42 protein-coding genes, 1 pseudogene and 1 riboswitch (1 of these 44 running past the window's edge) are annotated in these 49,314 nt (G+C 35.0%); of the genes and pseudogenes, 35 read left to right on the forward strand and 8 right to left on the reverse strand.

The annotated features are described in order from the left end of the window. The 7 genes from ACQKFG_RS13410 to ACQKFG_RS13440 form a co-directional block, all read left to right on the forward strand. Positions 1-352 carry the 3' portion of an ABC transporter substrate-binding protein gene (locus ACQKFG_RS13410; RefSeq protein ID WP_192205916.1) on the forward strand. It extends 827 nt beyond the left edge of the window, so 352 of the gene's 1,179 nt are visible here — the last part of the coding sequence; its start codon lies off the left edge, out of view; its stop codon occupies positions 350-352. A gap of 162 nt (positions 353-514) precedes the next feature. Continuing rightward, positions 515-1,393, forward strand: a complete 879-nt coding sequence (locus ACQKFG_RS13415; RefSeq protein ID WP_427559579.1) for a branched-chain amino acid ABC transporter permease — start codon at positions 515-517, stop codon at positions 1,391-1,393. Positions 1,394-1,406: 13 nt separating this feature from the next. Then, complete coding sequence (locus ACQKFG_RS13420) at positions 1,407-2,372, forward strand: branched-chain amino acid ABC transporter permease (RefSeq protein ID WP_427559582.1); 966 nt, start codon at positions 1,407-1,409, stop codon at positions 2,370-2,372. Continuing rightward, entirely contained in the window at positions 2,344-3,126 is a 783-nt protein-coding gene (locus tag ACQKFG_RS13425) for an ABC transporter ATP-binding protein (RefSeq protein WP_034308746.1), read from the forward strand. Before ACQKFG_RS13420 ends, ACQKFG_RS13425 begins: the two co-directional genes overlap by 29 nt. Then, positions 3,126-3,833, forward strand: coding sequence for an ABC transporter ATP-binding protein (locus tag ACQKFG_RS13430; RefSeq protein ID WP_192205910.1), 708 nt, complete (start codon positions 3,126-3,128; stop codon positions 3,831-3,833). Before ACQKFG_RS13425 ends, ACQKFG_RS13430 begins: the two co-directional genes overlap by 1 nt. 651 nt (positions 3,834-4,484) lie before the next feature. Beyond that, a complete protein-coding gene (locus ACQKFG_RS13435; RefSeq protein ID WP_192205908.1) occupies positions 4,485-4,952 on the forward strand; it encodes a hypothetical protein in 468 nt (155 codons plus the stop codon). Positions 4,953-5,943: 991 nt separating this feature from the next. After that, entirely contained in the window at positions 5,944-7,827 is a 1,884-nt protein-coding gene (locus ACQKFG_RS13440) for a S8 family serine peptidase (RefSeq protein WP_427559585.1), read from the forward strand. Between the two features lie 49 nt (positions 7,828-7,876). On the opposite strand, the pseudogene ACQKFG_RS13445 reads toward ACQKFG_RS13440, so the two are convergent. From ACQKFG_RS13445 to ACQKFG_RS13455, 3 genes and pseudogenes are all read right to left on the reverse strand, one after another. Beyond that, positions 7,877-8,071 (reverse strand): annotated as a pseudogene (locus ACQKFG_RS13445) (VOC family protein); the annotation flags it as partial. A 350-nt stretch (positions 8,072-8,421) separates the two neighbouring features. After that, complete coding sequence (locus tag ACQKFG_RS13450; RefSeq protein WP_387604416.1) at positions 8,422-8,601, reverse strand: helix-turn-helix domain-containing protein; 180 nt, start codon at positions 8,599-8,601, stop codon at positions 8,422-8,424. Positions 8,602-8,676: 75 nt separating this feature from the next. Then, a complete protein-coding gene (locus tag ACQKFG_RS13455; protein ID WP_427559589.1) occupies positions 8,677-9,513 on the reverse strand; it encodes a phosphodiester glycosidase family protein in 837 nt (278 codons plus the stop codon). A gap of 276 nt (positions 9,514-9,789) precedes the next feature. Between ACQKFG_RS13455 and ACQKFG_RS13460 the strand changes: the two genes are divergently transcribed. Then, positions 9,790-11,808 carry a CDP-glycerol glycerophosphotransferase family protein gene (locus tag ACQKFG_RS13460; RefSeq protein WP_427559592.1) on the forward strand — a complete coding sequence of 673 codons (2,019 nt, stop codon included), beginning with the start codon at positions 9,790-9,792 and terminating at the stop codon, positions 11,806-11,808. 201 nt (positions 11,809-12,009) lie between these two features. Here the strand turns inward: ACQKFG_RS13460 and ACQKFG_RS13465 are convergent, their stop codons facing one another. The 4 genes from ACQKFG_RS13465 to ACQKFG_RS13480 all read right to left on the reverse strand — a co-directional run bounded on the left by ACQKFG_RS13465 (position 12,010) and on the right by ACQKFG_RS13480 (position 17,383). Continuing rightward, positions 12,010-12,201: a hypothetical protein gene (locus ACQKFG_RS13465; RefSeq protein WP_192205899.1), complete on the reverse strand. Its 192-nt coding sequence runs from the start codon at positions 12,199-12,201 to the stop codon at positions 12,010-12,012. A 433-nt stretch (positions 12,202-12,634) separates the two neighbouring features. Next, the gene (locus ACQKFG_RS13470; protein WP_427559596.1) at positions 12,635-13,813 is read right to left on the reverse strand and encodes an MFS transporter; all 1,179 of its coding nucleotides are present in this window, start codon (positions 13,811-13,813) and stop codon (positions 12,635-12,637) included. A gap of 1,076 nt (positions 13,814-14,889) precedes the next feature. Then, a complete protein-coding gene (locus tag ACQKFG_RS13475) occupies positions 14,890-16,170 on the reverse strand; it encodes a hypothetical protein (protein ID WP_427559599.1) in 1,281 nt (426 codons plus the stop codon). Positions 16,171-17,083: 913 nt separating this feature from the next. Then, positions 17,084-17,383 carry a helix-turn-helix domain-containing protein gene (locus ACQKFG_RS13480; protein WP_427559602.1) on the reverse strand — a complete coding sequence of 100 codons (300 nt, stop codon included), beginning with the start codon at positions 17,381-17,383 and terminating at the stop codon, positions 17,084-17,086. Between the two features lie 476 nt (positions 17,384-17,859). Here ACQKFG_RS13480 and ACQKFG_RS13485 point away from each other — a divergent pair, with 476 nt between their 5' ends. From ACQKFG_RS13485 to ACQKFG_RS13615, 27 genes are all read left to right on the forward strand, one after another. Next, on the forward strand, positions 17,860-18,549 hold the full coding sequence (locus ACQKFG_RS13485; protein ID WP_427559605.1) for a YveK family protein: 690 nt from the start codon (positions 17,860-17,862) through the stop codon (positions 18,547-18,549). Between the two features lie 36 nt (positions 18,550-18,585). Beyond that, entirely contained in the window at positions 18,586-19,263 is a 678-nt protein-coding gene (locus ACQKFG_RS13490) for a CpsD/CapB family tyrosine-protein kinase (RefSeq protein ID WP_427559608.1), read from the forward strand. A gap of 139 nt (positions 19,264-19,402) precedes the next feature. Then, the gene (locus tag ACQKFG_RS13495) at positions 19,403-20,167 is read left to right on the forward strand and encodes a tyrosine-protein phosphatase (RefSeq protein ID WP_427559611.1); all 765 of its coding nucleotides are present in this window, start codon (positions 19,403-19,405) and stop codon (positions 20,165-20,167) included. A gap of 263 nt (positions 20,168-20,430) precedes the next feature. Further along, positions 20,431-22,251 carry a polysaccharide biosynthesis protein gene (locus ACQKFG_RS13500; RefSeq protein WP_427559614.1) on the forward strand — a complete coding sequence of 607 codons (1,821 nt, stop codon included), beginning with the start codon at positions 20,431-20,433 and terminating at the stop codon, positions 22,249-22,251. A gap of 21 nt (positions 22,252-22,272) precedes the next feature. Further along, positions 22,273-23,166, forward strand: coding sequence for a UTP--glucose-1-phosphate uridylyltransferase GalU (gene galU / locus ACQKFG_RS13505; protein ID WP_427559617.1), 894 nt, complete (start codon positions 22,273-22,275; stop codon positions 23,164-23,166). A gap of 222 nt (positions 23,167-23,388) precedes the next feature. After that, positions 23,389-24,024: a sugar transferase gene (locus ACQKFG_RS13510; RefSeq protein ID WP_427559620.1), complete on the forward strand. Its 636-nt coding sequence runs from the start codon at positions 23,389-23,391 to the stop codon at positions 24,022-24,024. After that, the gene (locus ACQKFG_RS13515; RefSeq protein WP_427559623.1) at positions 24,021-24,878 is read left to right on the forward strand and encodes an NAD-dependent epimerase/dehydratase family protein; all 858 of its coding nucleotides are present in this window, start codon (positions 24,021-24,023) and stop codon (positions 24,876-24,878) included. The genes ACQKFG_RS13510 and ACQKFG_RS13515 overlap by 4 nt, the downstream gene beginning before the upstream one ends. A gap of 20 nt (positions 24,879-24,898) precedes the next feature. Then, entirely contained in the window at positions 24,899-26,143 is a 1,245-nt protein-coding gene (locus tag ACQKFG_RS13520; RefSeq protein WP_427559627.1) for a glycosyltransferase family 4 protein, read from the forward strand. After that, entirely contained in the window at positions 26,136-27,167 is a 1,032-nt protein-coding gene (locus ACQKFG_RS13525; protein WP_427559630.1) for a polysaccharide biosynthesis protein, read from the forward strand. The genes ACQKFG_RS13520 and ACQKFG_RS13525 overlap by 8 nt, the downstream gene beginning before the upstream one ends. A gap of 88 nt (positions 27,168-27,255) precedes the next feature. Then, the gene (locus ACQKFG_RS13530; RefSeq protein WP_427559633.1) at positions 27,256-28,365 is read left to right on the forward strand and encodes a capsular polysaccharide biosynthesis protein CapF; all 1,110 of its coding nucleotides are present in this window, start codon (positions 27,256-27,258) and stop codon (positions 28,363-28,365) included. Between the two features lie 3 nt (positions 28,366-28,368). Beyond that, a complete protein-coding gene (gene wecB, locus ACQKFG_RS13535) occupies positions 28,369-29,496 on the forward strand; it encodes a non-hydrolyzing UDP-N-acetylglucosamine 2-epimerase (RefSeq protein WP_427559636.1) in 1,128 nt (375 codons plus the stop codon). A 6-nt stretch (positions 29,497-29,502) separates the two neighbouring features. Beyond that, positions 29,503-30,579, forward strand: a complete 1,077-nt coding sequence (locus ACQKFG_RS13540; protein WP_427559639.1) for a glycosyltransferase — start codon at positions 29,503-29,505, stop codon at positions 30,577-30,579. A gap of 78 nt (positions 30,580-30,657) precedes the next feature. Then, positions 30,658-31,878 (forward strand): glycosyltransferase, encoded by a 1,221-nt coding sequence (locus ACQKFG_RS13545; protein WP_427559642.1) that lies wholly within the window; start codon positions 30,658-30,660, stop codon positions 31,876-31,878. 186 nt (positions 31,879-32,064) lie between these two features. Next, on the forward strand, positions 32,065-33,153 hold the full coding sequence (locus ACQKFG_RS13550) for an EpsG family protein (RefSeq protein WP_427559645.1): 1,089 nt from the start codon (positions 32,065-32,067) through the stop codon (positions 33,151-33,153). Positions 33,154-33,210: 57 nt separating this feature from the next. Next, entirely contained in the window at positions 33,211-34,524 is a 1,314-nt protein-coding gene (locus ACQKFG_RS13555; RefSeq protein WP_427559736.1) for a flippase, read from the forward strand. Between the two features lie 165 nt (positions 34,525-34,689). Next, positions 34,690-35,385, forward strand: coding sequence for a CatB-related O-acetyltransferase (locus ACQKFG_RS13560; protein ID WP_427559648.1), 696 nt, complete (start codon positions 34,690-34,692; stop codon positions 35,383-35,385). Then, positions 35,382-36,548, forward strand: coding sequence for a glycosyltransferase (locus ACQKFG_RS13565; protein ID WP_427559651.1), 1,167 nt, complete (start codon positions 35,382-35,384; stop codon positions 36,546-36,548). The genes ACQKFG_RS13560 and ACQKFG_RS13565 overlap by 4 nt, the downstream gene beginning before the upstream one ends. 70 nt (positions 36,549-36,618) lie before the next feature. Next, a complete protein-coding gene (locus ACQKFG_RS13570; protein ID WP_427559654.1) occupies positions 36,619-37,935 on the forward strand; it encodes a UDP-glucose dehydrogenase family protein in 1,317 nt (438 codons plus the stop codon). Positions 37,936-38,486: 551 nt separating this feature from the next. After that, positions 38,487-39,941: a hypothetical protein gene (locus tag ACQKFG_RS13575; RefSeq protein WP_427559657.1), complete on the forward strand. Its 1,455-nt coding sequence runs from the start codon at positions 38,487-38,489 to the stop codon at positions 39,939-39,941. A 214-nt stretch (positions 39,942-40,155) separates the two neighbouring features. Next, positions 40,156-41,298: a nucleotidyltransferase domain-containing protein gene (locus tag ACQKFG_RS13580; protein ID WP_427559660.1), complete on the forward strand. Its 1,143-nt coding sequence runs from the start codon at positions 40,156-40,158 to the stop codon at positions 41,296-41,298. A 710-nt stretch (positions 41,299-42,008) separates the two neighbouring features. Then, complete coding sequence (locus tag ACQKFG_RS13585) at positions 42,009-43,949, forward strand: lasso peptide isopeptide bond-forming cyclase (RefSeq protein ID WP_427559663.1); 1,941 nt, start codon at positions 42,009-42,011, stop codon at positions 43,947-43,949. Between the two features lie 15 nt (positions 43,950-43,964). Beyond that, positions 43,965-44,096: a paeninodin family lasso peptide gene (locus ACQKFG_RS13590; protein WP_141489635.1), complete on the forward strand. Its 132-nt coding sequence runs from the start codon at positions 43,965-43,967 to the stop codon at positions 44,094-44,096. A 141-nt stretch (positions 44,097-44,237) separates the two neighbouring features. After that, positions 44,238-45,179, forward strand: coding sequence for an HPr kinase/phosphorylase (locus tag ACQKFG_RS13595; protein WP_427559667.1), 942 nt, complete (start codon positions 44,238-44,240; stop codon positions 45,177-45,179). Continuing rightward, positions 45,169-45,459, forward strand: a complete 291-nt coding sequence (locus ACQKFG_RS13600) for a lasso peptide biosynthesis PqqD family chaperone (protein ID WP_192205842.1) — start codon at positions 45,169-45,171, stop codon at positions 45,457-45,459. The genes ACQKFG_RS13595 and ACQKFG_RS13600 overlap by 11 nt, the downstream gene beginning before the upstream one ends. A 33-nt stretch (positions 45,460-45,492) precedes the next feature. Next, positions 45,493-45,975, forward strand: coding sequence for a lasso peptide biosynthesis B2 protein (locus tag ACQKFG_RS13605; RefSeq protein WP_349727939.1), 483 nt, complete (start codon positions 45,493-45,495; stop codon positions 45,973-45,975). A gap of 196 nt (positions 45,976-46,171) precedes the next feature. Further along, on the forward strand, positions 46,172-47,971 hold the full coding sequence (locus ACQKFG_RS13610; protein ID WP_427559671.1) for an ABC transporter ATP-binding protein: 1,800 nt from the start codon (positions 46,172-46,174) through the stop codon (positions 47,969-47,971). A gap of 416 nt (positions 47,972-48,387) precedes the next feature. After that, positions 48,388-48,471: riboswitch (cyclic di-GMP riboswitch) on the forward strand. Positions 48,472-48,489: 18 nt separating this feature from the next. After that, positions 48,490-48,594, forward strand: coding sequence for an anti-repressor SinI family protein (locus tag ACQKFG_RS13615; protein ID WP_144549927.1), 105 nt, complete (start codon positions 48,490-48,492; stop codon positions 48,592-48,594). 350 nt (positions 48,595-48,944) lie between these two features. On the opposite strand, the gene ACQKFG_RS13620 is transcribed toward ACQKFG_RS13615, so the two are convergent. Further along, positions 48,945-49,314, reverse strand: a 370-nt coding sequence (locus ACQKFG_RS13620; RefSeq protein WP_427559675.1) for a transposase, incomplete at its 5' end; no start/stop codon positions are given.

The following is a 49,314-nucleotide window of genomic DNA, read 5'->3' on the forward strand; positions in this document are numbered from 1 at the left end:
TGCCGGTGCAAAAGCTCTAAATAACACATTCATCACGAACCATTATTCTTCAGGTGACCCTGATGAGAAAATTCAGAATTTTGTGTCAGCGTTCAAAGCGAAGTACAAAGATAAATCCCCGGATGCATTTAACGCTCTAGGATATGACACAGGATACTTCCTTGCAGACGCGATTAAACGTGCTGGTTCAGCGGATTCAGAAAAAATCAAAGAAGCGCTGGAAAAAACGGCGGACCTTGAGCTTGTAACAGGTACATTCACATTGGATGAAAAACATAATCCAATCAAATCTGCTACGATCCTTGAATTTAAAGAGGGAAAACAAATATTCAACACAAAAATCAATCCTTAATTTCGGAGGAAAACTCCAACATTTCGCCGGCCCTTCGTCAATAAGAAGGTGCTGGCGAATTCTCATTTTCAAAGCAAACCAGGTCGCTGAACTTCCCCATTACGGAATGAAAAGAGTCTGGACTAATCATTCATAAAATTAGATTTTCAAGGAGAGTCGAACATGGAATTGATACAACAGTTAATAAACGGGATTTCACTAGGAAGTATTTATGCCCTTATCGCTCTCGGATATACGATGGTTTACGGGATTGTTAAATTGATAAACTTCGCACATGGCGATGTATTCATGGTCGGCTCATTCGTTGGGTTTTACTCGATAACGGTTCTGGATCTGTCATTCATTCCCGCTCTATTAATCTCGATGACGGTCTGTGCGCTGTTTGGGGTTTTGATCGAGCGTATCGCGTACAAGCCATTGCGTAACGCAACACGTATTGCTGCCCTTATCACGGCCATCGGTGTTTCCCTTTTGATCGAATACGGATTCATCTACGTCCGCGGTGCACAGCCGGAAGCTTACCCGAATGATGTATTGCCGACAGAAAAGTTCGATATTTTGGGAGTTTCCATCAATAGTCAATCGGTTTTGATTTTTGGAGTGGCCGTGGTTCTAATGATCATCCTTCAAATCATCGTTCATAAATCAAAAATTGGAAAAGCGATGCGTGCCGTTTCCTTCGACGCGGATGCAGCTAAGCTGATGGGGATAAATGTAAATAATACGATTTCTGCCACCTTTGCAATCGGTTCCGCATTAGCGGGGGCAGCAGGCGTCATTTTCGGTATTTACTATATTAAGATTGAGCCGCTCATGGGTGTGCTTCCGGGATTGAAAGCATTCGTTGCCGCCGTACTTGGAGGGATCGGGATTATACCGGGCGCGATGGTCGGTGGCTTATTGCTAGGTGTCATCGAAGCTTTGGTCAGTGCCGCCGGTTACTCATTATGGCGTGATGCTGTAGCCTTCGTCGTACTGATTCTTATCTTGATTTTCATGCCACAAGGCTTATTCGGTAAAAACAAAAAAGAAAAAGTATAGGGGAGACAAAGCAATGACTACAATTAAGCGAGCAAAAGGTTTTTGGCTCTCGATTTCACTATCATTGATCTTTTTCGCCGTAGTTCAAGTGTTAATCGGCGGCGGATCGCTAAATCCTTTTTATCAAAATACGCTCATGTTCATCGGGATCAATATCATTCTGGCAACTAGCCTGCACTTGATCATCGGGATAACCGGGCAGTTCTCCATCGGACATGCCGGATTCCTGGCAGTCGGTGCCTATGCTTCAGCCGTTATGACGATGAAGCTATCAATGCCGTTTTATGCGGCATTGATAGTCGGAGGTTTGGCGTCAGCGTTGGCCGGATTGATCATCGGAATTCCAAGCTTACGCTTAAAAGGTGACTACCTGGCGATTGCGACCCTCGGTTTTGGGGAAATCGTCCGGATCATGCTTTTGAATATCGATTATGTCGGCGGGGCGAGCGGCATGCAGGTTTCCCATTTGACCACTTGGCCGTGGGTATTCGCTTCCGTCATCATTACGATCATCGTCATCCGAAACTTTACTAGCTCGACCCACGGCAGGGCCTGCATATCGATCCGCGAGGACGAGACGGCTGCCGATTCGATGGGAATCAACACGACGTATTACAAAGTTGTCGCGTTTGCAATCGGAGCTTTTTTTGCAGGTATTGCTGGAGGGCTTTACGCTCATAACTTCTATATCATTCAGCCATCGAACTTTGGATTCCTGAAATCATTCGATATTTTGATCCTAGTGGTACTTGGCGGTCTTGGAAGCCTTTCCGGTGCCGTATTGGCCGCAATATTACTGACGGTAGTCACGACTTTCCTGCAGGATTATCCGGAAACGCGAATGATCATTTACAGCCTTGTGCTTATCGTGATGATGCTCTATCGTCCACAAGGTTTAATGGGGACAAAAGAAATAACATCCATGTTCAAACGTAAAGGAGGAAGCAGCCATGAAAAAAATAAAAACACCGCTGCTTAAAGTCGATTCAGTCGGCATCCAGTTCGGAGGGCTTAAAGCCGTTTCTGATGTTAACGTCGAGTTATATCCAGGAGAATTAATTGGCTTGATCGGGCCGAACGGCGCTGGAAAAACAACTTTCTTTAATTTGCTGACAGGAGTTTACGTCCCTACAGAGGGGACCATTTCTTTGGAAGGTGAGAACTTAAGAAAACTGCCTCCATATAAAATTACGCAAAAAGGGATCAGCCGGACATTCCAGAACATTCGCTTATTCAGTGAACTATCCGTGATCGATAATGTTAAAGTGGCCTATCATTCGCTTTCGAAGCATGGCATTTTAAGTTCGATTTTCCGCATGCCGATCCATTTTAAAGGCGAAAAAGAAATGGATGAAAAGGCGATTGAGTTCCTGAAGATCTTCAACCTTGATCAATATAAGGATGAAAAGGCGAAGAACCTGCCATATGGTAAACAAAGACGTTTGGAAATCGCCCGCGCACTTGCAGCCAACCCGAAACTGCTTTTACTGGATGAACCGGCTGCGGGGATGAATCCCCAGGAAACGCACGAACTCATGAACCTGATTGCCCTCATCCGTGAGAAATTCGATTTGACCGTATTATTGATAGAACATGATATGCCGCTCGTCATGGGTGTTTGCGAACGCATATACGTACTCGATCACGGACAACTGATCGCTCAAGGAAAGCCAGAGGAAATCCGTAACAATCCAAAAGTCATCGAGGCCTATCTGGGCGAGGAGGTTTCATAATGTTAAAAATCGAGGACATCAACGTCTATTACGGAAACATTCAAGCCTTGAAAGGAGTCTCGCTTTCTATTAACGAAGGTGAAATCGTGACTCTTATCGGGGCGAACGGAGCCGGGAAAAGCACGATGCTGAAAAGCATTTCCGGCCTATTAAAACCAAAACAAGGGAAGATCATTTACGAAGGGCAATCCATCGGCGGAAAGGCAGCACAATCCATCGTGAAAATGGGCATCTCCCATGTCCCTGAAGGCAGGCGTGTCTTCGCTAACATGTCGGTTGAAGAAAACCTTCAGCTTGGTGCGTATTTACGCAAAGATAAGGCAGGCATCAAGCAGGATATGGAGAAAGTCTATGAATTATTCCCGCGTTTGCTAGAGCGCCTGAAACAGCAATCCGGAACCCTTTCCGGCGGGGAACAACAAATGCTCGCAATGGGCAGGGCCCTCATGGCCAAGCCCCGGCTCCTGTTATTGGACGAGCCATCGATGGGACTTGCACCATTATTGGTGAAGCAAATCTTTAACATCATCGAAGAAATCAACAAAACAGGTACAACGATCCTGCTGGTCGAACAAAATGCCAATTTAGCACTATCCATCGCGGACAGAGCCTATGTTGTCGAAACCGGCCGAATCGTCCTATCAGGCAAATCAGAGGAACTGACCGCAAGCGAAGAAATCAAGAATGCCTATTTAGGCGGACATTAAACCGTGTTATAGCGGTTCCGAACTGCAGACAAACTCGATGAAAAGCGAGTTTGCCTGCAGTTTTTTGTTTGGAGAAAGCGACCGTTGATTTCCACTCCAGGCACTCGCTTTCCGCGGGCGGTCCGGGAGCCTCCTCAACGCTTCGCGCCTGCGGGGTCTCCCCTGGACTCGCATTTCCCGCAGGAGTCTCGTGCCTTCCGTTCCAATCAACTTTGTTTAAGAATAGATAGAACCTATTTTTACGGAAAATGTTCCAGCTATTTCTAGAAATCTCCGTTTCACCCGACTGTCTGCCATGCCTCCTGGCGCAAGCGCCTCCGGGGTCTCGGCTAGCCAGTAATTCGGCAGGAGTGTCGCAAATTTCTTCCATCCAATAAGGATTACAGTAAAAAAACATGAAGAATAATTTAGTCTAGTTTTAAAATCATGGTTTAGGATTAGACTAATCATCGGAACTCCTAGACAGACTGGAGATATATTCGAGGAAAAACGAGTTTGCTTGCAAGTTTTTTTTAAAACGCTCTGTTAAAGGATCTTGTTGATTTTCGAACTAAAGGGCAAGTTACTTAAAAAAACTTTTCCAAATTACACTAAAAATAAACCTATAAATGGTAAAATTGAAATTCATTTATCCATTGAGGAGGAGTTAGGTTGAAGAAAGTTTTCACTGTATTATTTATAATGATGGTTTTAACAGCTTGTTCATTTACCAACAGTAAGGAAACACAATCAGAAACGAGGACCGAACATAATTATCAATTTATAGGAAATAGCGAACATTGGGAAGCTGAATATTCTTATGAAGCAACCGAAATATGGAGGGAAAATGAACGCAAACAAACAGGTCATTCTAGTAAAGATAGCTATGAACTTGTATTAAAATACAAAGGATCTTTAGAAGAGTTATCTTCCATGAAAAACCTCGAATACAGTTTTGAAACAACCAGTCAAAGCGCAAGTACAAAAGAACAATTCCCTGAACCACCTCGCGAAAAGGTATTTAGAACGGGTGGAGGTTCAGAAGGTGGAACAATAATAGGTGAAGGCGAAGTTATAAAGGTAAATGTAAAATGGGATGATTCTGAAGAGTCATTTGAACTGCACAATAAGGATAAGTAATTTAGTTGAACTTTAGAAGGCCACTTTTGGGTGGTCTTTTTTATTTGTTCAAAAATCAACACCATTCTTTTACAAAGCCTTTAAAAAAAGGTTCCAGTAGATTTCAGAAATCGCTCCCTTTCCGCCGACCTCCTGCCAAGCCTCCTCGGCGCAAGCGCCTCCGAGGTTTCGGCTAGCCAGTAATTCGGCAGGAGTGTCGCAAATTTCTTTCATCCAACAAGGATTACAGTAAGAAAACATGAAGAATAATCTAGTCTTGTTTAAAATCATTGTTTAGGATTGGACTATTCTAAACTCCCAGACTTACTGGAGATATATTCGAGGAAAAACGAGTTTGCTTGCAGTTTTTTTTAAAAAAAGGTTCCAGTAGATTTCAGAAATCCGCTCCCTTTCCGCCGACTGCCTACCAAGCCTCCTCGCCTAGCGGCTGCGGGGTCTCGGCTAGCCAGTAATTCGGCAGGAGTGTCGCAAATTTCTTCCATCCAATAAGGAATACAGAAAAAAACATAAAGAATAATAAAATCATGGTTTAGGATTAGACCAATCGGAACTCCCTTTATTAGATAAAAGTGCTTCTGTCTGAATTTTTCAAACGAAGTTGATTGGAACGGAAGGTACGAGACTCCTGCGGGAAATGCGAGTCCAGGGGAGACCCCGCAGGCGCGAAGCGTCGAGGAGGCTCACGGACTGCCCGCGGAAAGTGAGTGCCTGGAGTGGAAATCAAAGTGCAAATTTTAAAGTAATCAATTATTATCAAGTTTGTCTACAGGCAACCCCTTTGTTTTAAAATTAGATAGAACCCCATTTTGTCGACAAACTGAAACCGCTTTATAGCGGTTTTTTGTTTTTTAAATAAGCTATTTTAACTAGATAAAAAGGTTAGTAAATCCAAATCAGACGGTATACAATCTAGTTAGGAATAAATAGTAGAATTGGTTCATGATATAACCTCATCGATAGCTATTCTTAATCATATTTTTGGAGTGATTGTATGCACAAACTTATTCAGGTTTTACTTCCGGCATTATTACTGTTTATGATTCTGCCAATCTACCAGCCAGATTCTGCTTCTGCAGAAGAGAACCCGCAATCTGATGGTGTCATCGTCAAATATAAAGAGACGAACGATGAGCCGATCAACGAGTTGATCGAAAAGGTGGAGGTTCCTAAAGGGGAAACGACAGACAACGTGATCGAGGAACTTGAAGAACAGAAGAATGTGGAATATGCAGAACCAAACTACATTTTTAAGAAAATGGAAAGTCCGAACGATCCAGCTTACATAGACCAATGGCATCATAAAAAGCTTGGTACGAGTGCAGCGTGGACCAAAACCATGGGGTCGAAGGAATTGATCGTGGCCATCATTGACGACGGCATCGATCGCAATCACGAAGATTTAAAAGGGAAGGTCGTCAATGCCTATGATACGATAAAAAATCGGAAGCATATCGTACCAAAAGGGGCGCATGGAACGCATATCGCAGGAATCATTGCCGGTTCTGCGAACAATGGCATAGGCGGAACGGGTGTTGCTCCGAACGTTAAACTAATGCCGATCAACGTTTTTGATGGAGAGTATGCCAATACAGCTGATATCATTGAGGCGATACATTATGCTGTTCAGCAAAAGGCAAACATCATCAATATGAGTTTAGGAGACACCAGTTATTCAGAGGCCTTTAATAAGGCCGTCCAGGAAGCCTATAAAAAAGGCGTACTGATCGTAGCGGCTGCCGGGAATGAAGGGGATATGGGGAAAAATGTGCAGCGTGTGTACCCAGCTGCATTCAGCCACGTCATTTCCGTCGCTGCCACTGACTCAAGGGACAGGCGTCCCAGTTATTCCAACTACCATTCAACAGTCGATATCGCGGCCCCTGGAGATGATATCCTTTCAACCTTGCCTTATGGTAGATACGGCTGGATGAGCGGAACATCGATGGCCACGCCGATGGTGGCAGGTGTAGCGGCACTGATTTGGTCCAATGAGCCTAAACTCAACAAAACCGAGGTCGAATATCGCCTCTATGATTCAGCCGTGGACCTAGGTGCAAAAGGGAAAGACATATACTATGGAAACGGGCGGGTCAATGCAAAAAAAGCACTCGAGATGAAGACGCTGACCAAACCGGCCGTGACCGCGATATCCGATAAGGACACGAAGATCAACGGGAAAATCCCGACTGATTTTAAAACGGGGACCATCTCCATCTATACCGCTAACAAACAACTCGCCACAGTGAAAATCAATGGCGAAAAAACCTTTACGGCGACTATTGCAAAACAAACAGCCGGAACGACCATCTCTACGAGGCTAATCGATCAATCGGGAAATAAAAGTATACCCGTTTCATTTAAAGTGACAGATAAAACGGCTCCTGCAAGACCGTCCGTAAATACGGTAGGTGACAATACCGTCAAAGTAACCGGTAAAGCGGAGGCGGGCTCTTCCGTCACAGTCAAAACAGGCAGTACGGTACTAGGCAAAGCAAATTCCAACAGCGCAGGGAATTTCACCGTTACGATGTCAAAAAAACAAAAAGCCGGAAAAGTCCTATCCGTTACGGCAACAGATAAAGCAGGAAATGTTAGCTCGATCAAAACCGTGACCGTCGCAGACAAAACAGCACCAAGTAAACCGACGGTCAACACAGTAACGACAAAAACGACAAAAGTAACAGGCAAAGCAGAAGCCAACTCCACGGTGTCCATCAAAGCATCAAGAAAAGTGATCGGCTCTGCCACAGCAACGGCCAAAGGTACATTCTCGGTTAAAATCCCCAAACAAAAAGCCGGACAGAACCTATATACCTATGCCAAAGACAAAGCGAAAAACGTAAGCGAATCAAGAAAAGTAACCGTTAAAAAGTGATAAAAAACAGGAAAAGCCTCCAATACTCAAATTGGGGGCTGCTCTTATATCAACCTCTATTTCCATACATCAATTCGGTACTTCGGCTGTAAAGTTCAATGATATTGCCGAAAGGATCTTCACAATATATTAAATAATAGGGCTTATTCTCCCAAGTATTCCATATATCGCTTCGCCTTCTTCCACCAGAAGCAGCAACAACATCAGCCAGCCTTTCAATATCATCCGCTATCAAGCAAATATGAAAAAAGCCCTCGCAGCATCCAAATCAGGAACAGCCAGTCCAATATGAGTAATTGCTGTCATATGTATCCCCCCCTGATAATAAAATACCCAAGTAATGTTAGAGGCAAACGGCACGTTTTTGGACAAAAAAAAGAAGCAATAGCCAATGGTATAAATAAATGATTTTAATGAAGGTGATATTGCAGGAACAAGCGGATGGTAATAGTCATAGATCGGGAAGTTTGGCTTTGCAGACCAACAGATTTAACAAAAAAATACAAATAGGGTGCTGTGATTACGTATCACCCCAGCTTTTTTTAAACTTTTTATTAGCATACAATTTCCAAACGACTTCTGCTTGTATTATTCTTACTTTGATTGTAACCAGTCTAAAAAGTCAGCCTTCAAAACCCTCTTGGCCCGTTTTAAACGAATTAAAGGAAAATCGGGACTTCCCATGTATTCATCAGCAGTTTTTTCACTAACATTTAAATAATTTGCCAAATGCTTTACAGTTAATAATTCTCGTAGTTGTGATATCTCATCCATAGTAAAAGCCCTTCTCTAAATGGAGAGGGGCTTTATTATTGTTTGTATAAATTAAAAATTCTTTTGTAGCAAATGCTACTCAGTAAAATATAATATGTCTGAAATTTGTCTTTCTTCTCCATCTGAAGGGTGATTTAAAATGTTATCCAAGTAATATAAGGTAGTGCTGCCACCTCCATCTAGATTGTAAGCCCACGTTACCCCTTTGGATTGAAATACCTTTACAAGCTCTGCAAACGTCATGCCATTGGATTCAGACGAACGACCATCCACCGTTATAATGATATATTCATATGGTTTCCTTTGTCCTATCGCAGTTCTTGGCGCACGGACTGTTGTAAACCAATCTTGGTTCTTAAAAGAAGGAACCTTTCCATTAATCAATAACTCCGGCCCAAAATCAAAGATATGTAATGCGCCTTGTTCAAGCATGTCTTCTGCCGTTCTTCTTCCATCACCAATAAAGAGTTTGCCATTTTTTCTGATTTCTAGTGGTGCAAAACCTGTTCTGAATACTTTTCCATCTCGAATGACAGCGCTCCTGGATTTAAACTGAATACCTCCGCCATTAACTGCAAACACAGCTTTGTTTTTTTTTGCTATTTCCGATGTTTCTTCTTTTTTACTACTAAAACTACCGCCTGCAAATTCAGATTTAACTTGTGATACATTCTTTACTTTTATGGTTGAAACCCAATATTTCAGTTTTGATTTAATAACAGGTTGGATTTGTATGTTTAAAGTATTTGAATGATATTCATAAAATCCATTCGAATTTAAATGTAACTCATTGGCCAAATCAGAGTTTTCCTGTTTGACGTTTCTTTCAGTATCAGGCTGAATGTCCTTGTCCGTTGTTTCACATCCATATAATAAAAATGAAAAAAATAAGATTACAATAATCTTCCTCATAGTCGCCATAATCCCCTCGCTGCTTGCTTCTTTAGTGTGCCGAACAATTCTATCATATTACGGCTAAATAAGGGGAAGTTACCCTACGGATACTTTAGACGAACTAGCATTTTTTCTCAAGGGTAAAAGTTTTTTAAAATAATAATTACATTGAAGTGTTTAACTATTTATACTATCATAGGTATATTGTCTTTTTTTCAAAATATAGGGTGTGACAAAGGTACCGGCAAAATATGCCGTAGGATTATAAGTTCCGGAAAACATGGGGGGAAAGAATTGAAACAAGAAACAGTTTTTGGTCGTCTTGAAAATGGAAATCCTATTTTATCGGATGGATATTGCCTTTTCAATGGCACAAAGAGTATTAGTAAAAAAAGAAAAAATAATATGAAGTATTTCGTATATAGTCAAGAAACGAACAATACGATTACTCTCTCAGAATTTGAACCAATGACAGTCTTACAAACAATCACTTCAACGAAAGGACATGTTAATAAAGAGGGGAAATTAGAGAATGAAAGAATCATTTTCTTCGTAGATACAAACTGCAAACTTTCCTTCGTGAAAACACGTCAAAAAAATCTGCAGATAGACAAAACGCTGGATAAAATAGAGAAAGCCCCGTTTTTCAAAGGTTTAGTATTCCTTTTATTCTTTCGCTTCCTATTTGTTGGGGTCATGCGTTTCAGAAATTATTCGTTCAAAGAAGCCTATTTATCGTTCGGTTACGATAAAAGCATAAATTTTAAAGTGCATTTTCTCTTTCCAGTTAAAATAAGAGAGAAATTTGCAATGAAGACAGGGAAGATATCCATACTCATTCATACTTACTGGTCTTTCGTGCCAATGAAGGAAATTTATCAACATTATGTAAAAACTAGCGAGATTAATACACCCATTTTTATCAAGCTAAGTCACGCTGATCATAATTATTGGTACAATTTTAAATCAGACTCTAATCACAAATACGATAAAAATCATTACTTGTACAACACTGGTTCCTATCGTTTGGGGCAGATGAACAGTGAACTTTTTATTCGAAAGTCAATAACAGGTCAATACGTTATTGTATTGACAAGTATAATGGCCAAAAGCATTCTTATTAAAGAAAGATTTGCTTATCTCATCAGCCTATTTTCACCAAACAAAAAAAAATACGATATCTATTTTGAAAAGTTCAGTGCAGGGGCTTCGGAATCGGCCTTTGAACTGTTTAAATATGCATTCAAGATGGGGGATTCATGCGTTTATATATTGGAAAAAGACCACCCCGAATTCCAAAATCTTAAGCAACAATACGGCAGAGCCCTTGTTGGGAAAAATAGTTTTCTTGCTTTCTATCACATCTTTTTAGCCAGAAGTTTTCAATCTTCCGATCTTGTGGGACATATACAACGCCGATTGTACGATAACGATTACTTAATTAAGAAAAAGGTTCTTTCAACTGATAAAAAAATAATGTTGCAGCATGGACCATGTATGGCGACCAATATTTTCGAACGTGGTTACTTTAACCGTAAAGTGCCGATTGCACCAGATTACATGCTCGTAAATTCCAATTTCGAGAAAAACTTATTCCTTAATAATACAGGTTATACGGAAAAAGAATTGATGGTAACAGGGCTGCCTAATATTGATTTATATGTCCAGGAACAACAAAGTGAAAAAAATCAAATTACATTCATGCTTACATGGCGACCATGGGACCTCACAGGAAGCATTGAAGTTGGAAGCTATTTAGACCGGTATTTTTCATTCTTGGAATTGATTCGAAAAGAGAAGTTCTATAAAGATAAAAAAATTAATGTCATACTCCATCCTAAATCAAGAATCATACTTCAAGAACAGTTCCCAGACATTTATGATAAATACGAAGAATCGTTTTATATAGGGGACATAAAGGATGCTTTATTGAAAAGCAAAGTTGTCATATCCGATTATTCTTCCATTACTTTTTATGCGTTTGCAGGTGGAAGTAATATAATCTTCTATTGGGAAGACAAGGCTTTGGCAGAAGTGGAATATGGCGCGCCTAACATTCTCCAGAAAGAGATTGCTTTTGGCGGCATAGTGGAGAAATTCAATGATTTGCACTCCGAAATTGTTTACAGTTACAATAACCCGCAATCTCCTTTCCATACTGCACAGTTTTCAAAACTAATGGAGTGCACAAGTGGTCACAATACTAAAAATACCTATGACTACATTCAAAACATAATTTTCCAAAATGAACATAACCCTTTAGAGGAAGAGAGTGAATTTACTATTTCTGAAAAGCAATCTTCTGCTTCTTGATTGTTCTGAATGGAACGTCAACCTGAGACAAAAAGGGTATAAGGCCACCAATTGGTGGTCTTTTGAATGTGTGATGATTTAAATCATGCATTCTAATTAGAGAAAAATTCCTTTGTTAGGGGGAAACCACGTTTTTGGACAAAAAAAGAAGCAATAGCCAATATTGCTTCTGGTTTACATATATCGACCTCATGAAATTCTTTAAATCTCACCCTCTTCAAGCCTCCTATTATACTCAACTTTACTAATCAATCCCTTTGCATTACAGGTAAGACAATCTGTATAAATATCGTAAGCACCTGTACCTGCACAAACATGGCACTTAACATGAGTTTCCGGTATATCCTTATGCATGAATGAAAAAACTTTTCCAAAATACTGCAGAATAATCATTCCCAAAACTCCTTTTTTTTCTATCATACAACGAAAAAGAGAGAAGGAAACAGGGAATACAATAACATTACTTAAAACTAATAAAACCATTACATACTTTACATGGGGTTAAAAAATGTGCTGATGCAAATGCGATAAACTGTTCTGCAAAATCACTTCTGTTTTCAATAGGCTGTTTTCGAATGCTTTGTTGCCATTTACCAAGTAATGTGGTGTGGTTGATTTCCCCTCCAGATGCTCGCTTTCCGCGGGGCGGGCGGTGAGCCTCCATGGCGTAAACGCCTGTTGGGTCTCACCTGTCCCGCTGCTCCCGCAGGAGTCTCGCACTTCCGCTCCAATCAACCTTAAATCGTTTCGTTTTAATAACAACAATCTTTACTAAAAGAGCCTTTCAAAAAAAAGAACATCCACAAAGATGTCCCTTAATTTATAATTACTTCATTTTTCTTAAAATCCATAAGTAAGCCAATATTGAAATCCCCACAGAGACTGCTGCCATTATGTAAATGCTTATATATCCGAAAAGATAGCCAATTTGTCCGAAGAGGATGGCACCGAAACCGATTCCAAGATCAAAAAAGGAATAGAAAGTGGCATTGGCCATGCCTTTTCTATTTCGGGCAGCGTGTTCAAGAGACCACGCTTGAAGAGCCGGTTGGACAGCACCGAATCCAATGCCATAAAAAATAGCTGCCATATACAGAATCATGTTATTTGGCATCCAGGCTAGCAATAGCATCGCCGCTACGATAAAAAGAGTGGACGGAATGAAGACAGCTTGATGTCCTTTTTGATCATAGATCTTTCCAGCAAACATACGTGTGAAAATAAGAGCTAAAGCGTAAAGAAAAAAGTATCCTTGAATACCTGTCAGACCTTTTTCGATTGTATAAAGCGGTAAGAAGGTAGCAGTCCCGCCAAAAGTCACCGTAATGAAAAAAACAAGAACGGACGGAGCAACAGCGCTTTTTTCATAAATGTCAAACCTATTAGTTTTAGCTGGAGCAGTAGCATGATCTAATTTTTTATACGTAATTGTTGAAGCCATGATCCAAGCTGCCAGGCTTAATACACCGCAAAATAAAAACAAATGTTGAAAGGTTAAAACATCTGCTAAGAAAAGCCCAAATGAAGGACCAAAAGCCATCGCCAAATTACCCGATAAAGTGAAGTATCCCATACCCTCACCCCGACGCCTTGCTGGGATGAGATCGGAGGCAATCGTACCTGATGCGGTGGTCGTATATCCCCAGCCAATCCCTTGTACAATCCTCATGGCGCAAAGAAGGAAAATACTCATCATATATCCAAACGAACCAATCGCTACAGCCAAAAGGGCTAAACCGAACAGGAAAACAAAACGTCTGCCTTTTGTTTCCAAGGCCTGTCCAGCAAAAGGGCGGACAATCAGGGCAGAAAATAAAAACATCCCAGCAACTAACCCGATATATCGTTCATTTCCGCCAAGCTCCTTTACAAAAAGCGGAAGGGTAGGGGAAGTCATCTGAAAGGATAAAAAAACAAAAAAGTTAGCCAAGAAAATCATAATAAAATCACGCGACCAGATTTTATTAACAACCGGAAGCTCTTCTTTTAACAAAGGTACACCCATAATAGTTATTCTCCTTAATTGATAGTAATTATCATTCTCATTTTACTAAAGTTATAAAGAACAATCTATAAAAATTAAGTGATCACTTAAATCTAAGTAAAATTGACTACTAGTTAGCCCGTAAAAAATTTATTAGAAACAAAAAATCGGGATGAAGGTCACTTTATATTCAGAAAACACAACACACATGGTCTTATAGCGGGTTTTCCATTAAACCATGTTCCTGCCTATACAAAACCCTTATGTAGAGTGGAATTAACTTAGAGTGAAACAACCGTAGTTCCAACGGAAATTAATTAATCAAAAAGGTAATTATGGTAAAACTGTCGGATATTTGGGGAAGTTTTTAAGAAATCGTGTCATTATTATGAAATTTTAATTAAGGACCTTTAATTTACCATTTATAAGGTATTTATTTGGGAAATGAGAGAATAAAGGAGTTAATTATGGGGAGATTTACAGAGACTGTAATGGAGAGGGTAGAAGATTCTCTACATAGTAGGAAGAAACCTATGGTTGTTAAACTAAATTCCGAACTACTTGATGATTTTATACAAAAATTTCCGGATGACGGAGAGTTTTTTGGTTAAAGCTATCATATTCATGATGATAAGACGGTCACTTTTAACTATAATTCAGATGGTAGACTTCTAGAAGTATTGAATTTGGTTAAGTGATTGATACTTTTGAGTATCCAGCAGAAATGCTGGATTTTTTGAACTTAAAAAATATTAATGAGATTTAGTACGTATCAAAGTCAAATGATATAGAAGATAAAACAGCGTCTGTGAAACCGACAGTAATAGGAGGCAGTACAAACGACAAAAGTAAATGATAAAGCGGAATTATCGCTGCTTTTACTTTAGAAACTCAAAAGCTTAATTCCTACTGCATTATCCGCTATTAAAGAGCATTTCTTCCTTTTTAACAGTATCACCAAGAAGATCAATTGTCATATATAGTAAATAAGGGAATTGTGCCTAAAGGTTTAATTAAGTAAAATACATAATTATCAGCTTTAGGAACATATTATAAAAGTTTTATTAACCTTACCATACTACTGAATTATTATTTCTCTACCCAGAGATACTGAAAAATGGTTGTAAAATAGTTACGTATATTTGGATATTTGCCATAGATGTCGAATTGTTTTTTATCCACACTTCCAAAATATTAGCACTTTTCTTTTGGTAGCTACATAACACAATCTCTAATCCATTGGGTTTAATTATTTGTATAGAGACGCTATCATCAAAATTTATTCGTTGTCTCATATCTACACTATATTTTTCATAAGAATTTGCGGAAATATTTACATTAACACTTGAAGCTATCCTTTTATAAATGCCAAAATCACTTAAAGACACATTTTCATTTTTAGTAATAAGTGTACTCGAAGCTTGTTTGATTAATCGATTTGAAGGATCAATATTTCTAACAACGCCATTATTTTGGTGTCGCTCATTCTCAGTTGTGATATATCCCATGATTACATTAGAAGTATCATTAACTGGCATTCCAATACTAACCACGTTAAATGTTTTCGCTGATTGAATAGTACCCCCCCATCTAATTACACTTAAATTATTTGGGTTTCCATCATTCGCTTGAGATCTTATATTTGATATAGAAACCGCGGTATATACTCCTGTATTGTCGAACCAAATATCTCCACCAATGTTTTTTTCATAATACCCGCCGTCAATTGTTAATAAATTAGCACTACAAAAATGATAAGCAAAACCAGTTAAACCTTCGACACAGACATCTCTAAAAGTTACATTGTATAATGATGGATAGGGTGAGGAAGTATTTTTAAATTGCTTAAAGAAATTCTCTCTCTGTTCCACTAGAACAGAGCTAAATACTGTATCGAAAGCGCCTGCACATTCAATTGCATTCCCTTTCCCCCCCACTATGCTATCACCAGTGAACCTATAGGACTGTAAATAACTATCCATAGATGAAGCAATTGTATCAACTCCTCTGTAAACGCATCCTAAAGAAAATACCCGAATGATTTTTTTGCTATTGAATATCTTAAGCCCAGCTCCAGGTACACCTTCGAATTTAACCATATTAAAATTAAGATCGCCAATGACAGCTTTATTTGAAGAGAATAGGAATCCATCGTTTGTTTTTTTTATACCACCGCCACTTCCTAAGAATTGGAGGGACCAACGGTCATTAGGCTTATCTATAAACAATGGGTTTTGATTTGTAACATCGAACATTCTGGACAAGGTTACAGTTTTTTTGTTAGAGATAGCGTATATAATAGCTGATTGCACCTTATCATAATCATTACCTTTGAACTCATCTGGACTAATAGTGCCCTTCTCAATTAGATTATCCATATTATTAAACCTCCAAAATTTTTACACAATATATATTCTTCACTGGGTATACTTAGTGTCTTATGTGCCGTCACCTGTCCTTATCAGTCAGTCACCGATAAAAAAAGTATTTTTAATATGTCGCTTATAACATTTGCATTTTTTGCGATCATGTTACTACTTACTGCGGGCAAGTATTAATCCATTGGCATTTTAAGATGTCAAAGGGCAATTCATGATGATTTAAAGAATAACCAAAAATTCTAATGAACATTAAATAATCTGAATTTTCAATTTTATATTTACGTCTAATGTATTTACAAATAGCTGGAATGGTGAAAGAAATTGATTATCCTTGCAACTTGGATTAATCACTTAACCCACGATTATTTGTTTACTCATCTCTAAATACCATAGGTAGTATTAGCTACATACATGGTTTTGGGAGAAGGCTACATGATATATTTATATTCGGCGTCATGATAATTGTATATAGCATTTGCTAATTTAATGGAAATTTTAGTAATAATAGGTTTTTAAAAAAATAAAGTGATTTGAATTTGGTAATTTCCAGAGTTAACTATTGAGAAAATTAAAGAGCAGGAAATAGAAGACAGAGAAGAATTAAGATAAGGAAGCTTTCGACTTATAATGCCTTGTTAAATCGAAAAAGAAGGAATTAATAGTGTTAATGTTCTAATGTTTATACTTAAATGGAGAATAGTATAACGTGAAATTTATTTAGAGGGATGATATAAAAGTATCTTAGAAGGCAAGAGCGGATTGAAAAGAAGGTAAATAAAGAGAATATGAAATTGGCCCGTAATACTTATATAATATCAATCATCATGAAGTAAGTATGATTCTTATTAATAGTTAGAGAGTCAAAAAGAGAAAGTTTTTATATTCTCATAGTAAAGGGGAATAAAGGCAGTTATTTTCTATCTTCGATAAATTTGCGCATTTCCTCTTTCGATATGCCAGACCCCATAACATCCTGCATGATTTCCATCCATTCTTCATCCATACCCTTGTTTTCTTGTTCATTCAACAGAGCATCCACTTTAATACAAAGGATTCTAGCGATCTTTTCCAAAACTAAAATAGTAGGGTTTGTTTGAAGGTTTCTTTCCAATGAGCTTATATAGGATTTGGCAACGCCGGATTTTGCGGAGAGTTCACTAATTGACATTTTCCTTTCTTCCCTAAGCGACTTAACTCGGTAACCTATCATTCTGACCACACCTAACCCTTAATATGAAAATTATATACTGATTTAAACTATCACTTTCAGTTTACACATTTTCCTTTCATTTTTAATGATAACTAGGCACTAAAATACTTGACACAATTATATATATAAACGAATTTTCCTATGTGGGTAGGCAATTAGTTAGGCTATTTTTAAGAAAATATTTTAAAATAGATAATTCTTATAAGAAAGATTGGGATTTGGTGTATAATTAAGTTTATTGAAATTCAAGTCCCGAATATTCTGGAAAATGGGTTAAATATATATGTTCAATGCTATATTTCAAATTTAGTAATTATTTCCTTTGTATTGCCATTCTCTTTTTTGTAAAATTACACTTACGTTAGAAAATAATTCTTTCGTTGTAAAATTCAAGTAAATTTCCTTGAAAATACATATATATAGGTAATATTATGGTATAATGCAATAGGTCATTTTTAACATATCAGGAGGATGAAATGGAAGAAACTATTAGTATTACAGATATTTTTAAAACATTAAAGAAACGTTGGAAGCTAATCATGCTGCTGACATTAATTGCCGCTTTGATTAGTGGAACGATTTCTTATTTCTTATTAACACCCGTTTATCAATCTTCGACACAGATCCTGGTTAACCAGAAGCAATCGGAGAACCAATTGGACTCGACTCAAATACGATCTAATATCGACATGATCAATACATACAGCGTAATCATAAAAAGCCCTGCCATTTTGGAGAAGGTCATTGATAAGCTTGAATTAGACCAAAGCGTAGAACAACTAAGTGAAAAAATCACGATTAACAGCCAAGAAAATTCACAAGTCTTCTCACTAACGGTTCAAGACAGTAATCCGTCACAGGCTGTAGAAATTGCAAACACGATTTCTGAAACGTTCCAAAAGGAAATCAAGGATATCATGAACGTCGACAATGTGAGCGTACTAGCCAAGGCAGAAATTAAGGAGAACCCTACACCAGTAAAACCTAATCCTGTCTTGAATATCGCAATTGCGGTGGTGGTTGGATTGATGGCTGGAGTCGGCTTGGCATTCCTACTTGAGTATATGGACAATACGATCAAGGACGAGGATGATATTGAGAGACTCCTAGAATTACCCATCCTTGGATCGATTCAAAAGATTACACAAGTACATAATAAAGGATAATCCGTAAAAGAAGCAGTATGAAAGGAAGCGGGATTTTTGAGAAGTAAAGATAAAAAACAGGTGAATTTGATTGCACAGACTAACCCCAAATCACCTATCACTGAACAATATCGATTAATTAGAACGAATATTCAATTTTCCTCAGTGGATAAAGACATACAAACCATTGTGGTAACCTCATCGGAGCCAAATGATGGGAAATCGACGACAGCTGCTAACCTCGCGATTGTTTTGGCACAGGAGGAGAAAAAGGTTTTGCTTGTGGATGCAGACTTAAGGAAACCATCGGTTCATTATGCCTTTAGTCTTAGTAATATAGAGGGGCTTACGAGTGTGCTAACGAAGAAAATGAGCATAGAAAAAGCACTCATGAAGACGAATGTGCCTAATCTTGAAATTCTGACGAGTGGACCAATACCGCCTAACCCTTCGGAATTATTAAATTCCAAAGCGATAGAAACAGCGATTGATGAATTAAAAGAAATCTATGATTATATCATTTTTGATACACCGCCCGTTCTAGTAGTACCGGATTCCCAAATTGTAGCCAATAAATGTGATGGCGTGATCATGGTAGTGGCGAGCGGCAAGACAAACAAACAAAGTGCTGTAAAAGCAAAGGAGCTTTTAGTGAAAGCTAATACATCCTTGCTTGGAGTCGTTTTGAATGGCGTTGAAACGGATAACAGCAATTATTATTACTATCAATCTTAACGAAATAAAACAATTTTCGACAAAATAACACCCTGTTTGATGGCAGTTTTATATGCTACTATTAATCGGGGTAATAATTCCTATTTTTTATTAATTAGGCCTTTTTCCTTATTTATTTTACAAAGGAAGTGTATGAAATTTGATTGACATACATTGTCACATTCTCCCAGGGGTTGATGATGGATCCGCGGACATGAAGGAAAGCATGAATATGGCAAGAAAAGCGGTAGAATCAGGAATCACCCATTTATTTGCCACGCCACATCACTTAAATGAGAGATATGTAAATTTTAAAAGTGGCATCATTGATCGTTCAAATAGCGTAAATGAGAGTTTAAAACAAAATAATATACCTCTTACCATTCATCTCGGACAAGAAGTAAGAATTCATCGGGACATATTTAATTCACTTGAAAAAAAAGAAATCCTAACCCTAGATGATAACGGTACATATTTACTGTTAGAGCTCCCGTCGGGAAGGGTTCCTATATATACACAAGAAGTGATTTACGAACTGCTGCTTAAAGGAATAACACCGATTATCGTACATCCGGAGAGAAATAAGGAATTGATAGCAAATCATAAACTATTATTTGAATTGGTTCAGGAGGGCGCGCTAACTCAACTTACCTCTGGCAGTATAATCGGGAACTTCGGTAAAAGTATCCAATCATTTTCAAAAAAGATAATCGAACATAATTTAGCCCATTTTATTGCAACAGATGCCCATAATATTGGCTCTAGAGGGTTCACGTTACAACTTGCCTATGAAACAATCACAAAGTCATATGGAATACAACGTACATTTTATTTTAAAGAAAATGCTGAACAGCTATTAAAGAACCAAAGTCCTGCTGTTGAAAAACCAGTGCCATTTAAAAGAAAAATTTTTGGAATCTTTTAAAATGGTTGATAATTAGGAAACACTTTAATATTAATAAAATTTTGCCTTCTTATAAAGTTTTAGGGTTTATTGTTTCTGAACGACCAATAATTTAACGCCCTTAAATCATAAGGGTATTTTTAAAATAGTCAAAAGATACAGAAACATAAACAGTATCATTCATTCTTAAATAAACAATGAAAAGCATGTGAAATAGAATGCATTCATAAATGAACTGTTTTTAATAGAGAGTAAATCAAACAAAATTAAAGGGGGAAATGTGGTTGGCCTACCGAAAAAGATTAACACTTCTGGCCCTATTAGATTCATTAATAGTATTATCGGCCATTTATGTAAGTTATTTATTCTTGTATCCCTATTTGGAAATATTTAAATTACCAACACTGTTAGTCACATCAGTCTCCCTATTAATCAGCCATCATTTTTTTGCTTCTATTTATAAACTGTATAAGAAGGCCTGGGAGTATGCAAGTATAGGAGAGTTACTCTCCATTGTTAAAGCCGTAAGCCTATCGATTATCACTGTTATCGCCATTCAGTTAATGGTTTTTCAAGATGTTTATGTAAGGGCCATGGCATTGACCTGGATGATGCATGTCATCCTTATTGGCGGGTCGCGATTTTCTTGGAGAATGCTGCGTGACCGTTTGATAAATAATCGAAAGGAAACGAGGAATACATTGGTTATCGGAGCTGGATCTGCTGGAACCATGGTTGTACGTCAACTTCTTAACAATCATGATACGGAACTTAAACCAGTAGCATTCATTGATGATGATCCGAAAAAAGATAAGCTAGACATCTTAGGAATACCAGTTGTGGGTAACTCAAAACATATCCCAGAAATGGTGGGGAAATATCATATAGATAATATCGTCATTGCAATACCTTCATTAAGTAAAAAAGAATTGAAGGTCATTTTTGATGAATGTGTGAAAACGAATGCCAAAACGCAAATCATGCCGATGATTGAAGATATTATGTTAGGAAAAGTAGCGGTGAATCAATTTAAAGAAGTAGAAGTGGAAGATTTATTAGGAAGAGAACCCGTTGAATTGGATATAACCAGTATTTCTGAATATGTAACGGGCAAGACGATCTTGGTTACTGGGGCCGGGGGTTCAATTGGTTCAGAGATTTGCCGTCAAATATGCAGATTCTCACCGGACAAACTTATTCTTCTAGGACATGGAGAAAATAGCATTTATCAAATTGACATGGAACTGAAAAAGCTATATGCAAATCAAATTGACATCATATCTTTAATTGCAGATATTCAAGATCGAGATAGAATTTTTGAAGTGATGGAAACCTACAGGCCTGATGTTGTTTACCATGCGGCTGCACACAAACATGTTCCACTTATGGAATACAATCCTCGTGAAGCTATTAAGAATAATGTTTTTGGTACAAAGAATGTTGCAGAGGCTGCAGATACTTTTGGTGTGGGTGCGTTTGTAATGATTTCATCCGATAAAGCAGTTAACCCAACTAACGTTATGGGATCGACGAAGCGAATAGCTGAAATGATCATCCAGCAGTTAGCAAGAAATAGCTCAACAAAATTTGTTGCGGTTCGTTTCGGAAATGTTTTAGGCAGCAGAGGAAGTGTCATTCCTTTATTTAAAAAACAAATTCAGGCCGGTGGACCAGTCACGGTCACACATCCAGATATGACAAGGTATTTTATGACCATACCCGAAGCATCCAGGTTGGTCATACAGGCAAGTTCTTTGGCTCGAGGTGGAGAAATATTCGTTCTTGATATGGGTGAACCTGTTAAGATTGTTGAATTAGCAACTAATCTTATCCAGTTATCAGGTTATTCCATCGACGAAATTGGGATTGAATTCTCTGGAATCAGACCTGGTGAGAAAATGTATGAAGAACTATTAGGGGAAAAAGAGATTCACAGCGAAGCTGTGTTCCCTAAAATCTTTATCGGAAAAGCGGTGCTGGAACAGGAAGAGGAAATACAGTATCTTTTAAACTTCTATGAAAATTTTTCCGTAACAGAACTTAAAGAATTCGTTATTAATTTAGCAAATCGAAGAAAAAATAAAGCTTTCTCGGCAGTGAAATAGCCATAAGTAGGAGGAAAATTAGTGAAGAAAATCACAAAAGCAATCATTCCTGCAGCAGGTTTGGGTACTCGTTTTTTGCCCGCTACAAAAGCGATGCCAAAAGAGATGCTGCCAATCGTTGATAAACCAACGATCCAGTACATAGTGGAGGAAGCCGTTGCATCAGGTATAGAAGATATAATAATCGTAACTGGAAAAGGCAAACGTGCGATTGAGGATCATTTTGATTACGCTCCAGAACTCGAACAAATTCTATTGGAAAAAGGAAAGGTAGAGTTACTCAATAAGGTACAATATTCCTCTAAACTTGCTAATATCCATTACATTAGACAGAAGGAACCAAAAGGATTAGGTCACGCAGTATGGTGTGCTCGTAAATTCATTGGGGACGAGCCATTTGCCGTACTTTTAGGTGATGATATTGTCCAGAATGAAACGCCTTGCCTAAAGCAGTTAATGAATCAGTTTGAGAAAACAAACAATTCAATTATCGGAGTTCAAACTGTACCTAAGGAAGAAACAAACCGTTATGGAATAATAGACCCCGCTTTTCAAGATGGACGGCTTTATCAAGTTGAAAACTTTGTAGAAAAACCAGCCTTAGGAACTGCTCCTTCCAATTTGGCAATAATGGGAAGATATATCCTGACTCCTGAAATCTTCAGTATGCTTGATCAGCAGGAAGCTGGTGCAGGCGGTGAAATTCAGTTAACGGATGCGATTCAACGGTTAAACCAATTACAGCAAGTTTTTGCTTATGATTTTGAAGGAAAAAGATATGATGTTGGGGAGAAGTTAGGGTTTGTGAAAACGACGATTGAGTTTGCACTACAGAAAGAAGAAATAAAGGATGATTTAGTAGATTTTTTAGAACAACTGGTTAAGGAAATTTCTTTAGAAAAGATTCATGTGTAGGTATATAGTTTTTCATAACTAAAGATCATAGATTATAACCAAGAAAGGGGTATGCTAGGTAAGTCAGTTGTTTTAGCTACCATCTTCTTTGAATATTTTGATGTTGGATATGAGCGTAAGATGGAGATGGGATTATATTTAGTTGATGAGTAGTTAATTGTATAAGCATTGAAGGACACTTGAGTGCTAATTTAATAAATCTCAATCAAGGAGTGTTACTGCATGTATTTAAAGATAAAAAGACTGATAGACATCATTCTTTCTATAATGGGGCTTATTATTTTATCGCCAATATTCTTGATTCTTATTATAGCTATTAAACTTGACTCCAAAGGACCAGTGCTATTTAAACAAAAGCGTGTCGGTATTTATAAGACTCATTTTAATATTTTGAAATTCCGTACAATGAGAATTGATACACCCAAAGATACTCCAACTCATTTATTACAAAACCCAGAGCAATACATTACAAAGGTGGGGAAGTTCATGAGAAAAACTTCTTTGGATGAACTCCCGCAGATTTTGAATATTTTTGTTGGCCAGATGAGTATTATTGGACCCAGACCAGCACTTTGGAATCAGTATAGCCTTATAAAAGAAAGAGATAAATACGGTGCTAATGATGTACCACCTGGATTGTCGGGCTGGGCGCAGATTAATGGTAGGGATGAGCTACCTATTGAAATAAAGGCGAAGCTGGATGGGACATACGTTGAAAAGTTAAGTTTTTGGATGGATGTTAAGTGTTTCTTTGGAACCATCGTAAGTGTTGTTAAGAGTGATGGTGTTATCGAAGGTGGAACAGGAAGAGTTGGAAAAAAGGAAGTAGCGAGTACTAAGGAGACTACATCAAAATGAAAAAAATTTTGATAACAGGATCAAATAGCTATATAGGAACAAGTCTTGAAAAATGGCTTAGAAAATATCCTGATAAATATTCAATAGGTTTCAAAAGTTTAAGAAACGATTTATGGAAGAAGCACGATTTTTCGGAGTATGATGTTGTACTACATATGGCTGGAATAGCACATGTCTCGTCGGATCCAAAGATGGAAGAGATGTATTATAAAGTGAATCGAGATCTTACAATTGAAACTGCCGAAAAGTCTAAAGAAGAAGGAGTAAAGCAGTTCATATTTATGAGCAGTATTATTGTGTATGGGGATAGCAGCAGTAATAAACGGATAATTGATAAAAACACAGTTCCTACGCCAAGTAACTTCTATGGTAATAGCAAACTTCAAGCAGAAGAAGGTATTAAACCTTTAGAAAATGATAAATTCAAAGTAGCTATCCTGAGGCCACCCATGATTTACGGAAGAGGTTCTAAAGGCAATTATCCCAAGTTGGCAAAAGTAGCTCAAAAGTTACCCGTTTTTCCAGACATCGATAATCAGCGAAGTATGCTTCATATAGATAATCTTTGTGAATTTATCAGATTCGTAGTTGATAATGAAGATAGTGGATTGTTCTTCCCGCAAAATAATGCGTATGTCAAAACGAGCGAGATGGTAAAAATGATAGCTGATGTTCACGGTAAGAAAATCATACTAACAAAGTTGTTCAATCCAATACTGCAGGTTTTAGGACATAAGTCAGAACTTATTAATAAGGTATTTGGTAACTTAATTTACGACCAAAGTCTGAGTGACTATAAAGAGAATTACCAAATACGGGATTTTCGGAAAACCATTGAGTTGACGGAAAAATAAAGTTGATGGGTGGTAAGAACGTGAAAAAACACATTTTAGTTATCTCGCAATATTTCTACCCTGAGCAATTTCGTATCAATGATATTTGTACTGAATGGGTTAAAAAGGGTTATAAAGTAACAGTTATAACAGGAATTCCAAACTACCCTCACGGTAATTATTATGATGGGTATGGGCTGTTTAAGAAAAGAAAAGAAATTTATAACGGGATTGAGATTATTAGACTTCCTCTTATACCTAGGGGAAAAACTTCGATAATGCTTGCTTTGAATTATATATCTTTTGTATTTTCTGGTTTCTTGTGGAATTTATTCACAAAAATTAAAGCTGATTATGTCTTCATATTTGAAGTATCACCTATGACACAAGCCTTGCCTGGTGTATGGTATGCGAAAAAGAAAAGTATACCCTGTTACCTATATGTCCAAGATCTTTGGCCTGAAAATGTTGAAATAATAACCGGGACCACTAATAAACATTTTATTGGTGCTATTGGAAAAATGGTTGATTATATCTATGCACGGTGTACTAAGATTTTTACAACTTCAAATAGTTTTGTAAATTCAATAGAAAAACGTAATGTCCCGAGAGAACTAATAGAATATTGGCCACAATATGCTGAAGATTTTTATAGGCCATTAAAGAAAAAGAGTATCGAAGAAATTCCAAATGATGATGCTTTTAATTTAATATTTGCTGGTAATATTGGTAACGCCCAAGGTTTAGATATTTTACCAAAAGTAGCTGTGTTGATAAAAGCGAAGCAGCTAAATAGAAATATTCGTTTTAACATAGTTGGGGATGGAAGATATAAGGAAACTTTAGTTGAAATGGTTAAATCTAATAATGTCGAGGATATGTTTAATTTTATTTCCAAACAACCTGCAAACAGGATTCCAGAATTTATGGCAGTTAGCAACGCCGCCTTTTTGTGCTTAACAAATAATCCGTTATTCGCAATGACAATTCCAGCAAAGCTCCAATCCTATATGGCTTGTGGAATTCCAATTATTGCTTCTGCTGATGGTGAAACAAGTCAAATAATTAAAGAGTCAAATGCTGGGTTATCTTGTCCTGCTGGTGACATACAAAAGCTCTCTGAGATTATTATTAAAATTTCTTCTAAATCTAGCAAAGAATTAAACGAAATTGGACTTAACGCTAAAAACTACTATGATAAAAACTTTAATAAAGAAGAATTATTGAACAAAATGGATGAACACTTTAAAGAAAACTTGAAATTGGAGGGAAAGCAAATTGTTTAAGAATAAGACATTGCTAATTACAGGTGGTACAGGATCGTTTGGAAATGCTGTTATGGAAAGATTTTTAAATAGTGATATTAAAGAAATTCGAATATTTTCACGAGATGAAAAAAAGCAAGATGATATGCGTAAGTTATATAGAAATGAAAAACTGAAGTTTTATATTGGTGACGTTAGAGATCTTGCAAGTGTTAAAAATGCAATGCACGGAGTAGATTATGTTTTTCATGCTGCTGCTCTTAAACAAGTTCCTTCTTGCGAATTTTTTCCACTAGAAGCTGTAAAAACTAATATTTTAGGGACAGATAATGTTTTAACAGCAGCTATAGATTATGGAGTCAAAAAGGTCATTTGTCTTTCGACTGATAAAGCAGCCTATCCAATTAATGCAATGGGGATTTCAAAAGCCATGATGGAAAAAGTTTTTGTTGCTAAAGCAAAAACTGTCGATCCAGAAAGAACACTTATTTGTGGAACTAGGTATGGTAATGTAATGGCATCACGTGGATCTGTCATACCATTATTTATTGAACAAATCAAAAGTGGTCAGCCTCTAACCATTACCGACCCTAATATGACTAGGTATCTCATGAGTCTTGAAGAAGCAGTCGAGCTAGTTATATTTGCCTTCCAAAATGCAGTTGCTGGTGACATTATGGTACAAAAAGCACCTGCAAGTTATATTGGAGATTTAGCCCAAGCTATTAAAGAATTATTTAAGGCAGATAATGAGATTAAGGTTATCGGTACAAGACATGGAGAAAAATTATATGAAACCCTTCTTACGAGAGAAGAATATGTAGTTGCAGAGGATTTAGGTGGTTTCTTCCGGGTCTCAGCAGATAAAAGAGATTTAAATTATGATAAATATTTTGCTGAAGGAGATAAAAAGTTATCTACTGAAGAAGAATATAACTCTCATAATACCCAAATCTTAAGTATAGAGCAAATTAAAGAAAAACTTCTTGAATTAGAGTATGTTCAAAATGAACTAAAGGATATGAAGGTACTTTCTTCAAAATAATAAAAATAGATGAAGAAATTGCCTTATCCGTATTCAGGCATGAGCTTCATCTATTATATTTAGGTAATTAGAAAGGTTGGTTTATATAGTGAAAATACTCGTTACAGGAGCAAATGGATTTGTTGGAAAAAATCTAATTGCAGAATTACAAAATAAGGGATATGAAGATATTCTTAAGGTTACGAGAGAAACTGAACCTTCTTTATTGGATACTTATACAAAAGAATGTGATTTTGTTTTTCATTTGGCGGGAGTAAACCGTCCTGATGATGAAAAGGAATTTATGCAAGGTAATTTCCACTTCACTCTTGGATTACTAGAGCTATTAAAAAAACATAATAATAAATCACCTGTACTTATTACTTCATCTATACAGGCAGATAAAGATAATCCATATGGCAAAAGTAAAAAAGCAGGGGAGGACGTTCTGTTTGAATATAGTCATCAAACAGGAGCAGAGGCATTTGTATACAGACTCCCTAATTTATTTGGAAAGTGGAGTAAACCTAACTACAATACGGTTGTAGCAACGTTTTGTCATAATATTGCTAGAAATTCAGAAATCCAAATTAATAATCAAGAAGCCGAATTAACACTCTGTTATATTGATGATGTTCTAGAAGAGTTTATAAAAGCTTTAGAGGGAAATCCGACTAAAAAAAATAAATATTGCTTTGTGAAAACAACACATACTATTAAATTAGGGGATTTAGCTGAACGTATAAAAAGCTTTAAAGAAAGTAGAGTCGAGTTAAGCATTCCTAATATGGAAGACGCCTTAACGAAAAAGCTTTACAGTACATATTTAAGCTTTTTACCAGAAGAAAACTTTTCCTATGATTTAAAAATGAATTGTGATCACAGAGGTTCTTTTACAGAGTTTATAAGAACTCCTGAAAGAGGACAAGTGTCAGTAAATGTATCAAAACCTGGCATTACCAAAGGAAATCACTGGCATCATACTAAAAATGAAAAATTTTTAGTAGTAAGTGGAGAAGGACTTATTAGATTTAGAAAGATATATTCAGATGAAATTATTGAATATAGAGTTAGCGGCGAAAAGTTACAAGTTGTAGATATACCTACTGGATATACACATTCCATTGTTAATGTAGGAGAAAGCGATCTTGTAACAGTTATGTGGGTTAATGAATGTTTTGATTCAGTGAAACCAGATACTTACTTCTTGGAGGTATAATTAATGAAGAAATTAAAAGTAATGACAGTCGTTGGCACTAGGCCTGAGATTATAAGATTATCTGCTGTTATTAATAAATTAGAAGAGTCAGATGCTGTAGAACATATACTTGTTCATACGGGTCAAAATTATGATTATGAATTAAATGAAGTGTTTTTTAATGATTTTAAACTTAAAAAACCTAATTATTTTCTAGAAGCTGCAAACGGAACAGCAGTAGAAACTATAGGGAATATTTTGATTAGGATTGATCCTATTATGGAAGAAGTAAAACCAGATGCTATTTTGGTACTAGGTGATACGAATAGCTGCTTATGTGCTATTGCAGCTAAGAGAAGACATATTCCTATTTTCCATATGGAAGCAGGCAATAGATGCTTTGATCAAAGAGTACCAGAAGAAACTAATAGAAGAATTGTCGATCATACAGCTGATATTAATTTAACTTATAGTGATATTGCAAGAGAATATTTGTTAAGAGAGGGACTACCAGCAGATAGAATAATAAAAACTGGAAGTCCAATGTTTGAAGTACTAAATTCAAGAAAAAGTGACATTGAAGAATCAGATGTATTAGAGAGATTAAATCTTGATGTTGGAAATTACTTTGTAGTGTCAGCTCATAGGGAAGAAAATATTAATTCAGAAACTAATTTTATGAATCTAGTCGATAGTTTAAATTCCGTTGCAGAAAAATACAATGTTCCTGTAATTGTAAGTACTCATCCTAGGACTAGAAATATGATCAATGCCAAAGGAATAGAGTTTAATCCTCTAATAAAAACGATGAAGCCTTTAGGGTTTAATGATTATGTTAAGCTTCAAACTAAAGCTAAAGCGGTTTTAAGTGATAGCGGAACAATTAGTGAAGAATCTTCTATTCTTGGATTTAAAGCACTCAATATTAGGCAAGCTCATGAAAGACCTGAAGCTATGGAAGAAGCATCGGTAATGATGGTTGGTTTACAAAAGGAAAGAATATTACAGGGGCTAGAGATATTGAAGTCACAAGAAAAAGATTCACTAAGACTTGTTGGTGATTATAGTATGCCGAATGTATCTGATAAGGTTTTAAGGATTATACTGTCCTATACAGATTATGTGAATAGGGTTGTTTGGGGGAAGGATTAATCTACTATGAATATTATGGTTTTTGATGTCCCTGCTATAAATGGAGGAGCACTCTCTGTTTTAAATGATTTTTATCAAGAAGTAGCTGAGTATGAGGATACAAATATTAATTGGATTTTTGTGGTAAGTACACCAAGATTAAGGGAAACAGAGAATATTAAAGTAATAAGGTTTCCCTGGATAAAAAAAAGCTGGGGACACCGGCTTTTTTTTGATCAAATTATTGCTCCAAAATTAGTCAAACAATACAAAGTAGATAAAATCTTTTCTCTTCAAAACGTTATAATACCAAATGTGAATTGTGAACAAAATCTTTATGTACACCAATCTTTACCTTTTGTGGATTATAAATACTCTTTCAGAGATAATAAACTATTTTGGGTATATCAAAATATAGTTGGTAGAAATATTATTAATTCTATTAAAAAAGCTAAGAGAGTTATTGTTCAAACTAAATGGATGAAACAAGCATGTATGGAAAAAGCTCAAGTTGATAGCGGGAAAATTAATGTTGTTCCTCCTACAATTAATTTAGAAATTAAGGAGCGGTTTAATCCAAATGACGAGTCACTTTCAACCTTTTTTTATCCTGCCAATGGTTCCGAATATAAAAACCATCAAGTAATTCTGGAAGCGTGTAAAGCATTAAATAAAATAGGTGAGTTGAAATATAAAGTTATTTTCACGCTAAATGGAAATGAAAATCCTTACGTAGCTGATTTATATTCTCAAGTTCAAAAGGAAAAACTCCCAATTTATTTTGAAGGTTTTAAAACAAGAGAAGAGGTTTTTGATTTATTTACAAAGTCAATATTAATTTTCCCATCATTTATAGAGACGTATGGATTGCCGTTAAAGGAAGCCAGAATGCATGAAGGAATCATTCTAGCTTCGGACACACCTTTTGCTCGGGAAGTATTAAAAGGGTATGCAAATGTGAAATTTTTTGAAACATTTGATTCAAAAAAGCTTAGTCTTTTAATGTATCATTATTTCAGTAGGAAAGAACTATATAAATTTCAAACTGAAGATTATGATCATGAAATTGAACATAATAGAAAAATAATTACGTTTCTCACTTAATATAATAAATTTATTTATCAGGATAAGTATTTATAGGAAAAACTTTAAATGCTAAAAGACGGATTTTGTAGGTGAACAATGAAAATTTTATACTTCGGAAGTGTTTCTGATGATGAATGGTTTGATGAAGTTTCAAGCAAAAAAAACATACCATCACAAGTTGCACAATATATGTTTGAAAAAGCCCTAATAAGTGGCTTTTCAGAAAACGAAAATATTGATTTGCAATTATATTATTTATATCAAGAACAGTATTACCCTAAAGGAGGTTATTTAAGATTTAAAAAGAGAATAAAAAAATTTAACAACAAATATCTGGTGAGGTATTTATCTAATTTAAATCTCCCGTTAATAAAAGAGATTTATTGTTTTTTTCAAGGGTTATTTTTGACTATGAAGTGGGGATTTGAAAATCTAAAAAATGATCAAAAAATAATTTTAACTCCTTTTAACTATACACCTTTATCCTTAGGGGTTTACATAGCCTCTAAAGTATTACGAATAAAGCGTATTAATATTTTCACAGATCTCTCAAGCGATATAATGAATACAAAAAGGCAAAAGGACATGCCGAGGTTTAAAAAATACCTTTTACCTTTCTACATTAAATTAGTTGAATTTGTCGAACATAATTATGATGGATATGTTTTATTCACTAAACCAATGAATGACAGAGTTAATCCATCAGGTAAACCTTATATAGTAATGGAAGGGATCTTCAATAATGATTTAGATTTATCAAAGGTAACTAAAAGTAGGTCTATAATGTATGCTGGAACCCTGGCTTTTGAATATGGAGTAAAAAATATTCTAGATGCATTTGAAGAAATTAAAGATAACGAATTAGAATTATGGCTGTTTGGTGATGGGGATATGAGAGAATATATAGAAAAGTTAGTCCTTAGAGACAAAAGAGTTAAATATTTTGGCTTTAAGCCTCGAGCTGTAGTTTTTGAATATGAAAAAAAAGCTTCTTTGTTAATAAATGCAAGAAACCCCGAAGATGAATATACAATGTACTCCTTTCCATCAAAAACCTTCGAATATATGGTATCGGGTACTCCATTTTTAACAACTAATATAAAATGTATTCCTGAAAAATATTTAAAATATCTATATATAATAGATAAAAGCGATATTCATTCTATTAAAAAAGGTATAGAAGTAATTTTAGCAAAACCAGATTGGGAATTAGATGAAATTGGTAAGCGGGCTAGAAATTTTATTTTAGAAAACAAGAATAGTTCTGTTCAATCAAAAAAAATAGTTGACTTTATATTTGGAATAATAAATAGATAGTTTACTCAATAAGTAATATTAATAGGATAGTAAAAAATCTTTAGACATAAACTATCACACGATATATGGTCACATACTTTTAGATTCTTAAAGCAGTATTTATTCAAATTCGAATTAAAATACGTTGAACTAGTATGGTAGATTTTTTTAAGTAATCTAATAGAAATAATTTAAAGGGTGGGAGTCTTGGGGTTTTATATTTGGTTAACTTTAATTTGTTTTATTCTAGCGTATGTATCGACTCTCCTATATAGAAATAAAAGAGTTGATAAAAAACTAATAAACATTATTGACTTTGCACCTTATCTTATCTTAATCATTATCACAGGTTTTCGATATAACGTTGGGACTGATTACATCGGATATGCACAAAATTTTATTATTTTACAAACGCATGATATTCCAAGAGTTGAATTTACCTTTAAGTTAATTGTTAAAGCAGCGTATTTATTAGGACTAAATCAACAATTTGTTTTCTTAGTATATGCGGCAATAACTTATATTTTTATTTTTCTTAGTATTAAGTATTTTGATCAAAAAGGTGAATATAGACATTTTATTATACTACTTATTCTGCAGTACGTTTTATTTAATGGATTCAATACAATTCGACAGATGGTAGCAGTGTCTATATTTTTCTATTCATTAAGGTTTATAGTAAATAGACAATTTATAAAATATTTTATTTTCACTCTTATTGCATTTTTGTTCCATAAAGCTTCTATTATATGCTTAATTTTTTACTTTCTCTTGAAAATTGAAATTAGAAAAATATTTCCAATTTTGATATTTTCACCAATATTTCTATTCACAGATTTAGCTAATAAATTAATTTCTTACTTTATTAGCTTAAGTGGAAATAGCTGGTATGAAATATACTTAACTCAGTTTAATGACTATACAGAGATTGCAGGGGGAAAGGTGCTATTTTTATTTTACATTTTAGCGATCTTTTTAACTTTTACTTCAAAAAAGGTGCTTTATAAATCTAAAGAATTAATTATTATAAAGCTTTTTATTTGGTATTTAATATTAATGTTTATTTGTTTATCATCAGTTATAGCTACTAGAATTTTATACTTCCCTATGGTATCAATAATATTAGTAATACCTTTTCTTACTAAGTATTTTAAAGGCAAACAGGGTTTGTTATTTATAAGATATTCACTATTTATTTTCATATGTTTATTATGGATTACTTCTTTAACTGGATATAAAAATTTATTTAAAGAAAATAATATACTAGATTATTCATTTAAGATTTTTATGAATTAAAATTTTATGTTAAAAGCATTACATTTAAACAGATAAGAGGTCATGAAATTGGCTTTAATGAATTGGTACAAAAAGTGTAAAAATAAAATTGTAACTACTGAAACTTCTTCTAGAATCATTAAAAATTCCGGATGGTTAGTAAGCGATAAAGTGTTAACTATGGCAATCGGGGTTTTTATAACAGCTATAGTTGCTAGATATTTTGGACCTGAGCAATATGGTCAATTTAACTATGCCTTGGCTTTTGTATCTTTATTTACTGCTATTTCTACTTTGGGACTTGAGTCATTAACCGTTAAATCTATTGTTGATAAAAAAGTTAATGAGGGGGTCATCTTATGTACTAGTTTGTTACTTCGAGTTGTAGGTGGCATAGTATTAACAATTATGGCTGTTATAATAATCAATTTCATTGAGCCTGGAAACTCAGACCTCCAAATATTAGTACTCATTATGTCATTTACAATGATTGCTAAGTCGTTTGAAGTGATTGAATACTGGATACAGGCCTCGCAAAAGTCAAAAATTTCCTCATTAATACGAATGTCTGTATATGTTGTGATGTCTGTTCTGAAAGTTCTTCTAGTGGTTAAGGGAGGTAATTTAGTACATTTCGCTTTGATTTATACTTTAGATGCAGTAATAGTTAGCATGGCACTCATAATAGCGTACTTTAAGTTTAGAGAGGAAAGGTCTGCGTGGAAGTATAGTTTCAGTTATACAAAAGATATTTTATCACAGAGTTGGTATCTAATTCTTTCTGGTCTAATGATTACTATTTATATGAGAATTGATCAGGTGATGCTGGGGAGTATGATGTCTTCGAAATTAGAGGTTGGTATCTATTCTGCAGCAGTTCGAATAGCTGAAATGTGGTATTTTATTCCTATAGCAATTATTACTTCTTTTAGACCAGTTATTATGAAAAATAGAAATATTAACGATGAAAAGTACTTAAAATCTTTACAGCTTTTATACACAATTATTGCATGGACTGGAATTGGATTCGGTATAGTAACTCTTATCTTATCAAAGGCATTAGTAAGTATTCTCTATGGAATAGATTTTTTAGAAGCGGCAAGTATTTTATCTATTAGTGTTTGGGCAGGGACATTTGCATTGCTTGGATCTGTTCGAAGTATTTGGTTAATTTCTGAAGGGCTTCAAAAATATACTCTTATATTCATGGGAGGGGGGGCAATCGTTAACATAATACTTAATTATTTATTTATTCCCTATATGGGTGGAAAAGGTGCTGCAGTTGCTACTTTAATCGCACAGGCAATGGTAGCATTTTTTATACCATTATTATTTAAAGATACTAGAATTGCTTCATTTATGATTTTAAAAGCATTTAAATTTAAAATATAAAAAGCATTCTTTTGCAAAGTTCAAATGGGGACAGGCTTCAAATATTATGTATAGTCTAAAGATAATAATCTCTAAAAGATATTTTATTAATAAATTCCTTTTTAGAGAAATAAGTTAAGGTTTTAAAGAAAGATAAAAAATTGAGTGGTGATTAAAACGGATACTATGGGAAAGAAATTAATTAAATTATTATTAGCGAAGTATATTGCAAATAAAACTGAATCTATCATAAATAAGGGATGCAGCTTGAATTTTAAGACTATCCTTGAAGGAAAGAATGTAATTAATAATAATGCACAAATTTCTAATAGTAAAATAGGATATGGCTCTTATATTGGAAGTGAATCAAATTTAAATAACACATTAATTGGTAGGTATTGTTCAATAGGAGAAGATGTTAAAATTATTGCAGGGCGTCATCCAACCAAAACTTTTGTATCCACACATCCAGCTTTTTTTTCTACAAGTAAGCAAGCAGGGTTTACCTACGTTGAAAAAACTTCATTTGAAGAACACAAATATCCTGACCAGGATAAACTTTTCTCTGTAATTATTGGAAACGATGTTTGGATAGGCGCCGATGTGAAAATTCTTGAAGGTGTGAATATTGGTGATGGAGTGGTGATTGCTACTGGTGCAGTTGTAATTAATGATTTGGAGCCATATTCAATTTACGGTGGAGTTCCAGCAAAAAAAATTGGAGAAAGATTTTCTGAATTTGAAAAAATGTTTCTTTTAAAATATAAATGGTGGGATAAAGATAAAGAATGGATAAAAAAAAATGCTCAATCTTTTTCGGATATAGAGAGATTTATAAACAAACATGCTAAAGAATATGAGAATAGTGAAGGTATGAAATGAAAAATATAGCAATAGTTGTAGTGGCGTATAATAGAGTAAAATCATTAAAAAGATTATTAATATCACTTAAAAGTGCTAGTTATAATGGTGTAAATGTTCCATTAATAATAAGTATTGACAAAAGTGAAAGCATGGAAGTGGCAGAATTTGCAAACGCGTTTGAGTGGCCATATGGTGAAAAAGAGGTTATCCAACACCCTGAAAATTTAGGTTTAAGGAAACATGTTTTATTTTGTGGTAATTTAACAAAAAATTATGATGCAGTTATAGTTTTAGAGGATGACATCTATGTATCAAAATACTTTTATAAGTATGTTTATCAAACCGTTGAAAAATATGATTCTTGTGATCTTATAGCAGGAATTTCATTATATACTCATTTATGGAATGTGGGTGCAAACAGACCTTTTACTCCCTTGAATAATGGATTTGATGCATATTTTTTACAATATGCTCAGTCTTGGGGCCAAGTTTGGACTAAAAGAATGTGGTCACAGTTCTATGAGTGGTATATAAAAAGTGAAAATGATTGGAGTGAAAAAGTAAATCTACCTAATAATATTCAGAAGTGGCCGGATTCTTCATGGTTAAAATATTATATAAGTTACACTACTAAAACAAATCGTTATTTTGTTTATCCATATATTTCTTTGACAACTAATTTTACGGATGCAGGGACTCATAATAAGGTATCGAATACTAGTTTTCAAGTACCGTTACTATCATATGAAATAGAACAATATAAACTACCTGATTTTACTGCTAATTCCTTGAAATATGATGTTTTTTTTGAACAAGAAAGCATAGCGGTAGATTTAGAAATCCCAAAGGAAGATATTTGTATTGATTTGTATGGATATAAAAATAATGAAAAAAAACAAAGATATTGGCTTACCACTAAGCAATTAGATTATAAGATAATAAAAGAGTATACTCTTCAACTAAAACCACATGAACTTAATGTTATAAATAACTTGGTTGGAAATGGAATTTACCTTTATGATACTTCCTATAGTGGTCAAAAACAAAACAGTAAAAAGAAAAATTTACAAAATGTTTCCCTAATTAGATATGATGTACGTGCATTAGATACTAGAAGCCTTATAAGTTTATTAAAGTACGAATTAAAAGTTGCTATTCAGAAGAGGTTAAGAAATAAGTAATAAAAATAATTGTAATACGGTTTGCAAGTGGATTGTTTATGAATTACAAAAAATATTAGGAGTGTATGTTATGAGAGTTTCTGTTGTAGGTATTGGATATGTTGGTTTAGTTACTGCCATTTGCCTAGCTGAAAAAGGTAATTTAGTAACCTGTGTAGATATAGATGAAGAAAAAATAAAATTATTGAATAGCGGTATATCTCCTATTTATGAACCACAACTTGAAGATTTGATGTGGAAAAATAAAGAGAAGATTAGGTATGTAAGTGACCATAAAGAAGCATATAGCGATGCTGATGTAATAATTATAGCCGTTGGTACACCAGAAAAAAAAGATGGATCTGTTGATCTTCAATATATTTACGGTGTAGCAAAAGAAGTGGCAAGTGCAGTGATTAAAGATTGTGTTGTGGCTATAAAATCAACAGTACCAGTCGGAACAAATGATAAAGTTGAGAGAATAATAAAAGAAAACCTTAAATATAAGGTTAATATTGATGTTGTTGCAAATCCTGAGTTCTTGTCACAAGGAACAGCTGTTAAGGATACTTTAAATGCTACTAGGATCGTTTTAGGTTCTAATTCAAAAAATGCAGAGGTTATTATGCGGGAGGTTTATAGAGATTTTGATATTCCTTTCGTAATTACTGATCGAAAAAGCGCAGAAATGATTAAGTATGCATCTAACGACTTTTTAGCCTTAAAGATTTCCTATATAAATGAAATTGCTAATTTATGTGAAATTGTAGGTGCTAATATAGAAGATGTAACCAAAGGTATGGGAATGGATCCGAGGATTGGTAACCACTTTTTAAATGCAGGGATCGGTTATGGCGGTTCATGCTTCCCTAAAGATACTCAAGCACTACATTGGCTAGCGAGATATAATGACTATGAGATTAAAACAGTTAAGGCTACAATTGAAGTAAATGAAAATCAGAAAATAAAATTGGTTAAGAAAGCTAGAAAGTATGTTAATAGTTTTAATGGGCTAAATGTTGCAGTCCTTGGGCTTACTTTTAAGCCAGGAACAGATGATTTAAGAGAAGCACCATCTCTTGATAATATCCCTATACTCCTCAATGAAGGTGCAAATATAAATGTTTGGGATCCTGTCGGTATGGATAACTTCAAGAAAATTTACCCATTTGAAGTTACCTATAGCACTTCAATAGAAGAAGCGATAACAAATGCTGATATATGTTTGATTTTTACCGAATGGAAAGATATTAAAGATTTCCATTTAGAAAAATATAAAAAGTTTATGAAAAGACCTTTGGTTATTGATGGTAGGAATTGTTATAGCATTGTAGATGCACAAAATTCGGGGATAATATATGATTCTATTGGTAGAAAATCAACAGAGAAAGCAATATTGAGAGTATAAAGTTACTTTTTTAAAAATAATTAAAGAAAATCAAAACGGTCATTCTTATGGATGGCCCATTTTGTTCTTATGTAAATGTAGTGCAGGGAAAGTAAGTCCTACAAAAGAATTTCGTTCCCAGAAAAATAATAATTTATTTGAATTTTTTTCAAATAAAAATCGCAAACAACTTCCGTCTAACCAAAGAATGTTTATCTGTTTTTTGGGTTACCTCAGCACCATAAAAAAACTGCAATCTATTTACATTTATCCCTAAAATATGAACCGTCTAAACAGTTGGTACAGATTGTAAAATCTTTTGAGTTATACACAGAATTCATTATTCTATAGGAACTCATCAAGGTAGGTGAGGGTTATTCGAGCTGCTCTTGCAAACCTCCAATTCACTATTTTGGTAATTAAAGTGAATAAAAATCAAAAAACGAGATAAAAAACAAAATATTGTCGTTTTTTGTCTATGTACCTGGCTAGTAGTATAAAAATATTATAATCTCATATATTTATTGCTAATAATAGAAAAATAAACCTTATTATTCAAGGAGGAATTCGCAGTGAAACGGAGAAACTTATTACGAAATATTCTCCTCTTTATTTTTACTTTCATTTTTGGCTATACATTTAAAAAAGAGGGAGAAAGTATCCTATTACAAAGAGTAATGGATGAAGATAAGAATGGAAAGTTGAGTGATGATATAAAGAGTATAAAGGGAAAATTGGAGGAAACATTTGCAAAAGTTACAGACAATGCTATAAGTCCAGACGATTTTAAGGGAAGTGATTATCAAAAGGTTCAAGCTGCTATTATATATGCAATTAAAAACAAGAAGTCCATAAGATTAGCTAGAATGTATGATATAACAAATAATAATCCATTATTTATAGATAAACCAGATGATCGCTGGTCTTTATATTTTTATGGAGTAGGAGGTGGTTTTAAAAAAACAAACACAGGCTATTTTTTTTCTACTAACTATAATTATATAGGCGATTTGAATTATAATTGTGTAAAATTTGAAAGTATTGCAGGATCAGGTGCAAAGGTTTTTAATGGTAATAAGATTATCAGAGTATTCTCTTTAGCATGTGTTTATAGGAGTATTGATACGGTAGCATCAGCTAAAGACAGTTATCTTCAGTCTTACCGTTTCAATGGAGATAGTATAGTAGGCGGAAAAGGGAATGCAATTGAATGTGCTGGGGCGTTTGATATGGTATTCACTTCTGTCTTGGTAGAACATAGAGAAAATTTTTTTAGACAATTTAAAGATACTTCATCCGACTATCCATCATTATATAATGTTACTTTTCGGGATGTAAGTGTAGAAGGTTTGAGTGGAATGGCTTACTTTTTTTGTAGTGTAAATCTATTAACAATAGATGGCGGTTATTATGAAAAAAATGGTCTTGGAGATATCTATTTTGACCCAAATGGTAATTATACGCTTGTCTCTATTTCTAATATTCGCTCTCAGACCGAAATCGGGAATCCAAACAAATTGAGCCTAATTAGATGGGGAGGCATGGTTCAAGAGGCAAAGGTATTTAACCTTATAGGTGTCTCATTGCCTGTTAATGATACTACTGCTATAAAATCTGGTTTTATAACTACCGAAAATGAACGACAGCAAGGTGAAGGTACTGTGAGAAATATAGACCCAAACAAGAGACTTATTAGATATAGAAGTTCAAAAGATTATACAAATGAAAAAGGGGTGGCTACAACAAACTTTGGTATGTTTAAAAGGATAAAAAGGGACTATAAAAGTGATATAAATCCATATTCCTATATTATGCTTACCGTTATATTTCCTGAGTTGATTTATACTGACGACACAGTTACTGTACAGATGGATAAACCAGATGGACAGGAAATAATACTCTGTAGTTATAATAAAAACAACAATAATAGTAGTATTGAAGTATGGGTGAAAAATAATTCAAATTCTGTAGGGTCAATAACTCTACATGTTAATGTTCTTAAACCTTTCTTTAGTGTGAGCGGGTAGTACAATTGGATACTATAGTTATACTACCAATTATATGTTTTTGAAACCTTATAGAAAAACAATGAGGTTGTTACTGGAAGAAAAGTCATAAAGAGTGCTTTATGTTAAAACAATTTAAAATAAGATTATCATTTAACTTTTTAATCAACCTGTTATTTTGTAGTATTTTTGTGTGTACTGGTAATAACAATAAACAATATGAGGGAGAATAATAGTGAATAAAAATTTCAGTCTGGATTTAACTGAAATTCCTAGGGAATTAAAGTTGATTTTAGAAATACTTAAAGGTAGAAATGATGAAAGAATAATCTTAAATAAGTGTTATACAGATATTAACTGGGCCCAATTTCTTGAAATAGCAAACCATCATAGAGTATATCCTCTAGTTTTTTCACAAATAAAAAAAAAATATAAAGATTTAGTTCCTTTAAGCGTTTTTAAGTCCTTACAACAAGAATACAAAAAAAATACATACCAAATGCTTCAATTAAGTGGAGAAATGGAATTAGTGAGTACATTGTTTAATGAAAACAAGATTCGACTTCTCTTTTTAAAAGGACCGGTTATTGCCCAAGAACTGTTTGGGGATATTTCTCTTCGGACATCAAAGGACTTAGATATTTTAATCTCAATATCTGATCTAAAAAAAGCTGAAAGTCTTCTTTTGAATTGTGGTTACCAGAAAGAAGAAAAGCTCTATATTCTAAACGAATGGAAATGGCGTACTCATCATATTTCATACTACAATCCTAAAAAGCAAATACAAATCGAAATTCATTGGAGACTTAACCCATTTCCATCTAATGAACCATCCTTTAATAATTTGTGGAGAAGGAGAAGGAGAAGTGGACTTACTACTGCTCCAATTTATTATTTAGGTAATGAAGATTTATTTTCATATCTTATTACACATGGGGCGCGTCATGGATGGTTTCGGCTACGTTGGTTGATTGATATTGATCAAATGGTGTTAAAAGGTCTTAATACTGAAAAGATAATCTTCTCTTTGAAAAAATACAAATATAATTTTCAGGTAGGACAAGCACTCATCTTATCTTCTCAACTATTAGATACTCCTGTTACCAAAGAATTTGAAAAATTAACAAAAGTCAATAACTCAATAAAATTAGCACAAGAATCAATATGTTTTATTTGTGAAAAGAGTCAGTTCAAATATCCACAAGACTATATGAATGCATTTAAGACAGAATGGCAAAAATTTATTTCTATTGTTATGTTAATTTATCCTAGATATATAGATGCATTGACATTGAGATTACCCAGACCATTACATTTTTTATATTTCCCTTTACGCCCGTTTATATGGATTTGGAGAAAGAGGAGGAAATTTACCTAAACATAGAAGTAAAAAATTATTGAGTTATTATTTTTACTAATAACATTACAAATTATATGGTAGGATCAACTTACTCAATGGCCTATAAACAATTTGGTCCTACTAACTGTCATTCTCATACACCTGAAATTATTTAAGAAGTAATCACCATTACATTAATTGCAATAAATTTTAAACAATTAGGAGAGTATTTTAGAAGGGAATTTTTTAAGATTTATTGCAATGGAAAGATGGGCGATTGGGAAGCTTTTTTTGATAAGTCGTTGTTAGTAAAGATATTGACACAGCCACCAATAGGTGGTAATTTTAAGTTAGATGATTCGCTATAAAGAACAATATGGTTCTTTATAGAATTTGCATAGCTTGTCTTTTAAATACTATAGAACTATTAAGTAATAATTTTTTTAGTAAGCGAAATTTTAAGCAATGCATTTCAAAAAAAACTATAAATAATAATTTTAATTTTAGAGAAATAAATACTAATACTAATATCTATGCCAATCATTGGCCATGCTTTTAGGAGTTTGATGAATTGAAAGGATGAATTTAAATGCCTCTATTACAAATGAAAGAAATATGGACACCATTAAAGTTAGTTGGGGTGAAAATTTTTAGATCAGATGATAGAAGTATTTTCATCAAAGTTTTTAACCAACATCGAAGGAGGATAATGTAATTTATTCACATAACAAAACAATCAGGGGGAAAACATGAGTGCTATAGCCGGTATTTATCATTTTAATGAAGAGCCTATGAATCTTCAACATTGCCATAATTTGATGACGGCTTTACAAAAGTACCCTGCTGATTCAGTCCAAATGTGGAATTCAGAAAAGGTTTTTCTCGGTTGTCATGCTCAATGGATAACTCCGGAATCTGTTGGTGAGCAGCTCCCGTTATATGATTTTGAAAGACGCTGTACTATTACGGCTGATGCTATTATTGATAATCGTGAAGAGTTAATCCAGAGGTTACAAGTTAGGCCTTCCAACCAAAAGGGCATTACTGATAGTGAACTGATTCTACTATCCTACTATAAGTGGGGTGAAGAGGCCCCCAAGTTCTTAATAGGAGATTTTGCTTTTGTCATTTGGGATGAAAAGAAACAGAAACTGTTTGGGGCAAGGGATTTTTCGGGAAGCAGAACGCTTTATTATCACCAAAACTATCAGAAATTTGCTTTTTGTACTACAATAGATCCACTTTTAACATTACCTTTTATTGAAAAAAAGTTGAATGAGCAGTGGCTTGCTGAGTATTTGGCCGTATCGGGAATGATTGATGCAGTAGATTCTTCATTTACGCCGTATAAAACCATAAATCAGATACCACCATCTCATAGCTTAACAATAGAGAATAATAAGGTGACTTTAAAACGATATTCCTTTTTAACTCAAGGCGATAAGTTAAAACTTAAATCTACTGAAGATTACATAGAAGCATTTCAAAGTGTCTTCCAGGAAGCTGTTACATCAAGATTAAGGACACATCGGAAAGTTGGCGCCCAGTTGAGTGGTGGGTTGGATTCCGGGGCTGTTGTTGGCTTTGCAGTGAATAAATTGCAGCGGGAAAGCACTGCGCTACATACATATAGTTATATTCCTCCCGAAGATTTTAAAGATTTTACTCCTAAATACTTATTGGCTGATGAGCGGCCTTTCATCAAATCTACGGTAGGACATGTTGGTGGCATTATTGATCATTATTGTGACTTTAAGGGGAAAGACTCCTATTCTGAAATGGAAGACTTTCTTGACATCATGGAGATGCCATATAAGTTTTTTGAAAATTCTTTCTGGTTGAAAGGGATGTTTGAAAAAGCGAATGAGGATGGGATGGGTGTTTTGCTTAATGGAGATAGAGGGAACTTTTCAATTTCCTGGGGATTCCCCTTGGAGTATTACTCCCTTCTATTAAAAAGGCTAAAGTGGGTTCGACTATATCAAGAGTTGGAACAATATAGGAATAATGTTGGCGGATCTAGATTGCGAAAGGTGAAAACCATTGCAAGAATCGGCTTTCCAATCATTGATCGGATCTTTCCGGAGGGCACGCCATATAAAATTCCTTCCTTAATCAATCCAAGATTTGCAGAAGAAGTAAGGGTATATGACAAATTTAAAGATTTCGGCATGGATGAAACAGGCTGGTATTCGAATTCTAATATTTTTAAAGAAAGAAAAAAGCATTTTGAAGATATCTTTCAGTGGAATGCAGGAAATACACTTTCCACAAAGCTCTCCTTACGATACAAGTTGTGGAAGCGAGATCCGACGAATGATATCCGAGTTATTCGCTTTTGCTTATCACTCCCGGAAAGTCAATATGTACAGAATGGGATGGATCGTGCCCTGATTCGGAATGCTACAGTGAATTTCCTACCCGATAAAGTAAGGCTAAACCAACGGTACAGGGGTGTGCAAGGTGCAGATTGGGTTCACCGAATGCTGCCCAAATGGGAGACATTCACTGATGAGTTGCAGCAGATGAGAGCAGATAAAAAAGCATTAGAATATCTAGATGCTCAAGCAATTAACAAAGCATTAATAAAGATAAAAGAAGGAGCTAGGCCAGAATATGCGCCTGATCCCGATTATAAATTTTTAATGCGTAGTTTAATTGTATATCGATTTTTAAAAAAATTTGATTAAAAGGAGGTGATTAGTATGAAAAAGGAATGGAAAAAACCTGAATTAGAAGTACTTGATGTTAATCAAACAATGCTTGGAACAGATGGTGATTACACAGATGCTGCATTTCCAGCAGGCACTCCTAAAGGTGACATAACTTTTAGTTAAACTTTTTACGCTACAAAGTCTGTTAGGTTCCCCTAAGCCCCTATTTATCCAGTTAATAGGGGTATGACTTCAAGAATAACAAAGTATTAAACATTCGAACTGTCTAATTAAGAGACGTTATTTATGTACGGGGGTATTTATATGATCGGTATCAAAACAAGAACAGTTTATGAAGCGTATGGTTTAACCGTTTCAAGTGATATAGCATTGCCTGAATTGCTTCCTATTAATATAGTGGATGATAAAACGGATATTGTTATCGAAAAAGCGGATCTCCATGCATTATGGTCTGAGCATTCAGTTCCAGAAGATGATTTTGTAATTAAGAAAGACTGGATTATGTTCCATGTTTCCAATACTTCCATTTTCTTGATCCAAAGTGGTAATAGAATAGAATTTTGTCCAATTGATGAGGCGCAAGAAGATGAGATACGGCTTTATATCCTCGGAACATGCATGGGTGCCATTTTGATGCAAAGAAAAATCCTTCCTATACATGGAAGTGCGGTGGCCATAGATGGAAAGGCATATGCGATTGTTGGTGATTCTGGTGCTGGGAAATCCACTCTTGCTTCAGCTTTTTTAAAAAGGGGCTATAAGCTCATGAGTGATGATGTCATACCAGTAACTCTAAATAATGAAAATATACCCATTGTAACCCCTTCATATCCACAACAAAAATTATGGCTGGAGAGCTTAAATCATTTTGAAATGGATTCAAATAACTATCAGCCACTCATTGTTAGAGAAGATAAATTCGCTGTTCCTGTTCAAGATCAGTTTATTACCGAACAACTCCCGCTTGCTGGTGTTTTTGAATTGATCAAGAGTGAAGATACCGAGATAGATATCAAGCCAATACCATCTCTTCAAAGATTTTATAAATTATATCATCATACATATCGCAATTTTTTTATCCAAAGATCTGGATTGATGGACTGGCATTTCAACACTTCAGCCAAAATGATTAAGAAAATCGAGTTTTTCCAACTACGTAGACCAACGGACCGTTTCACGGCTCCGAACTTATCCGAAACAATTTTACATGCATTAAAAAGGGAGGAAAGTGTTTATGAATATTAATCAACTTGAAACAAAAAGTCTATATAGCCAAAATCCAGGAAACATAGTAAGTGACATGGATGGGGAAAAGGTCATGTTAAGCGTTTCTAACGGAAAATATTATAATTTAGGTGAACTAGGCGGGCAAATTTGGGAGTTAATGAAGGAACCCATTACAATTCAAGAGTTAGTTACAACATTACAGTCACAATACAATGTCGATCCGACCGATTGTAAAGAGCATGTCACGGACTTTTTAAGTCAATTGCTGGAACAAGGTTTAGTTAGCATACATTCCTAGTATAATGAATCTTTAGTCTAGGAGGCTAAAACAATGAATATCGTAAAGAAAGCTCAGACTTTTCTTCGATTAGATTTCAAGACAAAGCTGCTGTATATCGAAGCCTTTTTACATTTAGGCAGGGCCCGCTATCTTAAAAGCATTTCCTTTTCAAAAGTTGCCCCAACACTTGGTGAACTGATGAAAGAGTCATCATATGAATTGAATGCAGCGGATAAAGAGACTTTAGCAAATGTATCGCGGGCTATAAATATTATGAGCCGCTACACCATATGGGAAAGCCAGTGTCTTGTAAAGGCCATGGCGGCTATGAAGATGTTGGAAAAACGAAAGATTGATAGCACTCTTTATTTAGGTACAGCCAAAGATGAGAATGGAGGGCTCATTGCACATGCTTGGCTGCGCAGTGGACCTTTTTATATAACCGGAGCTGAAGTGATGGATAGGTTCACTGTTGTTTCTAAGTTCTCTAAAAAGAACAGAAGTAGAGGTCTGAAAGAACAGGAATCTAGTTAACAATCTTAAAACATTCTATTTTAACCAAATAAACCCTCCAAGGTCCAGGAGTCCACGCGTTACTACCCCACCCATACTATCTTCTAAAAATCTTAGAAAAGTGAATACCCAATACCTTTCCTTCCATTTTCGCGCTTTACCACCGGTAACATGGAGGAAAATGATTAAATATGGGCTTTGAATGGAGGATATGGTGATGAAGCATCTGTTACTTTTTACCAAACAAATACATGATTATTCGGGGAAAATTCTCTATATCAATCTTATTTGTATGATTTTAATAGGGTTTTTAGAAAGTGTAGGAATTTTCTTATTGATCCCATTGATTGGATTGACCGGTGTAATGGATATAAAAACGGATGAAGTGCCTTTCATAAGCTGGGTTAATGAGTTATTCTTGGGAATTCCGGAAACGCTAAGCCTTTTATTAATACTTGGAGTTTATGTGATATTAATGGTAGGACAAAGTGTATTTAAGCGGAATCAAACAATTTTGGGAGTGAAAATCCAACAAGGTTTTGTTAGAAAGTTAAGGGATGAGGCGTATGGAAGCCTGCTGCAAGTCAATTGGGGATTTTATTTAAAAAAGAGGAAATCCGATATTATCAACATCATGACTAATGAAACCTTCAATGTAAGTGCAGGGATAAATTTATTTTTACAGTTTATATCCTCACTTATATTTACTTTCATCCAAATCGGTATAGCTTTTTATTTATCTGTTCCAATGACGAGTTTTATAATAGCCTTTGGGTTCATTCTTATTTTTTCGTCCCGGAAATTTGTGAAAAAGTCTCAGTCCATTGGGAAGGAAACCTATCAGCTAACACAAACCTATTTAGCGGGGATGACAGATCACCTTAACGGAATGAAAGATATCAAAAGTAATTCACTAGAGGAATCTCATTTGAATTGGTTTCTGTCTTTAAGTGAGAGAATGGAAAAAAACAGAATCAAGTTAACGACTTTAAATACTACCTCCCAGATGATCTTCAAAATTGTATCTTCAGTCTTAATTGCCATTTTTGTATTTTTTTCGATAAAGATGTTCATGGCCCAGCCAACACAATTAATGCTGATAACAGTTATTTTTTCAAGGTTATGGCCAAGGTTTACTAGCATTCAATCGAATTTAGAGCAAATAGGATCTACTCTACCGTCTTTTAAAGCGCTGTCGGATTTACAAAACGAATGTAGAGTTGCAAGAGAGTTATATGAATCTGATTATAAAAATATCAAGCCTATTGATATTGAACAAGGGTTGGATTGCCGTAATGTTTATTTTACTTATGATCAAAATGAAAGCACTTATGCCCTTAAAAATATAAACATACACATACCATCTAACCTTATGACCGCTATAGTAGGACGATCAGGTGCCGGAAAAAGCACCTTAATTGATATATTAATGGGATTAAATCAACCTGATAGGGGGGAAGTCAGAATAGATGATATTCCCCTTACTAATGACCGCTTATTATCGCTGCGGAGGTCCATAAGTTATATCCCGCAAGATCCGTTTCTCTTTAATGCAACAATAAGGGAAAATTTGCTGATCATTGACCCTGATGCAAGTGAGAAATCCATATGGGAGTCTTTGGAATTCGCTGCAGCTGCTGATTTTGTCAGTAAGCTACCTCAAGGTCTGGATACACTCATCGGTGATCGAGGTGTCCGACTGTCAGGAGGGGAAAGGCAGCGTCTAGTGTTAGCCAGAGCGATTTTACGCAAACCGGCCATCCTTGTATTGGATGAAGCGACAAGTGCATTAGATACCGAGAACGAAGCGAAGATTCAATCCGCTATTGAAAGATTAAAAGGGAAAATGACCATCATCGTCATAGCTCACCGTTTATCGACGATTCGCAATGCGGATCAAGTACTGGTCATGGATCAGGGAGAAATCATTCAGGTCGGTGAATATAACCAGTTAGCTAATGAAAAAAGAGGGATGTTTAGCAATTTATTAGGTATCCAAATGGAATCAAGTGTGTAAATATTTGTTCACGAATAGTCAGGTTACAGCCATAGTATGGTTTGTAATGCTGGCTTTTTTTCTTAGGGGAAATAAATTAAAACTGAATTTATATTTCGAAATACTATTTTTGTAAGATAGCAAGTTCGAGCTTATTATAGCTATTATAAATGTATTTTTAATAAAAGAGTTGTTAAAGAAAGCACATAATACCAATGTATTAACATTGTAATGTCACTTTTTGATGAATGGTGTTGAAAAATGGCAGAAAAAAACGAATAGTATTAAGAGCTATTAATACGTTTTTAAGTATAATTAACATTAATATAGTTTTAATTAAAGGGAAATTTTTTTAGTGCATGATGGTTTATTTAGCACCATGGAAACAAGGGAATTCAAGATATTTATCAATCTTGGGAGTAATTAAGGTGAAATATTCTTGAGAAAGGCAAACCTATTGAAAAGTAGGGACGCAAAATTACAGGTCTAAGGCTAAATGCTAAGACGGCTGTGTTACCACAAGTTGGGTGGGATTTATCATGGAAGCTAAAAATGAACGGGAAGAATGGGTTTATCTAATGTTAGAGGCTAAAAGTTTAGGTTTATCTATTGAAGAAGTGCGGGAGTTCATAAAAGGAAAATGAAAAATTATCTTAGGGAAGGCTGTTATAAAGTCTTCTTTTTTTGTTTTCATTACACGAAATTACCGTAAAGGTATCTAGAATAAAGAGTATGGGGACAATAATAAAAATAAAACCTAATTGAGAGGGATTTTTATTATGGATGGACTTAATGCTTTTATGAAGGGATTAATATGGGGAACTTTATTCAGTGTACCGTTATGGTTATCATTCTTAGGTTGGATAAAAATAATCATGAATTTTATTAAGTAAGTGCTTAATTAAAGTGATGCCAAGGAAGGGCTTTATATAATAATCATGGAATTTAGTTATTTGGATTTGAGTCAATATTTTGGACACTAAAATGTTAAATCTTAAGCTGTATTCCTAATTCGATCTTCAATGGCTTGTGGGGTTTGATAGCCCAAGCTGCTGTGAATTCTTTTTTGGTTATACCAACCTTCAATAAATTGGAACATCGCTAATTTAGCTGTTTGATAGTCTAGATATTGTACGTGGTTGACTTCTTCCTTTTTTAATAGGGCATGAAAGGATTCAATACAGGCATTATCGTACGGGCAACCTTTCTGACTAAAGGATTGCTTAATATGATGGTTTTGGATATGTTGAGTAAACTCACTGCTTGTATATTGTGAGCCAAGATCCGTATGAAGAACTAAGCCCTCCGAGGGCTTTTGTGATAAGTGTGCGTTATTGAAAGCTTTTATGACCAGTTCTGTCGTC

The organism is Peribacillus sp. NPDC076916 (assembly GCF_050269675.1).
GTDB lineage: Bacteria > Bacillota > Bacilli > Bacillales > DSM-1321 > Peribacillus > Peribacillus aracenensis.

Bases quoted from the DNA above. Each gene is read 5' to 3' on its own strand.
- wecB (WP_427559636.1), top strand. From the start codon at position 28,369: ATGAAGAAATTAAAAGTAATGACAGTCGTTGGCACTAGGCCTGAGATT.
- ACQKFG_RS13510 (WP_427559620.1), top strand. From the start codon at position 23,389: ATGTATTTAAAGATAAAAAGACTGATAGACATCATTCTTTCTATAATG.
- ACQKFG_RS13430 (WP_192205910.1), top strand. From the start codon at position 3,126: ATGTTAAAAATCGAGGACATCAACGTCTATTACGGAAACATTCAAGCC.
- ACQKFG_RS13605 (WP_349727939.1), top strand. From the start codon at position 45,493: ATGAATATCGTAAAGAAAGCTCAGACTTTTCTTCGATTAGATTTCAAG.
- ACQKFG_RS13555 (WP_427559736.1), top strand. From the start codon at position 33,211: ATGAATTGGTACAAAAAGTGTAAAAATAAAATTGTAACTACTGAAACT.
- ACQKFG_RS13595 (WP_427559667.1), top strand. From the start codon at position 44,238: ATGATCGGTATCAAAACAAGAACAGTTTATGAAGCGTATGGTTTAACC.
- ACQKFG_RS13480 (WP_427559602.1), bottom strand. From the start codon at position 17,383: ATGATAGGTTACCGAGTTAAGTCGCTTAGGGAAGAAAGGAAAATGTCA.
- ACQKFG_RS13515 (WP_427559623.1), top strand. From the start codon at position 24,021: ATGAAAAAAATTTTGATAACAGGATCAAATAGCTATATAGGAACAAGT.
- ACQKFG_RS13560 (WP_427559648.1), top strand. From the start codon at position 34,690: ATGGGAAAGAAATTAATTAAATTATTATTAGCGAAGTATATTGCAAAT.
- ACQKFG_RS13475 (WP_427559599.1), bottom strand. From the start codon at position 16,170: ATGGATAATCTAATTGAGAAGGGCACTATTAGTCCAGATGAGTTCAAA.
- ACQKFG_RS13545 (WP_427559642.1), top strand. From the start codon at position 30,658: ATGAAAATTTTATACTTCGGAAGTGTTTCTGATGATGAATGGTTTGAT.
- ACQKFG_RS13485 (WP_427559605.1), top strand. From the start codon at position 17,860: ATGGAAGAAACTATTAGTATTACAGATATTTTTAAAACATTAAAGAAA.
- ACQKFG_RS13415 (WP_427559579.1), top strand. From the start codon at position 515: ATGGAATTGATACAACAGTTAATAAACGGGATTTCACTAGGAAGTATT.
- ACQKFG_RS13570 (WP_427559654.1), top strand. From the start codon at position 36,619: ATGAGAGTTTCTGTTGTAGGTATTGGATATGTTGGTTTAGTTACTGCC.
- ACQKFG_RS13585 (WP_427559663.1), top strand. From the start codon at position 42,009: ATGAGTGCTATAGCCGGTATTTATCATTTTAATGAAGAGCCTATGAAT.
- ACQKFG_RS13425 (WP_034308746.1), top strand. From the start codon at position 2,344: ATGAAAAAAATAAAAACACCGCTGCTTAAAGTCGATTCAGTCGGCATC.
- ACQKFG_RS13440 (WP_427559585.1), top strand. From the start codon at position 5,944: ATGCACAAACTTATTCAGGTTTTACTTCCGGCATTATTACTGTTTATG.
- ACQKFG_RS13450 (WP_387604416.1), bottom strand. From the start codon at position 8,601: ATGGATGAGATATCACAACTACGAGAATTATTAACTGTAAAGCATTTG.
- ACQKFG_RS13420 (WP_427559582.1), top strand. From the start codon at position 1,407: ATGACTACAATTAAGCGAGCAAAAGGTTTTTGGCTCTCGATTTCACTA.
- ACQKFG_RS13470 (WP_427559596.1), bottom strand. From the start codon at position 13,813: ATGGGTGTACCTTTGTTAAAAGAAGAGCTTCCGGTTGTTAATAAAATC.
- ACQKFG_RS13540 (WP_427559639.1), top strand. From the start codon at position 29,503: ATGAATATTATGGTTTTTGATGTCCCTGCTATAAATGGAGGAGCACTC.
- ACQKFG_RS13565 (WP_427559651.1), top strand. From the start codon at position 35,382: ATGAAAAATATAGCAATAGTTGTAGTGGCGTATAATAGAGTAAAATCA.
- ACQKFG_RS13615 (WP_144549927.1), top strand. From the start codon at position 48,490: ATGGAAGCTAAAAATGAACGGGAAGAATGGGTTTATCTAATGTTAGAG.
- ACQKFG_RS13455 (WP_427559589.1), bottom strand. From the start codon at position 9,513: ATGAGGAAGATTATTGTAATCTTATTTTTTTCATTTTTATTATATGGA.
- ACQKFG_RS13600 (WP_192205842.1), top strand. From the start codon at position 45,169: ATGAATATTAATCAACTTGAAACAAAAAGTCTATATAGCCAAAATCCA.
- ACQKFG_RS13610 (WP_427559671.1), top strand. From the start codon at position 46,172: ATGAAGCATCTGTTACTTTTTACCAAACAAATACATGATTATTCGGGG.
- ACQKFG_RS13590 (WP_141489635.1), top strand. From the start codon at position 43,965: ATGAAAAAGGAATGGAAAAAACCTGAATTAGAAGTACTTGATGTTAAT.
- ACQKFG_RS13465 (WP_192205899.1), bottom strand. From the start codon at position 12,201: ATGATTATTCTGCAGTATTTTGGAAAAGTTTTTTCATTCATGCATAAG.